The sequence below is a fragment of the Anaerococcus nagyae genome (assembly GCF_017874535.1).
GTDB lineage: Bacteria > Bacillota > Clostridia > Tissierellales > Peptoniphilaceae > Anaerococcus > Anaerococcus nagyae.
The window spans coordinates 57,672-115,342 of the sequence record NZ_JAGGLS010000002.1 but is presented as its reverse complement, the minus strand read 5'-3'; the positions used below and the strand labels follow the sequence as shown (position 1 = coordinate 115,342).

Annotated in this window: 58 protein-coding genes and 2 pseudogenes (1 of these 60 only partly in view); 7 read left to right on the top strand and 53 right to left on the bottom strand. The window is 29.3% G+C overall.

Annotation, left to right across the window (positions count from 1 at the left end):
- Position 1: 1 nt before the first annotated feature.
- From J2Z39_RS02675 to J2Z39_RS02655, 5 genes are all read right to left on the bottom strand, one after another.
- The gene (locus J2Z39_RS02675; RefSeq protein WP_209813659.1) at positions 2–1,018 is read right to left on the bottom strand and encodes a transglutaminase domain-containing protein; all 1,017 of its coding nucleotides are present in this window, start codon (positions 1,016–1,018) and stop codon (positions 2–4) included.
- An 84-nt stretch (positions 1,019–1,102) separates the two neighbouring features.
- Complete coding sequence (locus J2Z39_RS02670; protein ID WP_209813656.1) at positions 1,103–3,214, bottom strand: DEAD/DEAH box helicase; 2,112 nt, start codon at positions 3,212–3,214, stop codon at positions 1,103–1,105.
- Complete coding sequence (locus J2Z39_RS02665; RefSeq protein WP_342589588.1) at positions 3,211–4,536, bottom strand: ATP-binding protein; 1,326 nt, start codon at positions 4,534–4,536, stop codon at positions 3,211–3,213. Before J2Z39_RS02665 ends, J2Z39_RS02670 begins: the two co-directional genes overlap by 4 nt.
- Entirely contained in the window at positions 4,520–6,253 is a 1,734-nt protein-coding gene (locus J2Z39_RS02660) for a tellurite resistance TerB C-terminal domain-containing protein (RefSeq protein WP_209813655.1), read from the bottom strand. The genes J2Z39_RS02665 and J2Z39_RS02660 overlap by 17 nt, the downstream gene beginning before the upstream one ends.
- A gap of 288 nt (positions 6,254–6,541) precedes the next feature.
- Positions 6,542–7,396: a fructosamine kinase family protein gene (locus J2Z39_RS02655; RefSeq protein WP_117520981.1), complete on the bottom strand. Its 855-nt coding sequence runs from the start codon at positions 7,394–7,396 to the stop codon at positions 6,542–6,544.
- A 189-nt stretch (positions 7,397–7,585) separates the two neighbouring features.
- Between J2Z39_RS02655 and J2Z39_RS02650 the strand changes: the two genes are divergently transcribed.
- Positions 7,586–7,879: a hypothetical protein gene (locus tag J2Z39_RS02650; RefSeq protein WP_117520979.1), complete on the top strand. Its 294-nt coding sequence runs from the start codon at positions 7,586–7,588 to the stop codon at positions 7,877–7,879.
- Positions 7,880–7,932: 53 nt separating this feature from the next.
- Here the strand turns inward: J2Z39_RS02650 and J2Z39_RS08585 are convergent, their stop codons facing one another.
- From J2Z39_RS08585 to J2Z39_RS02620, 6 genes are all read right to left on the bottom strand, one after another.
- Entirely contained in the window at positions 7,933–8,487 is a 555-nt protein-coding gene (locus J2Z39_RS08585) for a CapA family protein (protein WP_209813653.1), read from the bottom strand.
- A 2-nt stretch (positions 8,488–8,489) separates the two neighbouring features.
- Complete coding sequence (locus tag J2Z39_RS08580) at positions 8,490–9,092, bottom strand: CapA family protein (protein WP_209813651.1); 603 nt, start codon at positions 9,090–9,092, stop codon at positions 8,490–8,492.
- A gap of 158 nt (positions 9,093–9,250) precedes the next feature.
- On the bottom strand, positions 9,251–9,511 hold the full coding sequence (locus tag J2Z39_RS02635) for a hypothetical protein (protein WP_245325672.1): 261 nt from the start codon (positions 9,509–9,511) through the stop codon (positions 9,251–9,253).
- A gap of 82 nt (positions 9,512–9,593) precedes the next feature.
- The gene (pcp, locus tag J2Z39_RS02630) at positions 9,594–10,238 is read right to left on the bottom strand and encodes a pyroglutamyl-peptidase I (protein ID WP_209813649.1); all 645 of its coding nucleotides are present in this window, start codon (positions 10,236–10,238) and stop codon (positions 9,594–9,596) included.
- A gap of 26 nt (positions 10,239–10,264) precedes the next feature.
- The gene (locus J2Z39_RS02625) at positions 10,265–11,209 is read right to left on the bottom strand and encodes a DUF979 domain-containing protein (RefSeq protein ID WP_245325671.1); all 945 of its coding nucleotides are present in this window, start codon (positions 11,207–11,209) and stop codon (positions 10,265–10,267) included.
- Positions 11,209–11,874, bottom strand: a complete 666-nt coding sequence (locus J2Z39_RS02620; protein WP_209813647.1) for a DUF969 domain-containing protein — start codon at positions 11,872–11,874, stop codon at positions 11,209–11,211. The genes J2Z39_RS02625 and J2Z39_RS02620 overlap by 1 nt, the downstream gene beginning before the upstream one ends.
- A gap of 239 nt (positions 11,875–12,113) precedes the next feature.
- Between J2Z39_RS02620 and J2Z39_RS02615 the strand changes: the two genes are divergently transcribed.
- The gene (locus tag J2Z39_RS02615) at positions 12,114–12,410 is read left to right on the top strand and encodes a rhodanese-like domain-containing protein (RefSeq protein WP_209813645.1); all 297 of its coding nucleotides are present in this window, start codon (positions 12,114–12,116) and stop codon (positions 12,408–12,410) included.
- 21 nt (positions 12,411–12,431) lie between these two features.
- Here J2Z39_RS02615 and J2Z39_RS02610 read toward each other — a convergent pair whose 3' ends face one another.
- From J2Z39_RS02610 to J2Z39_RS02595, 4 genes are read right to left on the bottom strand one after another with little or no spacing between them, the layout of a single operon-like run.
- Complete coding sequence (locus J2Z39_RS02610) at positions 12,432–13,442, bottom strand: alpha/beta fold hydrolase (RefSeq protein ID WP_117520970.1); 1,011 nt, start codon at positions 13,440–13,442, stop codon at positions 12,432–12,434.
- A complete protein-coding gene (locus tag J2Z39_RS02605; RefSeq protein WP_117520968.1) occupies positions 13,439–13,648 on the bottom strand; it encodes a cold-shock protein in 210 nt (69 codons plus the stop codon). The genes J2Z39_RS02610 and J2Z39_RS02605 overlap by 4 nt, the downstream gene beginning before the upstream one ends.
- Positions 13,645–14,379, bottom strand: coding sequence for a class I SAM-dependent DNA methyltransferase (locus J2Z39_RS02600; protein WP_117520966.1), 735 nt, complete (start codon positions 14,377–14,379; stop codon positions 13,645–13,647). The genes J2Z39_RS02605 and J2Z39_RS02600 overlap by 4 nt, the downstream gene beginning before the upstream one ends.
- On the bottom strand, positions 14,379–17,018 hold the full coding sequence (locus J2Z39_RS02595) for a valine--tRNA ligase (protein ID WP_209813642.1): 2,640 nt from the start codon (positions 17,016–17,018) through the stop codon (positions 14,379–14,381). Before J2Z39_RS02595 ends, J2Z39_RS02600 begins: the two co-directional genes overlap by 1 nt.
- A gap of 431 nt (positions 17,019–17,449) precedes the next feature.
- On the opposite strand from J2Z39_RS02595, the gene J2Z39_RS02590 reads away from it, so the two are divergent.
- Together J2Z39_RS02590 and ppdK are read left to right on the top strand one after the other, a co-directional pair.
- On the top strand, positions 17,450–18,259 hold the full coding sequence (locus J2Z39_RS02590) for a pyruvate, water dikinase regulatory protein (RefSeq protein ID WP_117520962.1): 810 nt from the start codon (positions 17,450–17,452) through the stop codon (positions 18,257–18,259).
- Positions 18,260–18,271: 12 nt separating this feature from the next.
- Positions 18,272–20,902 carry a pyruvate, phosphate dikinase gene (ppdK, locus tag J2Z39_RS02585; protein ID WP_209813640.1) on the top strand — a complete coding sequence of 877 codons (2,631 nt, stop codon included), beginning with the start codon at positions 18,272–18,274 and terminating at the stop codon, positions 20,900–20,902.
- 79 nt (positions 20,903–20,981) lie between these two features.
- On the opposite strand, the gene J2Z39_RS02580 is transcribed toward ppdK, so the two are convergent.
- The 4 genes from J2Z39_RS02580 to J2Z39_RS02565 form a co-directional block, all read right to left on the bottom strand.
- Entirely contained in the window at positions 20,982–21,905 is a 924-nt protein-coding gene (locus J2Z39_RS02580; RefSeq protein WP_117520958.1) for a 2-dehydropantoate 2-reductase, read from the bottom strand.
- A gap of 311 nt (positions 21,906–22,216) precedes the next feature.
- Positions 22,217–22,561, bottom strand: coding sequence for a hypothetical protein (locus tag J2Z39_RS02575; RefSeq protein ID WP_117520956.1), 345 nt, complete (start codon positions 22,559–22,561; stop codon positions 22,217–22,219).
- On the bottom strand, positions 22,554–23,798 hold the full coding sequence (locus J2Z39_RS02570) for a DUF1576 domain-containing protein (protein WP_117520954.1): 1,245 nt from the start codon (positions 23,796–23,798) through the stop codon (positions 22,554–22,556). Before J2Z39_RS02570 ends, J2Z39_RS02575 begins: the two co-directional genes overlap by 8 nt.
- Before the next feature lie 373 nt (positions 23,799–24,171).
- Entirely contained in the window at positions 24,172–25,062 is an 891-nt protein-coding gene (locus tag J2Z39_RS02565; protein ID WP_209813639.1) for a DegV family protein, read from the bottom strand.
- 122 nt (positions 25,063–25,184) lie between these two features.
- Between J2Z39_RS02565 and J2Z39_RS02560 the strand changes: the two genes are divergently transcribed.
- Together J2Z39_RS02560 and J2Z39_RS02555 are read left to right on the top strand one after the other, a co-directional pair.
- A complete protein-coding gene (locus J2Z39_RS02560; protein ID WP_209813637.1) occupies positions 25,185–26,075 on the top strand; it encodes a radical SAM protein in 891 nt (296 codons plus the stop codon).
- A gap of 279 nt (positions 26,076–26,354) precedes the next feature.
- A complete protein-coding gene (locus tag J2Z39_RS02555; RefSeq protein ID WP_209813635.1) occupies positions 26,355–27,896 on the top strand; it encodes a bifunctional metallophosphatase/5'-nucleotidase in 1,542 nt (513 codons plus the stop codon).
- A gap of 68 nt (positions 27,897–27,964) precedes the next feature.
- Here the strand turns inward: J2Z39_RS02555 and J2Z39_RS02550 are convergent, their stop codons facing one another.
- The 23 genes and pseudogenes from J2Z39_RS02550 to J2Z39_RS02440 all read right to left on the bottom strand — a co-directional run bounded on the left by J2Z39_RS02550 (position 27,965) and on the right by J2Z39_RS02440 (position 46,179).
- A complete protein-coding gene (locus tag J2Z39_RS02550; protein ID WP_209813633.1) occupies positions 27,965–29,041 on the bottom strand; it encodes a DUF2871 family protein in 1,077 nt (358 codons plus the stop codon).
- Positions 29,028–29,609: a TetR/AcrR family transcriptional regulator gene (locus J2Z39_RS02545; RefSeq protein ID WP_209813631.1), complete on the bottom strand. Its 582-nt coding sequence runs from the start codon at positions 29,607–29,609 to the stop codon at positions 29,028–29,030. The genes J2Z39_RS02550 and J2Z39_RS02545 overlap by 14 nt, the downstream gene beginning before the upstream one ends.
- Before the next feature lie 135 nt (positions 29,610–29,744).
- A complete protein-coding gene (locus J2Z39_RS02540; protein ID WP_181965112.1) occupies positions 29,745–29,897 on the bottom strand; it encodes a hypothetical protein in 153 nt (50 codons plus the stop codon).
- A 26-nt stretch (positions 29,898–29,923) separates the two neighbouring features.
- Positions 29,924–30,106: pseudogene (locus J2Z39_RS08695) on the bottom strand (GNAT family N-acetyltransferase); the annotation flags it as partial.
- A gap of 51 nt (positions 30,107–30,157) precedes the next feature.
- Entirely contained in the window at positions 30,158–30,625 is a 468-nt protein-coding gene (locus J2Z39_RS02530) for a GNAT family N-acetyltransferase (protein ID WP_209813630.1), read from the bottom strand.
- A gap of 37 nt (positions 30,626–30,662) precedes the next feature.
- Positions 30,663–31,145, bottom strand: coding sequence for a hotdog family protein (locus J2Z39_RS02525; RefSeq protein ID WP_209813628.1), 483 nt, complete (start codon positions 31,143–31,145; stop codon positions 30,663–30,665).
- An 82-nt stretch (positions 31,146–31,227) separates the two neighbouring features.
- On the bottom strand, positions 31,228–31,644 hold the full coding sequence (locus J2Z39_RS02520; protein WP_245325670.1) for a GNAT family N-acetyltransferase: 417 nt from the start codon (positions 31,642–31,644) through the stop codon (positions 31,228–31,230).
- Positions 31,645–31,812: 168 nt separating this feature from the next.
- Positions 31,813–32,583 (bottom strand): nucleoside phosphorylase, encoded by a 771-nt coding sequence (locus J2Z39_RS02515; protein ID WP_209813626.1) that lies wholly within the window; start codon positions 32,581–32,583, stop codon positions 31,813–31,815.
- A 56-nt stretch (positions 32,584–32,639) separates the two neighbouring features.
- Positions 32,640–33,116 carry a pyridoxamine 5'-phosphate oxidase family protein gene (locus J2Z39_RS02510; protein ID WP_245325669.1) on the bottom strand — a complete coding sequence of 159 codons (477 nt, stop codon included), beginning with the start codon at positions 33,114–33,116 and terminating at the stop codon, positions 32,640–32,642.
- 235 nt (positions 33,117–33,351) lie between these two features.
- Positions 33,352–34,410: an enoyl-CoA hydratase/isomerase family protein gene (locus J2Z39_RS02505; RefSeq protein WP_209813625.1), complete on the bottom strand. Its 1,059-nt coding sequence runs from the start codon at positions 34,408–34,410 to the stop codon at positions 33,352–33,354.
- Positions 34,411–34,584: 174 nt separating this feature from the next.
- A complete protein-coding gene (locus tag J2Z39_RS02500; protein WP_209813622.1) occupies positions 34,585–35,952 on the bottom strand; it encodes a pyridoxal phosphate-dependent decarboxylase family protein in 1,368 nt (455 codons plus the stop codon).
- A 407-nt stretch (positions 35,953–36,359) separates the two neighbouring features.
- Complete coding sequence (locus J2Z39_RS02495; protein ID WP_117520926.1) at positions 36,360–36,839, bottom strand: peptide-methionine (S)-S-oxide reductase; 480 nt, start codon at positions 36,837–36,839, stop codon at positions 36,360–36,362.
- Positions 36,840–36,888: 49 nt separating this feature from the next.
- On the bottom strand, positions 36,889–37,200 hold the full coding sequence (locus J2Z39_RS02490) for a hypothetical protein (protein WP_209813620.1): 312 nt from the start codon (positions 37,198–37,200) through the stop codon (positions 36,889–36,891).
- 98 nt (positions 37,201–37,298) lie between these two features.
- Positions 37,299–37,739, bottom strand: coding sequence for a GNAT family N-acetyltransferase (locus J2Z39_RS02485; RefSeq protein WP_209813618.1), 441 nt, complete (start codon positions 37,737–37,739; stop codon positions 37,299–37,301).
- A gap of 126 nt (positions 37,740–37,865) precedes the next feature.
- Positions 37,866–38,429 carry an LOG family protein gene (locus J2Z39_RS02480; protein ID WP_209813616.1) on the bottom strand — a complete coding sequence of 188 codons (564 nt, stop codon included), beginning with the start codon at positions 38,427–38,429 and terminating at the stop codon, positions 37,866–37,868.
- Between the two features lie 299 nt (positions 38,430–38,728).
- On the bottom strand, positions 38,729–39,274 hold the full coding sequence (locus J2Z39_RS02475) for a nucleotidyltransferase domain-containing protein (protein WP_209813743.1): 546 nt from the start codon (positions 39,272–39,274) through the stop codon (positions 38,729–38,731).
- 146 nt (positions 39,275–39,420) lie between these two features.
- Positions 39,421–39,837 carry a 2-thiouracil desulfurase family protein gene (locus J2Z39_RS02470; protein WP_209813614.1) on the bottom strand — a complete coding sequence of 139 codons (417 nt, stop codon included), beginning with the start codon at positions 39,835–39,837 and terminating at the stop codon, positions 39,421–39,423.
- A gap of 101 nt (positions 39,838–39,938) precedes the next feature.
- Entirely contained in the window at positions 39,939–41,090 is a 1,152-nt protein-coding gene (locus J2Z39_RS02465) for a cation diffusion facilitator family transporter (RefSeq protein ID WP_209813612.1), read from the bottom strand.
- A 313-nt stretch (positions 41,091–41,403) separates the two neighbouring features.
- Complete coding sequence (locus J2Z39_RS02460; RefSeq protein WP_209813610.1) at positions 41,404–42,336, bottom strand: IS30 family transposase; 933 nt, start codon at positions 42,334–42,336, stop codon at positions 41,404–41,406.
- A 443-nt stretch (positions 42,337–42,779) separates the two neighbouring features.
- Positions 42,780–43,409 (bottom strand): sugar O-acetyltransferase, encoded by a 630-nt coding sequence (locus tag J2Z39_RS08575; RefSeq protein ID WP_209813608.1) that lies wholly within the window; start codon positions 43,407–43,409, stop codon positions 42,780–42,782.
- A gap of 271 nt (positions 43,410–43,680) precedes the next feature.
- Positions 43,681–44,034, bottom strand: a complete 354-nt coding sequence (locus J2Z39_RS02450; protein WP_117520910.1) for a hypothetical protein — start codon at positions 44,032–44,034, stop codon at positions 43,681–43,683.
- 145 nt (positions 44,035–44,179) lie between these two features.
- On the bottom strand, positions 44,180–44,974 hold the full coding sequence (locus J2Z39_RS02445; RefSeq protein WP_117520908.1) for a TraX family protein: 795 nt from the start codon (positions 44,972–44,974) through the stop codon (positions 44,180–44,182).
- A gap of 818 nt (positions 44,975–45,792) precedes the next feature.
- Positions 45,793–46,179: a ferritin family protein gene (locus J2Z39_RS02440; protein WP_117520906.1), complete on the bottom strand. Its 387-nt coding sequence runs from the start codon at positions 46,177–46,179 to the stop codon at positions 45,793–45,795.
- 719 nt (positions 46,180–46,898) lie between these two features.
- Between J2Z39_RS02440 and J2Z39_RS08665 the strand changes: the two are divergent.
- Positions 46,899–47,139: pseudogene (locus J2Z39_RS08665) on the top strand (AbrB/MazE/SpoVT family DNA-binding domain-containing protein).
- A gap of 369 nt (positions 47,140–47,508) precedes the next feature.
- Here the strand turns inward: J2Z39_RS08665 and J2Z39_RS08445 are convergent.
- The 11 genes from J2Z39_RS08445 to pyk all read right to left on the bottom strand — a co-directional run.
- Positions 47,509–47,922, bottom strand: coding sequence for an AAA family ATPase (locus tag J2Z39_RS08445; RefSeq protein ID WP_245325668.1), 414 nt, complete (start codon positions 47,920–47,922; stop codon positions 47,509–47,511).
- A complete protein-coding gene (locus J2Z39_RS08440; RefSeq protein ID WP_245325667.1) occupies positions 47,919–48,065 on the bottom strand; it encodes a hypothetical protein in 147 nt (48 codons plus the stop codon). Before J2Z39_RS08440 ends, J2Z39_RS08445 begins: the two co-directional genes overlap by 4 nt.
- A 514-nt stretch (positions 48,066–48,579) precedes the next feature.
- Positions 48,580–48,918: an SdpI family protein gene (locus tag J2Z39_RS02425; protein ID WP_117520904.1), complete on the bottom strand. Its 339-nt coding sequence runs from the start codon at positions 48,916–48,918 to the stop codon at positions 48,580–48,582.
- A 136-nt stretch (positions 48,919–49,054) separates the two neighbouring features.
- Positions 49,055–49,819: an MBL fold metallo-hydrolase gene (locus tag J2Z39_RS02420; protein ID WP_117520903.1), complete on the bottom strand. Its 765-nt coding sequence runs from the start codon at positions 49,817–49,819 to the stop codon at positions 49,055–49,057.
- A 221-nt stretch (positions 49,820–50,040) separates the two neighbouring features.
- Complete coding sequence (locus J2Z39_RS02415; protein WP_117520901.1) at positions 50,041–51,558, bottom strand: ApeA N-terminal domain 1-containing protein; 1,518 nt, start codon at positions 51,556–51,558, stop codon at positions 50,041–50,043.
- 209 nt (positions 51,559–51,767) lie between these two features.
- Complete coding sequence (locus J2Z39_RS02410; RefSeq protein ID WP_209813606.1) at positions 51,768–52,151, bottom strand: hypothetical protein; 384 nt, start codon at positions 52,149–52,151, stop codon at positions 51,768–51,770.
- Positions 52,152–52,292: 141 nt separating this feature from the next.
- Entirely contained in the window at positions 52,293–52,913 is a 621-nt protein-coding gene (locus J2Z39_RS02405; protein ID WP_209813604.1) for a DNA alkylation repair protein, read from the bottom strand.
- Between the two features lie 712 nt (positions 52,914–53,625).
- Entirely contained in the window at positions 53,626–54,735 is a 1,110-nt protein-coding gene (locus J2Z39_RS02400; RefSeq protein ID WP_117520897.1) for a hypothetical protein, read from the bottom strand.
- The gene (locus tag J2Z39_RS02395; RefSeq protein WP_117520895.1) at positions 54,735–56,198 is read right to left on the bottom strand and encodes a hypothetical protein; all 1,464 of its coding nucleotides are present in this window, start codon (positions 56,196–56,198) and stop codon (positions 54,735–54,737) included. The genes J2Z39_RS02400 and J2Z39_RS02395 overlap by 1 nt, the downstream gene beginning before the upstream one ends.
- 85 nt (positions 56,199–56,283) lie before the next feature.
- Entirely contained in the window at positions 56,284–57,531 is a 1,248-nt protein-coding gene (gene rlmD / locus J2Z39_RS02390) for a 23S rRNA (uracil(1939)-C(5))-methyltransferase RlmD (RefSeq protein ID WP_209813602.1), read from the bottom strand.
- Positions 57,531–57,671, bottom strand: partial view of a pyruvate kinase gene (gene pyk / locus J2Z39_RS02385; protein ID WP_117520869.1) — the 3' portion only. It continues 1,638 nt past the right edge of the window; the window shows 141 of its 1,779 coding nt (coding positions 1,639–1,779); the start codon falls outside the window, past its right edge — the gene reads right to left on this strand; the stop codon is at positions 57,531–57,533. Before pyk ends, rlmD begins: the two co-directional genes overlap by 1 nt.

The window sequence follows — 57,671 nt, the reverse complement described above, 5'->3', positions numbered from 1 at the left end:
GTTACCTAATGTATTTTTCTATATCGTTAAAAAATCTACTAATATAGTAATCTACGAATTCTCTTTTTGATCTATCAAAATAATGAAAATAATATTGTCGCCCATTGGCTACCATTCCGGTTACATCAACATAAGTCCATCTATTATTCAGTTTTATCACATTCCGCTGATGCTCTCCTGAATATCCTTCTGGTCTAGACTCAACCTTTGTGTTACCTGTTACGGAATAAGCAGGTATACCAACTCTTTGACATAGAATAGCAAAACTTTGAGCAAAGCCAGAACATTGAGATTTACCTTTGACCAAAGCTCCATACATATTATTTTCAATAAGATCATCCTCACTGGATTCAAACTGATATTCATTATTTTCAGCCAGCCACTGGGCAAAATAATATGCTTTGTCATATTGTGTATAGTAATTCTCATTTGCATAATTAACTAAGACATCTATCTGCTTTTTGACTAAGTTCTGCTCAGCAGCAGTTAAATATGTCTTAGTATTCTCTTCTATCTTAAGTCTCGGAATTAGTTTAAATGTATCTTCATTAAAAAAATAATTATAATAAATATAAGCCTCCGTATCACCCCTAGAATAAAAAGGACTTAGCAAAAATAAATCTGTTATGAAATCCATTTTATCATCAAAATCATCTTCAAGTTTCACTCTAGGATCATTAAGAGCATCATTTATTATTTCGCTAACATAAAAAGTTTTATTCTCTTTATCAAAGTATTCAACCATCATAACAGCATACTTATCTTGAGTTTCTAAATCATCAAATCTTTCTTTTATTAAAAATCCAGGTTTTATAATTTCATAATTAAGTTCTATAGGTTTAAATGATGGTTGTTTTAAAACCGGATTTTTACTTTTTTCTTCATTTATAGAAACACTATTTTCATCAACCAATTTATCACGAGATTCGGTGGTTATAGGTGGCACTCCACCTTCTTTTATGGGTTTTGCACACGATGTAAGTATTAATAAACTAATAATATATAGAAATTTTTTCATAATAATATATTTCCTTATTAGTTTTATTTTACCATATTATTGTATTAATAATATAAAAATCCTAGTGCTTACGTATTTATATTATTAAAAACTAATTTCTTCCTCGCTTATTCCTAAATATTCATAAGCTCCATGTATATCTAGTAAATTATTAATAAGGTATTTTATTCTTAATTCTAATGGTACTAATATCATATATTTGTAAGATATCAAAAAGTTTTCTAAGTAGGCTTCTCGTTTTTTTAGGAATTCAAATATTTTTTTTTCACTTATAGGATTTATTCTAATTTCATCAAAATACTTTGTAGTATCTGGACCATAAATTATGCCCTCCCTCTCATTTGCAATATAGTTAGTTGTTTCACTTGCTACATTCAACATCAAAGCAAGACTTCTATTTATCTTGCTATTTTTAAAAGTTATAAGACCGACTAAATTTTCTTTTATCACAAAGGTGTAATCCTCCTCTGTATATTCACTTGATAATTCTTCTATTGTTGAATCTACATTACTATTAAATTTAAAATCATTGGGATTTTCCAAGATATATTTCATGCGATCTCTAATTATAGTGCTAACATCTACATCTCCTGCCGAGAAGAATTTAGGAGCTTTCCCGTCGTTAGCTTTACTTACAATGATTTTCTTTTGATCTGTATACAATTTATCTATCTTCCAAACTAATCCTGCTAAGTATATATGAGCATCTACTTGTATATCAGGTCTAATATCGAGCTCTCCAATTTTGCCTTTTCCATTGTATACTGTATAAACTTGATTACTAACAAACTGATTATAAAAAGAGCCTATTCTCATTAATTTTTCTATATTAATACCTGTGATAACTTCGGTTTCTAGGATTTCTATGTACCCTTTCTCAAGCATATAATTGGTAATATCTTTAAACTCATCATCACTTATATCGGAAAAGCTTGACAAAGTTTTATTAAGATAATAATATTCCTCTTTTGCTAACCCATAGTTTTCTAAAAGTGTAGATAAGACTTGATGAGCAAATACATCATAAGCTTTTACTGTTTCATCTAGCTTATCTAGTAATTTTTCCTCATAAAGACTAATTGTTGCAATAGATTGAAGAAGATCCCAAGAAGAGGAGCATATTTGATGAAATATACTTTTACCCGTTTTTCTTCCGCTTCTACCAAGTCTTTGCGCAAGAGATAGTACAGAATTAGCTGCTCCATATTGGATTACTGAATGTACAGCACCTATATCTATTCCAAGTTCTAATGTAGAGGTTGCAGTTATTACAAAATTTTCATTTCTTGCTTCTTTGGCAAATTCTTCTATTTCTTGTCTACGATTTTTGCTTACAGATGAATGATGAGCAAATATTTTTAAATTGCTATTTTTTTCTTTTGCTATTTTCCCTAGACCTACAGCAATAGCCTCTACTCTTTCACGAGCATTTGGAAATACTATCATTGGTCCTTCTTCTGCATATTCGTAAATCTTATATATAACGTCATTTGAAATATTATCGGATTCAAAAAAATCTAATGTAATTTCTAAATCATTTGCTGACTTATCAACCAAAATATTGGTATCTCTTCCATTATTAAAAAACTTTTTTGAAAGATTGTAATTTTCTTCTCCAATAGTTGCAGAAAGTCCAATCATCCTTGGTGGATTGTATGTATATCTTAATATTCTTTCTAATAAAGACCTAAGTTGTAAGCCTCTATTCCCTATTAAAAAGCTGTGAATTTCATCTACTATTATATAGTTGACTTCGCTGAAAAGTTTACTAGCAATTTCTGATTTATCTGATAAAAGGGCTTCAATTGATTCAGGTGTTATTAAAACTATCCCTCTTGGATTAGCAATAAGCTTATCTTTTTTTGACTTACTTGCTTCTCCATGCCAAGAAGTTATTGGTATATCCATATCAAAGCACATATCACTTATTCTCTTAAACTGATCATTAATAAGAGCAATAAGTGGAGATATGTATATTATTTTGATTCCTTTCTCCCAGCTTTTAATCTTGCTTATTGCAGGCAAAAAGGCAGCTTCAGTTTTTCCTTGAGCTGTAGCTGCTGATAAAATCAAGTTATTTTCATTTGTAAAAAATGCTTTTATAGAAGCATTTTGTATTCTTGTAAGTGAAGGCCAGCCTTTTTCATGTATATAAAATCTTAACTCTCTATTTAATAAGCTATAGGCATCTGTCATATTATCTCTATCTCATCATCTAAATCATCTGGATCTTTGCTAATAGTAAGAATATCTTTAAATCTCATAGTTAAAATATCCATAATTTCATTATTAGGATTTTGTCTTTTTAGATCAAGTATTTCTATAAAATCCTTAATAACGGCACGTGGTGTTAAAAATTCATCAGCTCCTGGTCTATTAAGCTGACCCTCCATGTAAGTTATTATCTCATTCTCGCTTATAGATATAGATTCTTTATAATTTACATTATAGATATTTACTAAGTTTTCTAAAAGTGTGTATATTTCCTCATTAGTTAAGGCTTTTAGCCCCAGTACTGTCCTGTTCGTGTTAATTAGCTTATTATCCATACTTTCTTCACTACCAAGTCTGCCTTTTAGAGCTCCGTAAGATGATAAACCACGATTCTCATCAAATATAGTCTTCCTTGTTGCACCAAAATTTATAAATAAACCCTTAGCTATATTAGATTTGCATTCATTATAGATATTTAAAATTCTCTCATAATTTCTTTCACGAGTAACAGATTTAGGTAACTTATATAAATTTACTGCCTCGTCAAAATTAACTACAAATCCACTATAACTTATACCTAAAAATAATTCGCTCATATTTTTTAAAGCATCAAACCAGTTATCATCATTGATTATTTTATTTATCCCAAGAAGTTTTTTAGACTCTGTTTTAGTAGTTATATCTCCCCTAAGCCATCTTATAGCATTGGCACGGAGTATTCTATTATCTTCTATTAATCCTTCATAAAATTTAACTATAGCTTCTCCAAATTCAAAAGATAGGCCTACAGCAGAAAAATTTCCTATTGTATTTAATATTTCATTAGAAACTTCTTTTTTATAGTTACCTCCTATTATTTCAGATATTTCAACATTATTCTTATCTGCTACTATACTAAATACATCATTTAACCATTCTTCTACAATAGTATCTAAAGCATTCCCTGTTTTTACAGTTTTTGTTTTTATATTATCTATAATTTCTGTATATAAAGCTACTACTTTTCTATCATTTGCATAAAATCTTCTAGAAGGATTGAGATCTAGAGTTGATACTACAAAATTTTTTTGAATGGAAATTTGTTCTATTGTCGCTAACATAAAACTTTTGCCAGAACCAAAATCACCTACCCAGAATCTTATATCTGATCTACCATCAGCTACACTATCTAGTATTTTTATAACTTCTTCTACTTCTCTATTCCTACCAACAAGCAAATGTTGCACACCCATATTGGGTACTACACCAGCTTCTAAAGAATTTATTATTACCGATGCTTCTTTTGGATTAATCCTGATCGCCACTTACATACTCCTTTATCATATCTACATAAAAGTCGTCTATAATGACCTTATCATTTTCTATTACTAATGTTTGATCACCAATATAATCGTATAAGCTTTCATTTATTTTTCCTAAGTAAGTATTAAGAGTCATGCTATCATTTTTAGCTAGACAACTAAGTTGATCTTTTTTAATATATCCCTTACTTAAAATATCTTTTAATATATGATTATAAGTATTACGACTACATTTTTCTACATTTTCTTCTTTTTCAAATAAATCATTATCTTCATCTATTTCAAAGAATTCATTTACCATAATAACTGTCTTATTTAAGTTAGCTCTTGATATATCAATCTTTTTATTATCAACTTTTATTTTTTTTGTCTTAGCTTTATTTAGATTTTTTATCTTCGCTATTAAGTCTAAAGTTAATTCATTTTTGTTAATAAGTCGTAAGAATTCATCATAATTTTCTTCCTTAATTACCCCAAATAAAATCTTATCATGATTTCCTCTATTTATTTTTTTCTTATATAAAAAATATAAGGCTAATATTTCATCATCTTTTTTAAGTAATTCTATAAGAATTTTCTTAAAATTTTCATCATTTTCGTGTTCATACAAGACTTTAATTTTTTCACTATCAGAAAGTGTTTCAACATATCTTATAAAGTCTTTAGTTTTATTATGGTTTTTCTTAAAATATAAATCATAGGCTCTAGAAATTTTTTCTTTATCAATGTTATCTAAATAATCCTCCTGATAGTTTTCAATAAAGTCGTACATTTTTCCATTATCAAAATCTTTTATAACATCAATAGATTTTTGAGTATTTATATTAGTCAAAAACGCAAATTTATCCCTTACATTAGATTCACTAATTAAAAATATACTATCTAAGATAATCTTTGAACTTTGATAAGGACTTACAATATTTAAAAGCTTTTCTCCATCAAGATCTTTATTATTAAATATTTGCTTAACAGTTGCTAAGTACATATCCAACAAAATATCTATTATATATTGATTTTTCCAAAGAACATTGTTTCTTTTGGATATTTGGTTAATAGCTAACTCTTCTTTTTTAGAAAAATCATATTTTTCTCTCAATATTCCTTTTGGATCCCACCACATGGATACTTTATTATTATCCGTTAAGTCAAAATACTCCCTTGTTTTAATATCAGGATCTTTTAATCCTTTACTTAACTCGAGAACTCTTTTTTGTATTAATTTAACCAGCTCATTGCCAAAATGACTTTTTAAAAAATTATAAGACTTAATTGGATCTTTATTAGATAATGGGTTATAAAAATTCAATACTTGGGCTTCTGCAATTAAATAAATACTATAATATATATCATAATTAACGCCCTCTCTCCTTAGCTTGGAAGATTCCCTTGCTACTGTAGTATACTTTTTATTGAAACATTCTTCTAAGCTATCACAAAGATGAGCATACATTTTTAGACTAGCTACATTTAATTGGTTAACTTTCATAGCCTGTGATTTATAGTGTCTATCTAATTTTAAAATCCAATACTTATAATCTTTAATAACAGGTTTTCCATCAAATTTTTCTTTAGGAATATCTACTTTATCATCAAAGCTAATATCTATTACGCCTTTGGTAGAATCTTTATCAACTTTTCTCTTTATAGGAGGTCTTTTCTTTATATCTGATAAATCACTCGTTAAATCATTTATTAACTTTATAATGTCATCAAATTCCATATTAACCTCCAAATTATATTTATACTACATTATACTTCGGCATTAATAAAAATGCTTAGAAAAAAACTGCTGTATAAAGACTTAATTAGCTTATCCAGCAGTTTTTGTATATGAAATTTCTGTGATATATATACTGATTCATTGTATTAAGACTTACTGAAGCTATCTTTATTTATCATAATAAATTCTTCCATAAATGATATTGTTATTCTTATTAACAATTATAGTTTCATAAATCTCGTAAATTCCATAATAATCAAAGTATTCTACATTAGAATCAGTATTCTTCTAATGATTTAATATAAAATCTATACTCTGATTTACTGATCTTTCGTAAGTATTACCAAATTTTACTTGGTGCACCATCAAAAGATATAATCTATAAAATTCTAGTCTTAGCTCATAACCTTCATCTAGTGGATAAATTTCATCATATTCATTATAAAATTCATCAGAAAAACCACCAAAAACACTGCTAACACCTATATCAAACTCTCTATCGCCATAAAATGGACTTGGGTCAAATAAAGCAGGAGTACCATCTTCTAGGAACATATAATTACCTGCCCATAAATCTCCGTGAAGTAGAGAAGCTTCTGATTTATGATTGGACAGCTCAGCAATTATAATAGCTCTAACCTTCTTATATCTATCCAAAGAGCTACTATCCCAATAGCCTAAATCTATTAATTGTTGAGTTAACTTATTCATCCTTTGATTTATAAAAAGATCACTCCATGTATCTGTCCATTCATTAGAAAATTGAGTGTCAGAACCATTATGAGGATAATCAAAACCAAACTTATCATTTTTGCTATAATATCTATGTAGCCTTGCTACTACTTGTGCAAGTTTGCTTTGAGATCCATTTTTAGCTTCCTCTAGGAAAGATAACACTAGGTAACTATCATTATCTACATAACCATTCGCTATTACTCTCGGTGCTGGAATCCCAATTTTTTCAAATAATTTTAATCCTTCTATCTCTCCATAGTAAAAATTTTCATTAGAGTTTTCTTGAACTAGCATAAAATATATTTGATCATCTGTATATATTTTATAAGCAACATTAACATCTCCGCCATTTGCTAATCTTATATCTTTAATGTTATTGATAGGTAAATTTTCTAAAAATTTTTCCATAACTCCACCTCTTTTCATTAATATCTACTACCCTTACTTATTACTTACAAACTAAATTATTGTGTACTTTCCAACAAAAAAATAATTAATATATACTAAATCATTAATATTAATCATAAGCATATTTGACATATTACTTAACTAAGACTATAATAGATCCCGATTAAGGAATAAAAGGAGAGTATTATAATGAATAAAAAATTAATCGCATTAGCATTAGCAGGAACATTCGCATTTGCAGGATGTGGAAACAATGCTGACAAAAAAACAGAAGATACTAAAGAAGATACAAAAGTAACTGAACCAGCTGAAACTGAAGATACAAAAGACACAACAGTAACTGAACCAGAAGAAACTACTGATACAACAGAAGATAAAGCTGATGATGCTGCTGACAAAGCAGATGACGCTGCTGACAAAGCTGACGATGCTGCTGACGAAGCAGATGACGCTGCTGATACAGTAGAAAACGAAAATAAGTAATTTTTATATTATTCAAAAAAATGGATGAGAATTTCTCATCCATTTTTTGTGCCCTATTTTATAAAAGTATGCATTATATCATAATTCATATTATTTGTTAAATCCATATAATTAATATTATCCTCTGTATTTTTATATTTTTTAGTTTTACCTGTAAATTCTTCAGTAAGATAAGTTCTATTTAATAATCCGTACTCATCATATAATGACTCTGTCCATATATTATGGTAAGAAGTATTTAATATTTTACAAGCTTTATCCTTAGGACTCTTATAAATAATAGTTTCTACTAGTAGACCTTGTTCTGGTCTATAATCATTATTAAAATACTTATGATTTTGATTTGAAACTAAATTTCCTAAAGAATAATAAATCATTCCTTTCCTACCATCCTGACTAATGTATTCTTCGCGAGGTTGAATAACATGAGGGTGATTTCCTATAACCATATCTGCTCCCCAATCAATCATGGCATGAGCTAAATTTATTTGCCAACTTTCTGGATATGAGGAGTACTCTACACCCCAATGAGGATAAACCACCACAAAATCCGCACCAGCTTTTCTTATTTTTTGTATGTCATCCATTATAAGTATAGGATCAATCATATCTATCTTATTTTTTTATCCTTAGTGTTTAATAGATATTCTAAGCCGTTAATTTGCTCTGTATAAGCAAGAATTCCTACCCTAATACCATTGATATCTTTTATTAAATATTTCCTATATGGATCGATTCTGGTGCCACAATTGTCAATTCCATAACTATTCATAGCCTCTATTGTTGTATCCAAACCATCAATGCCTGTATCTAAAGCATGATTATTAGCTGTAGTTATAACATCTACTCCAATGTTTTTGAGAGATCTATATATATTTTTATCAGAATTAAAGGTTGGATAACCTGATGGCTTGTAATTAGGATTTGATGTAAATTCACAATTTACTATAAATAGATCAGAATCAGATGTAAATTCTTCTAACATTTCAAAATTTCTGTCATAGTTATAATTACCATTACCATAGCTATAGGCATATTTATCAAAGTTCAAGTGAGGCAATACATCTCCTCCAAATATAAGCTTTGCCATTTGAACTTGGTTGTAATCCTCACTTAAGTATTTTTTATTACTTATATCTTCCTTAGCATAAGCATTTGATATAAAAAATAAAAACGAAAAGAAAATAAAAATTATTTTTTTAATATATTTCATGAATACTCCTTAAATTACATATATATTAAAATAATTATAACACTCAGTAACTATATTTTTAAAAATAATACATACTTTAAAGAAAAAACCTTTATAGAATTTAAAATAATCTATAAAGGTCCTATTTAAATAATTTTATTTATAAATCTATACATAAGTTAATTATCATTTTTATCTGGATTCTTATATCCATCTTCAACAATCTTTTCCCCTTTACATGTGTTGATTCTTTTGCCTTCAAATTCTACTATGCCACAATTTTCCCCATTGCTCATAGGTACTTCATTTGCTCTTTTTTCTTCTTCTCTAAGTCTTAATCTTTCTTCTTCAACTACTTTATTATTTACAAAGTCTTCTTGATCCAAATCATCTCTTGACGTTGTATCTGTTTGATATGTTACCTTTTCTTTATTATCCATAATTTCCTCCTAATATTTGTTTTATCCATTATACCCAATTTTATTTATTGTAATAAAAAAGACCCCTAAGGGTCTCATTAATTTAATGGGTTGCACCACCTGTCACGTTTAAATCTTCTTTATCACTGTATTTTACAATAGCTCTTATTGCTGCGTTTAATCCTCTTACAATATCTTCAAGACTCATAGATGCTGTATCTTTTTTATCTACAACCTGTTCTGTCAAATAAGGTACATGAATAAAACCTGCTCTTATATTTCCATATTTTTCAGCCAAATATAAATCTTGATACATTATGTGATTGCATACAAAAGTACCAGCTGTATTTGATATGCTTGCTGGGATATTTTCTTTTTTTATTTCTTCTACCATAGCTTTTATCGGTAGTGTTGCAAAGTATGCAGGAGCTCCATCTTCTCTTATTGCCGTATCTATTGGTTGGTTACCTTCATTATCTTCTATTCTCGCATCATCTTGATTTATCGCAACTCTTTCTACTGTTATGCCGTATCTTCCACCAGCTTGTCCTACTGAAAGAACAACGTCTGGATTTATTTCTCTAATCTTTGCTTCTACAACATCTGCTGATTTTTGAAATACTGTTGGTATTTCTAGTTTTATAATCTCTGCCCCTTCAATCTCATTATCAATTCTTTTTACTGATTCAATTGCTGGATTAGTAGGTTCTCCTTCAAATGGGTCAAACCCTGTTACAAGTATTTTCATTTATTTTCTCCTTTATATAGTTAATTCTAAAAAGCCCAAAATCTCATTAATAATATATGCGCTATTACCATAACAATAGAAAATAGAGCTTGTTCTTTTAAAACTCCGTTTTTATCCTTCATTTCTAATATACCAACTGGTAATATATTGAAATTTCCAGCCATAGGTGTCAAAAGTGTTCCACAATAACCAGCTGTCATAGCAAGTGCAGCTGATATTGCAGGATCTGCTCCTTGGGCTATTACAAATGGTACCCCAATTCCTGCAGTTATAACCGTAAATGCTGCATAGGCATTTCCCATTATAGCAGTAAATATTACCATACCAAGTATATAAGCAATGGAACCTGTCCATGGATTTACAGTTGGTATCATACCTCCTATTATTGAAGCAATAACATCACCTACACCTGCTGCTGTAAAAATCGCACCTAAAGCAGCTAATAGTTGTGGTAATATAGCTACAGATCCAACCTGTTGAACCATTCTATCAGATTGTTTCATCATGCTAGAAAAGCTTGATTTAGTCATTATCATAGCGATTATTATGGCCACTATAGCAGTAAAACCTAATACTGATGCACTAGATTCTGGTATTAATTTTGCAATTATAATAGCAAGAACTGCCATCACAATAACTGGGATAAATATTTTATTCCCCAGTTTATTCGAACCTTCTACTTCAGTAGATTTGTCATTTTCTATAGATCCTTTTACAACTATTCCATTTACTAAAGATAATATTCCAATAATAACCACTAGTACTCCAGATACTACATAAGGTATCCATTTACCAAAGGCAAATAAAATTCCTAATATTATCCAAAAAATAACAGTAGTAACTTTCTTTTCATTGTCATTAGCTTTTGCTACCCTATATGCCGTATAGAAAAATTGTAATCCAATCAGTATATATATAAATTCTAAGAATCCATCAAAAAATTCTTTAGCTGGCATACCAAAAAATGTCATTACTTAGCTCCTTTCATCTTTTTATCATCAATGATATTTTTAATAATACCTAAGATTAGACATATTAAAGCTATAGGTAATGATTTTGAAGCTATATCAGCATTTGTAACAGGATACCCTAAAGTTTCCATTTGTCCTACTATAATCAACACACCTCCAGCACCTATAAAAGTATTTTGAGCAAAGAAATTACCAAAATTTTCCATAGCTGTTGCGCGTGCTTTTAATTTTTCTTTTTGTTCATCTGTTACTTGACCATTTTGTTTTTCAACCGCTGCTTCTGTCATCGGATAAATAATTGGTCTTACAAATTGTACCAAACCATATATTCTCATTGCCAAAAAACCAGCCAACTCTCTAAATAAAAGATAAACACTTAAAAGTGCCCCTGATGATAAATTCTTACGCTTTTTAACAATCTTTTCCGCAGATTGCTTTAAGCCAAACTGCTCCGATAGTCCTATTACTGGCAAAGTTATTATAAATATAGTAACTATCCTCTGTTTTACAAAATTTTCGCCTAGTATCTCTAGAAATTCAGTAAAAGGAATTCCCGCTACTAGAGCTGTTATGAATCCTGATAATATAACAGTAAATACTATATTTAGTTTAAAAATAAAACCTAATACTATTATCAGAATACCAATCAATTTTAAATATTCCATTTAATTCCTCCTTAGAATATTTATCAGTGTAAACTAAAAAATAATTAAAGTCAATGTATCATAGGTACATATCTTGATATAACATTTACAAAAATTGTCCTTAACTCAGCTAATAGTTTGCAGATATTTTTTATAATATAATTAGAAAATAAAATACAGTTTATATCTTTAAATTTTAAATACAGTCTAAAAACCTATAATTAGTTTTTAAGAAGTATAATAGTCCTAAGGAGATTATTATGTATTTTAAGCAAATTGAAGGTAAAGATTTAGAAGAAAATTTAGAATACTTTAATGTATTAGATGTAAGAACTAAAGAAGAGTTTGATAATGGTCATATAAAAAACGCTATCCATATCCCATATGATGAAGTAATTAAAAGAAAAGATGAGATACCTTTAGATAAGCCTTTGGTAATCCATTGTAGAACCAATAATAGGAGCGAATTTGCTGCTACCATGCTTATGTACGAAGGATTTTCAGATATTATTATAGCTCCTGGAGTTGAATTATATGATTATAAGTTAGAAAAATAAAGCTCCATTTGGGAGCTTTATTTACTCGTCAAGAAAATCTAAAATGTCGTTATAAACAATCTCATTTTCTTTTTCATTTAGTATTTCATGTTTCATATGAGGATATACTATATTTTCTATATGACTGTATCCAGCTTTTTCTAATATTTCAAAGGTAGATTCTAAACCCTTAGTTGAGCCTGTTACAATATCATCTTCACCCGTTACTGAAAGTATAGATAGATTCGGGTTATACGTATTATATCTAGATACTTTTGCCATCTTTTTATTAAGATCGATTATTACGGCTACATATCTTTCTAAAAATGTTTTTATTCTCATTGGATCATTTCTTTTTTCTATAACATTATCCATATTATATGAAATCCAAGTATCATCATCTTCTCCACCAGGTAGTAATGGAGTCATTATGCTAGGTTGATAACCTCTTGAAAAAAATGAAATTATATTTGCAAAGAATAATCCAACTCCAGCTATATTACTGCGTTCCACCGTTCCAGATAGAACTAACTTTTCTATAGTATCATCATAGCTTTGTACATACATACGAGCAATCATTGATCCCATAGAGTGACCTATCATACATACCTTAAGTCCTGGATGAGTTTGTCTCATAAAGGTATTTACTGCATAAGTATCATCAACCAGCTCTTCTGATAAACTCATATAACCATTAGGATACTTTTCTGAAATACTCTTACCATGCCCTCTATGATCGTGAGCAACTACTGTATATCCACTAGCTACCAGATATTTAATAAAGTTTAAATAATTGTATGAATGCTCAGCCATACCATGTACGATTTGGACAATAGCTTTAGGATTATCAGCTTCATAGATCCTTACAAATATATCATGCCCATCAGTATTAGTTAGGTAAACTTCTGTGTGATCCTCTAGATCACGTGAATTTCTTACAAAGAATTTACTCCCATTTCTTATGGATTTATAATCATTAGTCTTTTTTAAATAATATAATTGTGGGATAAATAAAACTATAAGTAAGATTGTTACAACCCAAGGAGTCATCATATTCCCTCATCTTTCTTAACTTCTACAGCTGATAGACCTCTCGGTGCATCTTCTCTTTCAAAGACCACCCTATCTCCATTATTAAGTTTCTTATATTCATCATCAGAAATAATATTTGTATAGTGAACAAAATAGTCTTCTCCACTATCCGACTCTATAAATCCATAACCTTTCTTATTATCAAAAAATTTTACGAATCCTTTCATCTTTCTTTCCTCACTGCTTGGTATAATATCCTCAGAGTATCATCTTTAACATTTCCCATACTATCCTCGTCAAATACTTCTATATCAGAAAAACCAACTTTTTCTACCAAATCTTTTATAAAATATCTTTCATAAACTCTTTCTTGTTGATATTCATATATTCTATTGTACTTTCCATCTTCATCTTCTATGAAAAAATTAAGATGCATATCAACAAGATCATCTTCCATGAAGTTATCCCATGTATAGAATATATCTTCATATTCATATACATAACAATTGGATCCAAAGATTTCTCTCATCTTATATTCTGAATTAATATCAAATACTAAAAGTCCACCTAGCTTAAGATTTTTATAGCAATTAGCAAATAACTTCTCTAAATCCTTTGGGTTTGTAACATAATTTATAGAGTCTAAAAGTATGACTATCAAATCGTAAGCTCCCGGATTTTCAAATTCTACCATATCATAATAAATCAAATTTACATTATTTGGATTATAATTATTGGCAAATACATTTAACATATCGGTAGATAGGTCTAAGGCATCTATACTCTCAAATTCATCAAAGAAAAATCTAGTAAGCATGCCAGAGCCCGCGGCAAGCTCTAGCATATTTTTTCTATCAATATTATTTTTATCACAAAGATCTAGGATATTCTTTGCATATCTATCATATGCTAAGTCAAAGCTTAATTTATCATATATATAAGAAAAATCTTCGTACATTACTTATCCTTAATTTCATCTAAAGAATATTGAGTTTTTTCTAATAGATCTTTATAGTTATCTAGTTTTTCACGTTCTTTATTCACAACAGATTCTGGAGCCTTGCTTACAAAGTTTTCATTATTTAACTTACCACTAGCTCTTTTAATCTCTCCTTCAAGTCTTTTTATTTCGTCCTTAAGTCTTTTGCGTTCTTGCTCATAATCCATAAGATCATCTAGACTCATTAGAACACTAAATTCGTTAAATACAAGATTTACTAAATTTTCTTTATTTCCAGTATATTCATCTTTAAGGTAAACATTTACTTCATTGGAATTAGCAAGATTTACAAATTGACCTTTTAAGCCATCTAATAAATCTTTATATTCTTGATTTTCTGCTAAAATAATTAAATCTTGTTTTTTCTTAGCACCTACATTTAAAGTAGCTCTTTGATTCCTTATAGCTGTTATAGCTTCTATAGCTGAATTTACTGTGGATTCTTCGCTAGCAAATTCAAATTCTTCTCTAAATCTTGGCCACTTTTCCACTATAAGCATATCCTTTTTATCAGGTAAAGAGCTGTATATTTCCTCTGTTATAAACGGCATAAACGGATGTAGCAAAGCTATCATCTTGTTTAATACATAAAGCAACACTTTTTTAACATCAGATTTTTCTTTTTCGTCATCACCATTTAAACGAAGTTTAGCAAATTCTATATACCAATCGCAGTATTCCTCCCATATAAAATTTTCTATTCTACTTGCAGCAAGACCTATCTCATATTTTTCTAGATTTCTGCTAACTTCTTCTATTACATTATTTAATCTTTTTAATATCCATTTATCTTCTAAAGCCAACTCTGTATTATCGTCAAATACTAAGTCATCATCTTCGTCTATATTCATAAGAACAAATCTAGTAGCATTCCATAGTTTATTGGCAAAATTACGACTTGCTATTATTCTATTTTCATCATATCGCATATCATTTCCTGGGCTATTTCCTGTTATTAAAGTAAATCTAAGTGCATCTGCCCCATATTGATTAACTACATCTATAGGATCTACACCATTTCCTAAAGACTTACTCATCTTTCTACCTTGTGGATCACGGATAAGTCCTGTAAATAGTACGTGATTAAAAGGAAGCTTACCTGTAGTATAAATAGATGCAAACACCATTCTTATAACCCAGAAAAATATTATGTCATATCCAGTTACTAGAATATCGGTTGGGAAGAAATAGTCTAATTTTTCATTTTCTATTGGCCAACCTAATGTTGCAAATGGCCATAGTGCTGATGAAAACCATGTATCAAGTGTATCTTCTTCTTGAGTCACATGTACTCCATTGAGTTTTCCTTCTTCATCTGGGTCTTCCTCAGAAACAATTATCTCCCCATCATCTGTATAATAAACTGGTAGTCTGTGTCCCCACCATAATTGACGTGATATAGTCCAATCTCTAATATTATTTAGCCAGTTCATATAAGTTTTTCCTAAAGAATCTGGAATCAATTCTAATTCTTCTGACCTATAAGCATCTATAGCAAGCTGCGCTAAACGATCCATCTTCACAAACCATTGTTTAGATATAAGTGGCTCTATAACTACATTTGTTCTTTCACTATAACCAACAGCATGGGTTAAAGTCTCTATTTTTTCTAGATATCCTTCATCTTCTAATTGTTCAACAAGAAGTTTACGAGCTTCATATCTATCTAAACCAGAATATTTTCCATAGCCTTCTACTACATGAGCCTTACTGTCAATAACAATACATTGGCCTAGATTATGGCGAGCACCTACTTCAAAGTCATTAGGATCATGGCTTGGAGTTATTTTTACACAACCTGTACCATATTCCATATCCACATAGGAGTCTTCTATTAAAGGGATTTTTCTCCCTATTATAGGTAATACTAGATTTTCACCGATTTTATCTTTAAATCTTGGATCTTCTGGATTAACTGCTACTGCTAAGTCACCAAACATAGTTTCTGGACGAGTAGTAGCTATAGTAATGTATTCGTCGCTATCTTCAAAGAAGTATTTGATATACCACAAGTTGCCTTCTTTTTCTACATGGTAAACTTCTGCATCTGATATAGCAGTCTCTGCTTCAGGATCCCAGTTTATAATCCTATCACCTTGATAGATCAAACCATCATCATACATCTTCTTAAATACATGCTTTACTGCCCTTGTCAAATTTTCATCCATAGTGAAACTATCAGCATCCCAATCACAAGATACGCCTATAGTTCTTAATTGTTTTTTTATAGTTCCACCATATTCATCAGTCCAAGCCCATGCTTCTTCTAAAAACTTTTCACGCCCCAATTCTTTTTTAGTATGGCCTTGACTTCTAATCTTATTTACTACTTTAGCTTCTGTAGAAATTGATGCATGATCAGTACCTGGTATCCATAAAGCTTCAAAACCTGCCATCCTCTTATAGCGAATAATAATATCTTGAATAGTATTATTTAATGCATGCCCTAAGTGCAATTGTCCAGTAACATTGGGCGGAGGCATAACTATTGTAAAAGGCTTCTTATCCTTAATTACATCTGCATGAAAGTAACCACCATCTTCCCATTTTTTGTATATTTCATTTTCAAATTCACTAGGATTATATTTTGTATCCATATTTTCTCCTTTACTAAAAAAGGTGGCAAAGCAATAGCTCTAGGACGAGTTATCGCGTTACCACCTAAATTTCTTTTATAAAAAGACTCTCTTTCGTACTAATGCGTACCACACGAAATATAAATAAAAGCAACCTTCAAAAGCTTATAATAAAGATTTACACCAACCATCTTCTCTCTTAAAATACTTACCTTTTACTCCTCTTTTAATATTTCTTATATCGAATATATTATATTATAATCAATAAAATTGTCAAAAACAAATAAAATCATGAAAACATTTTTATATAATATCCTTTGGAATTCAACAATATTATTTGTTTGTTTATAAACAAACAATATAGAAAGATCTATCTATACAAAATATATATGAAAATATTTTCATAAAATCAAAATAGTGATATAATAAGTTTAAAGTTAAGAGGAGGGATTATGAACTTATTTGTATATATTATTTCAGATGCTGATGGACTAGGCATTAGCCACTTAGCAAAAAGTACAATGGAAAAGTTTGAAGTAGGTTATGACGAAAAGTCTTTTACAAATATTAGCTCCCCTGAAAATTTAAATGAAGTTTTTAATGAAATCAAAAATGATGAAGGATCAAAAATAATTTTCAATTCTCTTAACGATATAAGTCACAATAAAAACTTAAAGACATTTAGTGAAGATTATAATATCCTTACCATCGATTATGCTAGCTATTCTCTTAATAGAATTAGCAAGTTTTTAGGAATGGATCCATTGGATATTGAACTTGAGGATGACTATAAGGTAATCCATCACTATAAAAGATTGGATGCTCTAGATTTTGCTATCCGCTATGATGATGGTAGAGATTTTAAGGGTCTAGAATATTGTGACATATGTATAATAGGAGTTTCTCGATCATCAAAAACACCTTTATCTGTCTATCTAGCAAGTATTGGCTATAAAGTTTCCAATGTTCCTTTGCTTAGAGAATCTGTTGTACCCAGAGAACTTTTTGAAATTGATTCTAGAAAAATTTTTGGTCTTACTATGGATAAAACGAGACTACAAAAAATCAGAGAACAAAGACTAGAGTCTATTAATTTACCAAAAAATTCCAAGTACTGTGATATCAATCATATTGAAGATGAGCTTAAATATGCCAAAGAAATTATGGAAGATTTAGATTGCATGATAATAGATGTAACAAATAAATCAATTGAAGAAACTTCTGAATATATCATTAGTAAAATCGAAAACATTCCAAATTGAGAGGAGGAAAAAATGGCTTATAAATACGTTTATGGCTTTAACGAAGGTAACAAAGATATGCGTGCTCTCCTAGGTGGTAAGGGCGCAAACTTAGCTGAAATGACAACATTGGGTATTCGTGTACCTTATGGCTTTACAGTTACAACAGAGGCTTGCACAAGATTTTTTGACGAAGATAGAAAGCTATGGGATGAGCTTAACAAGGAAATTAGTAATCATATTAAAATCTTAGAAGAAGAAAATGGAAAAACTTTTGGATCTACAGACGATCCTCTTCTTGTATCTGTTAGATCTGGCGCGCCTATTTCTATGCCAGGTATGATGGATACTATCTTAAACCTAGGTTTAAATGATGATGCAGTTATAGGTCTTGCTAAAAAAACAGACAATGAAAGATTTGCCTACGATTCTTACAGACGTTTTATACAAATGTTTGCAGATGTAGCTATGGAACTAAATAAAAATAATTTTGAGAATCTTTTAACTTCAAAGAAAAATGATAGAGGTGTAGAACTTGATACAGATCTTACAGCTGAAGATTTGAAAGAATTAGTTGAAGAATATAAAGATAAATATAAAGAGTTAAAGGGAGAAGATTTTCCACAAGATCCTCGCAAGCAACTAGATTTAGCCGTAGCTGCCGTTTTTAGATCTTGGGGGAATGAAAGAGCTGTACTCTATAGAAAATTAAATGATATTGATGATACTATGGGAACAGCAGTAAACGTTCAAACCATGGTATTTGGTAATATGGGAGATACTTCTGGTACAGGAGTGGCATTCTCTAGAAACCCTGCAACAGGTGAAAACAAGCTATTTGGTGAATTTTTATTAAATGCTCAAGGGGAAGATGTTGTTGCTGGTGTTAGAACTCCACAAGAAATACATACTCTAAAAAATTCTATGCCAGAAGTTTTTGATGAATTTGCAAAAACTGCCAAAAAACTTGAAGATCACTATCATGATGTTCAAGATATGGAATTTACCATCCAAGAAGGAAAGTTATTCTTATTACAAACAAGAAATGGTAAAAGAACTGCTCAAGCTGCAGTTGAAATAGCTGTTAATATGGTAGATGAAGGTCTTATTGATAAAAAAGAGGCTGTACTTCGTATAAATCCAAAAGACTTAGATGGTCTTCTCCACCCTACATTTACTAAAGAAGAATTAGATAATAATGAAGCTGCTACAAAAGGTCTAGCTGCTTCTCCAGGAGCTGCTGTAGGTAAGATTGCATTTTCTGCAAAAGATGCTGCATTAAGAGCAGATAGTGGAGAAAGTGTAATATTAGTTCGTGAAGAAACTTCTCCAGAAGATCTTGAAGGTATGGTTAAAGCAAAAGGTATACTTACAGCTCGTGGCGGCATGACAAGCCATGCGGCAGTAGTAGCTCGTGGTATGGGTAAATGCTGTGTATCAGGTGCTTCTGAAATTCATGTAGATGAAGATGAAGAAACTCTAAGAATAGGCAAAGAAGTTTATGGAAAAGATGATACAATATCCATTGATGGATCTACTGGAGCCATCTATATAGGAAATCTAGAAACTCAATCTCCTCAACTTGAAGGAAACTTCGGAGAATTTATGAGCTGGGTAGATGAATTTAGGGATATGAAGATTAGAACAAATGCAGATACACCAAGAGATGTAAAACAAGCTTTAGAGTTTGGTGCTGAAGGTATCGGTTTATGTAGAACAGAGCATATGTTCTTTAAGGAAGATAGAATCTTCCAAGTTAGAAAAATGATTCTAGCAAGTGACGTTAAAACTAGAAAACAAGCTCTAGATAAAATTCTTCCTATGCAAGAAGATGACTTCTATCAAATTTATTCTCTAATGGGAGAAAGACCAGTAACAGTTAGACTTCTTGACCCACCACTTCATGAATTCTTACCAAGAGAAGAAGAAGCAATTAGGGACTTAGCACTTGATTTATCCATAGAACCTGCTCGTATTCACGAAAGAATTGAGGAACTTGAAGAAGTGAACCCTATGCTCGGTTTTAGAGGATTAAGACTTGGTATTGCTTATCCAGAAATATCAAGAATGCAAGCTCGTGCTATAATTCAAGCTGCCATACATTGTCATGAAGATGGAAATAAAGTTATTCCAGAAATTATGATCCCACTTTCCAGTGATGTAAAAGAACTAAAGTATGTAATAGATGAAGTAAATGATGAGATAAAGAAAGTATTTGAAGAAAAGAATACAGAAATAAAATATCTTGTTGGGACAATGATAGAAATCCCAAGAGCTGCTATTACAGCAGATGAGATTGCAGAAATCACAGATTTCTTTAGTTTTGGTACTAATGACTTAACACAAATGACTTTTGGTCTTTCAAGAGATGATGCAGGTAAGTTCTTACCATTATATCTAGATAAAGACTTATTTGAAAAAGATCCTTTCCAAGTTCTTGATCAAAAAGGTGTAGGTTTCTTAATAGAAACAGCAGTAGAAAAAGGACGTGCTGCTAAATCTGATCTTCACCTAGGTATATGTGGCGAACATGGTGGAGAGCCAAATACAGTAAAATATCTGTATAATGTAGGACTTGATTATACATCTTGTTCTCCATTTAGAATTCCTATAGCAAAACTTGCTGCAGCACAAGCTTCTATAGAAAAGAAAGATAATAAATAGATTAGTAGACCTCCATAACTATTAATATCTAAAAAGGTAAAAAGGGACTAAGAATTTATCTTAGTCCTTTTTTTAGATATTATTTTGCATCATTTAGTTCTTCTTTTGCATGAACTAACTGAGTTATTATTTCATTATATGGAGTAGCTATATTATGAGTTTTACCCTTATTAACTACCGCTCCATTAATAAAGTCTATTTCTGTTTTTCTATTTCTTTCTACTAAATCTTGATACATAGATGGGTAATGATCTTTAGCTGCTTTTGATGTTTCGCGTATATAATCTAGCATTTCTTTTTTATCAAGGTTTACTCCATCTGCATTGCCTACTTCTACAAATTCTTTTACAAGCTCATCAATTATTCTCTCATGAGCATCTATTGCAAAAAATTCTCCAACTGTACACTCTAGTAAAGCTGTCATAGAATTCATAGTTCCATTTACCATAACTTTTCTCCAAATAGCATACATTACATTTTTATCATAGCGTGCATTTAGCTTACCTTCATTTAATATATCAGCTACCTTTTTGCCAGCTTCTTCATTACCACCTATATTTTGAACATCTATAGTGCCTATATCTCTAATAGTAATAGAACCAGGCTCTTCTAGAGCTGCTGCCCATATGGTAACTCCCATATTAATTTGATTTAAATTTACATAATTTTTCAAGATTTCTTCATGTCCCATGCCATTTAGTAAGCAAAGAATTTGAGTATTTTCATCTATAAGATGAGATATAGCTTCCATCATATCTTTTAAATACATAGACTTTGTCATAACTACTATTAAATCAGCTTTTTTACTAGCTTCGCTAGGTTTCATGGCTTGAATTTTTATATTATCATCAAATTCTCCCTTTACAGTAAGACCATTATTATTTATATTATCTATATGATCCTGCCAATAATCTAATAAGATAACTTCATTGTCAGAATTTTTACTAATCTTATATCCAATAGTGCAGCCCATGGCACCACTTCCTGCAATATAAACTAACATATTTTTTCTCCTTAATTAATCCTTGAATGCAAATATGATTTAATTATAAGTGCAAACAAAATTTTAAAAATATAATCAATACTGACAATTACATAATACCCAATAAATTATCGTCTATAAAATATTAAATATAGGATATTCTTAATTTAAAAAACTTATAAGATTGTTTTTATTAGTAGTATCAATATATTTTAGTCACATTAGCCTATAATTATTTCTCTTTTGATACTACTTATCATATTTTAATTTGATCAAAAGATCTAATATAAAATAACTCTATCATTATTATTTCATAAATTTTAACTACAAAGTCAGTCTAAAATATTATCTCTTAGAAGATTTATTTGTAGATTATTTCCCTTTAGTTTAACATATGCAGCATCTACTAGATATCCAACTGCATTGATTTGATTTTCATCGCTTGATGTAAGTAAGCTATCATAATAATCGTCGTATTCTGGTAACCTAGGATGATTAAGAATACTTTCTAAGTCTTTAACTTTCAAATTTTTAGGATCGACTTCTCCTTCAATCATTATTATTGTTCTATGACTATCTACCGATATTTGAGTTTTTATACTAGAAAATTCATGTTGGACATAATATTCTAAAATTACATTTAATATTTTTATTGCTTTTTCTCTTTCTCTAATCATGATTACGCCTTTCAACAAAACTCTTATAAAGAGGAACTAAAACCGCTGCAACCATCCCGCCTGCAAGTCCATTATTATATAGATTAATTCCACCATGGATTAATGTAACATTTGTAGCTACTGCTTTATGAATAAATCCTGCAAATATACCAGCAATTATACCAAATTCTCCCGCTATAGGTGCTATAGTTGTAGAAAATAAAGCAGTTAAAACAGCAAGTGTACTAGAAGGTTCATATTTATTTACCATACTAGCAATATAAACCCCCATCATTATTGGCAATACATTTTTGGGATGCTTACCAAATGCACTAAATCCCATCACAGTTAATATACCACCAACTATTGGACCATTAAATTTGCCTCCACTTAAAAATACGAACCCAACACATATAAGTCCCATTAAACCTATATTAAAAATCACCAAATATCTATTAGAGAAAATAGTAAAATCAGTCACAAGCCTACCACTACTTTCTAAAATCTCCTTATAACCATTTAGTCCCTTATTTTCTATTATGCCATATGACATCAATCCTAAGCTAAGCACTAACAAAAATATAATAGTGTATGTGTCATTACCATAATAAATTAAGCTAACTCTAGGAATTTCTTTATCAAACATTCTTAAGATTCCAACTAAAACTATAGCAATTATTCCTAAAGAAAATCCAACATTGTATAAAGAGTAGCCATCATGAAACTTTAGCATCGAACTTGATAGTGGAATTATTATAAGACCAACTAGTATACCTACAATAATTCCTAAAATTATACCTATACTTAACTTAAATCCAAGTGAAAACATAAATAAGCTAACTATAGGACTTAAACCAGTTACAAAACAAACAATATGCATATAATTTGCCAATTTAAGATTTTTTAACTTAATATATAAATAAACACCGAGCATTAGAGGAATAGAGTTTACTATATTTTTTCCAAAAAAACTAAAGCCTGTTACAGTAAACATAGCTGCTATTAATGCCCCTGTTAACCTTGCATCACATTTCTTAGCTAGCATGATAGTAAATAGTAACATCAAACCAGCATTAACATAGCTTGCACCAAGTCCACCAATTTCCATATAGTCAGATACAAGAACACTTGATGACTTAATTATATTGAATAAACCAAATAAAGTATCTCTTATTGGACTTATTAAAAGTCCATAAATAATAAGAATAAAGCTTGCTATATAAAAATTTTTGTACCAAAAATCATTTAATTTTTTCATATTTTATAAATCCCCTCTAATCTTTAAATTTATTAAGAAGTATTTAACATAAACTCTATAACATATTTAATACTCACATACTTGTAAATCTAAATATAATATTCATAGTATTCTATTTAAGTAGGTAATCGATTTCAATATCTATACATTAAAAAGAAATATACTTCCTATATATAAATTTTAACAAATTAGAAATATATTGACAATAAGTATTATACAATAATGACGATTAATTATAATTATCTCTTTTGAAAAAACTTTATTATTACAAATAAAAAAAGCCTTACTTAAAGAAAGCTTAATTCAGTTAACCCTTTAAGCTTTCTAAGAGTAGGCTTTCGTTTAAATACATTAGTATTTAATATGAATTAGCTTAGTCCATTCTCTCTTTCCCCCAGTAAAATATTGATATTGCACCAGGGCCTATATGACTACCTATGGTAGGTCCTATATCAAATGCTTGTACCCCGCCATCTATATTAGGAAACTTCTCTTCAATCATGGATTTTATCTCATTTACTAATTCCATATTATCAGCATTAGATATAAAAATTTGATCATTATAATCACTACCACCTATAGCATTATCTTCTATTTTAGAAATTATAGCTTTTAAAAGTTTTTTTCTTGTTCTAATCTTACCAGTAACTATCATACGACCTTCATCATCAACCTCGATTAATGGACAAATGTGCAAAACTCCACCAATACTTGCTGCTGTCTTAGAAATCCTACCGCCTCTAGCAACATATTCTAAGTTTTCATTACTAGTATAACTTATAACATGAAGTTTATTTTCTTCAGCCCAATTATAAAGATCATCTATAGCCATACCTTCTTTTTTTAATTTAGAAAGCTTTGATACTAATAATCCTACTCCTGATGAAGCCATCTTAGAGTCTACTGGATAAACTTTTCTTTCTGGATATTCTTCCTTTAAGATTTCAATAGCTTCTAACAGAGAATCAAACTGACCAGACATCCCTGTTGATAAACAAACATGGATTACATCTTGTCCACTTTCTAATAGAGGTTTTAAATAGTTTACATACTCTCCAGTATTGATTCTTGAAGTAGTTGGTTTAGCACCTTCTCTCATATTATTATAAAAGCTCTTCATATCTAAACTTTGACCAAAATCATCTAAATAATTTTCTCCATTTAATTCATAATTAGCATTGATAACACTAACGTCTAAGTTATTTTTTATATAATCTACTGATAAGTCCATTGTGGACTCACAACTTAATATATAGTCTGTCATTAGATCCCCCTTAGGTTAATTTCAATATTTTATATTTTATCATATATAAAATTATAGTCCATAAATATCTATCATTTATATACCTAATCATTTAAAGTATAATGAAAAAGAAAGGAGTTTTTATGCATTATACTGGTCAAGTTTATAGACCGCCTCTAGAAGCTTATACCCCTCTTTTAGAAGTTACTTATGGGTGTTCACATAATAAATGTGCTTTTTGCACAATGTATAAGCAAACAAAATATGGCATATCACCTCTAGAAGATGTAAAAAGTGATATAATTGAGCTTAGTAATTCATTTCAAAGAAAACTAAAACCTTTTGAGAGAATATACCTTTTAAATGGAGATCCTTTTACTTTACCTACAGAAAAATTACTAAAAATTGCAGAATTAATAAAGGAATATATACCAGAGTGTAAAACAATAACAGCATATTGCTCATTTTATAATCTAGAAAATAAAACTTTAGATGATATGAAAAAACTTAAAGAAGCAGGTTATAATGAGCTTTGGTTTGGAGTAGAAACAGGATATCAAAAAGCTCTTGATTATATAAATAAAGGTACAAATCTAGATGGATATTATCGAGGTCTAGATAAGATGAAAGTAGCAGGTATAGAATATCATGCAATTGTGATGCAGGGAATTGCAGGATCTGGCAATTCTTTAATAAACGCTAAAGAAACTGCCAAAGTACTCAACTATTATCCACCTAAAGGTGTGTATATAATGAGTACTGCTGTAAATGAGGGGTCCCCTCTTTATTACATGAGAGAACGTGGGGAATTTATAGAAACAACTAATAGGGAAAATTTAGAAGAGCAAATATACCTACTTGAAAATTTAGAAATGCCAAATGAAACTTTATATTCCTCAGCACATATGGTAAATATGGTAAGTGTCAGCGGTCATATGGATAAAAAACAAAAAATGATTGAGAAACTTAAATATGCTTTAGAAACAATTGATCCCGAAATTTTAGATATGACAAACCAAAGAGAAGCCCGATAATAACTATATAATAATGCTAGCTACTATAATAATTAATAGTGGTTAGCATTTTTTGATGTCTATTAAAAAATCTAGGACAAATAGAAAAATACGTATAAGAATAAATTATAATATTAACTGTAATTATATGAGATAATTAGTTATTTTCTTTAATCTATATTTATCTTAATGGAAATATAAGTAAATTTAATTTTAAATAATTTATGTACTTTACAATTACACCAAGTAAATATATACTAATACTTTAATGACTGCTATATAATAAAACTTAGGAGTATTATGAAACTAATAATTTTAGAAACTACTGACATACATTCACACATATCAACTGACTCATTTAAAGTGCCATCTAGAAAAGAAACTTTCTCTATGTCTAGGGCAAAAACTTATATTGATAAGGTAAAAGAAGAAAATCAAAATGTAATTTATATAGATAATGGAGATAATTTGCAAGGCTCTCCACTTGCGACTTTTTATCACAACAATAATGATCCAAAAAATCTAGCAGATTCTTACAATTTGTTAGGAACTGATTGTATTATTTTGGGCAATCATGATTTTAATTACGGTCAAGATTATTTAAGATCTTATATAAATCATGTCAAATGCCCTGTACTTTCTGCTAATACAATTCAAGAATCAAATAATTACTTAGATATAAGTCCATATACTATAAAAGAAATTAAAGGAATTAGAATTGGTATATTAGGTCTAGTAACTCAATACATACCTCATTGGGAAAATCCTAAAAATATAAAAGGTTTAGCATTTAAATCTGCATTAAATACCGCTAATTATTATGTTCCTTTTTTACGCAATAAAAAAAATTGCGATATCATAATTATTTCTTATCACGGAGGATTTGCAAAAGATTTAGAGTCGGGCAATGAAATACAAGTCCAAACTGGAGAAAATGAAGCTTATGACTTATTATATTCAGGTTTAGACTTTGATATCCTCTTAACTGGTCATACTCACCAAGAAATAGCAGGTGTGTATAACAATATACCAGTAGTACAAGCTAGTTTTGCGGGCAGAGCAATTGCTGAAATCACTTTAGAAATTAACGAAAACAAAAAAATCATAAATAAAGAATCAAAAATAATTGACTTATCAGAGTTTACTCCTGACCTCAAGTTAGAAAATCATATAAAAAAAGATATGAATAAGGTTCAAAAATTCTTAGATATTTCGTGTGGATTTATCAAAACTAATGCAAAAGTAGACTCTATAATGCAAGCTCAGATAAATGGTCATCCGTATATCAATCTCATTAATCAAATTCAAATGGAATATGCAAGGACAGATATTGCAGCAACACCTATTTTTACAATAGAAACTAAAGGATTTGATGAAGATATAACTATGCGTGATATTATTAACAATTATATATTTAATAACACTTTGATGAAGCTTGAGATTACTGGGAAGGATTTAAAACAAATTTTAGAATTCAATTCTAATTATTTTATGCTAGATGAGGAAGGTATGATTGTTCAAAATCCAGAGTATTTTATATTTAATTATGATATATATTCCGGAATTGAATACACTTATGATTACAGTAAAGATATTGGTCATAGATTAACTAGTTTAAAATATCACGGTCATGATGTAAAAGACGATCAAAAGATTATTCTTGCTACTAATAATTATAGAGCTATTGGAGGAGGTGATTTTCCCGTACTTAATGGAAATCAAATTATATGGGAATCATCTGAAGAAATGCCAGAATTAATATTTGACTACATCAAAGAAAAAAAAGAAGTAACAATCAATAATTATCCGACTGTAAATATTATAGGATATAAGGGCATATAATAAAAAATAGAGAGGACTAGTTTTCAGTTATTAGCTAATCCTCTATTTGTTTAATTATTAATTTATATCTATTTCTTGTTAGCTAAATCTAGCTTTTCATATTTATAGATCTTATAAAACATCCAAAACATTCCTATTGTTAAAACTGTGTGACCAATTCCAGCAACACCAGATATGGCAGCTAAGCTAATGGTTTCTTGGCCTTGACTAACAACTGTATAGATGCCTTTTAATAGCATACTAACAATAAATATTGTAAATCCTATTATATAAGTGTGGTAAGATTTTTTTAAAGTCAATATTCTCTCTCTATCGTAATTTTTGACTAATAAATAGACACCCATTAGAGTTAAAAATCCAAGTACAAGTGTATGAGTATGGACTAATTTTAAATATGTTGGACCTAAAAAGCTATAATATTTAGTAAACTTTCTTGAAAATGCTCCAGCAAATATTCCAAAAATGACAAAAGTTACGGATGTTTTAAGTATTGAGCTTTTATTAAATCCATCTACAAAATATTTAAATCCAAATACTACTATTAATAAATAAGCTATAGTTTTTGGCATCATTAAAGCACCGACAGCAGGATACTTTTTACTAAATAATACTACAGGTATATAAAATGCAAAACTTAGTAATATTAGCCACCACATATTTTTAAGACCAGGTTTTTCTTTCTCTTTATAAGACCAAATAATTAAAAGTATACCTAAGATTAAAAATGGTATATTTCTATAAATCCCCCACTCATAAGCTTCATTAGCTGTACCCCAGTTATTTTGTGGCATAAAAACTAACAGTACTCTAATGATAGAGAGAACGTATACTAGTATTTTCTTTTTGTTATCATAATCTCCTGTCTGTTTTCTATAAAAATAATAATATAGAACATAAAAAATAGTCATTGTAATACTTGTGACAAATTTTCCCCAAGATAAAGCATTTACATTAGCTTCAAATCCACCTGGACTTAAATAAGATATTACTCTAGGAATCAAATGAAAACTATCACCCAATCCTAAAATAATAGCCATTATGCCAAAAAGCTTTGCCTCTTTCCTATCTTCTAAAACTAATCTTACACCCAAAGCTATTACAAGTATTAAATAGCTTATATCAAATAAACTTTCACCTATTTCCATTAATAACTCCTTGCATGATCCACCTAATATGTAGTTTATATTTTTCTACAAAAGTATCCTTATCCCAATCTTCTCTAAAATTTCTTTCGATGAGGCTATGAACCACGGCTCTGAAAAAATAAATCTTTTCTTGATCAATTCCAATTGACTGCTCTATATTAAAAACTAATCTGAAATTTTCATGAGAATTTTCCCAACTTTTGTTTAATCCCTCATCCCAATACAAATATCTATTTTTATATAATTTATATACATCTTCCCTAAAAATAATTTCAGCAATATCTTCACCAAATTCTTGAAGTGAATCATAAATATTTCCATTATTATTTTTTAATGTATCCATAAAAAGTATATGTATATCATAAGTTTTTTTATCAAGTATATAAAAATAGCTATCTTCTAAATCATTGAAATACTGATAGAAGCTACCTCGAGCTATACCTAAATTTTCAACTATAGTTTTTATGTTTACTTGAGAAAAAGGCTTATCAGAAAATTCATAAATTAATTCATCTGTTATTTTTTTCTTTTTTTCCTTATCTAAATTATAAAATGTATCCTTAGGCAATATATATTCCTTTCTAGTGACATTGTGTCATTGCATTTATATTATAAATGACACAATGTCATTTGTCAAGAAAAAATAAAATGACTCCACAATAATTCTAAGAGTCATTTTTAAAAGTTATATTTTCAAATAAGTTTATTGCTTGGATTTATTCATTTTCTTACTTCCAATAATTAAACCTACTAATAATCCTGAGCATAGTCCAATCCCTGTTTCGTCTATAATTGATCCTATTAATAATCCAAAAGCAAGACCCAAACTCATAAAATATCCTAAGTCTTTATTCATTACTCTATCTTTTCCCTTGCTTTGTTTTATAATTCTTTTTTAAAACAAATAATTTTATTTATTTCGATAAAACATATAGCTAAATGAAAATCTAAACTACCTTTATTTTCTAATAGAAAATCACTAGCAAACTCCTTACACCCTTTATCTCTTATCCACTTTTCATAAGCTTTTACTAATTCTTTTGCATAATAATTTCTTCTATAAGATTCCTTTACATAATTATTAAATCTTTCATAAGATCCGCTCCTTTAAGGATTTTATTTTAAATATTTAATATAAATCTGACAAGGGTTCCATTCATTCCACATATCTGGAAAACATTCTAACTCTACATATCCCATAGAAATATAAAATTTATTTGTTATATCATATTCCTTATAGCACCCCGATTTGACTGTCTTCACTTGGGAATAGGAAAAGCTAAATTCTTTAGATAAGTTTTCATAATTTTTAATTAACTCTCTACCTACACCTAATCTATGAAATTCTTTTTTAACACCCATTACAAAAATTTCTGAGCTATCGTCGCTAGTTTTATTCAAAACAATGAATCCTATAGGCTTATTTTCCATATATGCAGCTAAATATGGCATATCTTTTGAATCATTTATATAATTCTCAATGGATTCTGTTACTCCAAACCATTCTGTCAAATCATAAAGAATTTCTCTTGAAATTTTCTCTTTTTCCTTTATATTCTTTATTTCTTTTATAATAGTCCTCATAATAATTATTTTAAATCTAGTTAGATAAAATTGTTAATCACATATTATCTTTAACACCTACTGCAACCATCCTTGCTTTGGCTCTTACTTCTCCTGCCACTTCCATTGTCATGTTAATAATTGCTTTTCTTTCAGTAAGCTCTTCTAACTCAGATATAACCATAACTTCTTCATTCATAGGAACTGGCTTCTTAAAGTCGACCTCAATTCTTGCTGTTATATATCTTTTAATAACTGTATCTTCTGTAAGTTCTAGACCTTTATCTTTGTGATTAAAGTAAGCTGCAGAAGCAGTTCCATGACAGTCAAATATCATAGCAATCATACCCCCAAATAAATTTTTAGGAACTCCACCTGTATATTTTTCATCAGGTACTATTTTACAAATACAAGCTTCACCATTTTCACTAGGATAAGACTTTAAATGTAAACCTTGGTCATTTTTAGAACCACATCCCCAACAATGTTGGAAGCGTTCTCCATATGTATCTTGAATCGCTACTCTTTTTTGACTTTCCATATCTGTTATCTCCTTTTTTAATTAATTTTATTCCACTCTTCTTTTAATACCCTATTAATTAAACTACAACAAAATAAAACTTTTATTGCCTAATATATGTGCGTACTGGATATTCAGTATTACCTTCTATCATTCCCATCTTTCTATAAAAATTATTAGATACTTTATCATTCGCATCAGTAATTAATAAAAATTGCCTGACATACTTAAATTTACAACTTGTTTTTTGATAGAGATTTTTACCTATAGATCTTCTATAATAACCAGGTCTTATTATAAGATCTTGAATATACACAACATGGTATCCATCACCAACACATCTAATAAATCCTATAAGTTTATCATTTTCAAATGCTCCCAATATATAGAGAGAATTATCAATTGATTTTTCTAATATTGTTAAATCATCAAGATATGCATACCAAGAATTCTCTTTATAAATTTCTATAATTTGGTCTATATATTCTTTACCAAATTCTTTATATATAATGTTTTCCATTTTAAATTCCTTTTATCTAACATATTTCGTGTATATACACTTATTGCTTTTTTATTAGGAATGGGGTCTATCCAACATCTATCATATCTACTTGTACATAAGCTTACAGTAATTTCTAAATCGTCTCGATCTGATTCTTTTATTTTTTAAATTCATAATATTTTACACTCAGTCAAAGTTTAACAAAGCATCTAGACTAAGTCTTAGAGCGTATTCAATGGAATCTCCACCAAATCCTCTAGGATCATATTTGTATACATTAGCTAAAGAATCTGCAGTAAAAAGTATTTCTCCCCAAACTGCTCCTCTAAATTCTGCAACAGCTCCAAGGGCTGAACACTCCATTTCTACTACTTTGCAGCCTTCATTTATGCGATATTCCACCATATCCTTAGTTTCTCTATAAAATCCATCTGTTGACCAAGTTATTACTTCCTCATACTTTAATTTGTGACTTATCAAGGTTTTTTCTATGACTTTTAAAGCTTTTTTATTTATATTTACAAAACGTGATGGAGGAAGATAATGGTAGCTTGCCCCTTCATCTCTTAAGGCTTTAGTTGGCACTAAAAATGTATTTTCGGCAATATCAACCAGGACCCCACAAGAACCTGTGCTTATTATTTGCTCACATCCGTAGGAGATCAGCCAATCTAAGATTTGTGCAGAGACTGCGGAACCTACAGGAGCTTGAACCAGGCATATTTCTTCTTCTTTATAATTTATTATATAAATAGGATAGATTTTAGTTATAGAATTAAAAGTTCCAATTATATGAGCATTACAATCATTTGCCAACTTATCTAAAGCATCTCCTAAAAATGTAAATAAGCATTTCTGAGGTAGGTTAAAGTCAAGGCTTTCATGATCTGGCATGATGATTGATTCTTTACTATCGTCATATTCTAATATAGGATATTGATTTTTAAATATTGTCATTACATTTTCACCCTAAAATTTATATAGCTAATAAGCCTTTATATTACTATTTTTCACTACTTTTCTTTTACTTCCTTTCCCTTTATATCTTCTATATCAATCACATATATATTACAAGCTTTTCCACTTTTTAATATATGCTCATCAACTAAATGTTCACTTGGGTAGTATTTCATTGCAAATTCTTTTAGAATTTCTAAAGCTCGTTTTTCATCGTCTACTTTTTTACATTTACCAAAAGCGATAACACTTTCTACAAAGGGCGCCCAATCTTCTTCTTTTATTTTCTCCTCTCCAATAACAGTAAAACAAACTTTATCCGAGTTTCTTAAACTATCTACCTTATGACCTACTTTTGCACTGTGCATATATATACTATTATTTCCTTCATCGTATAAAAAGTTCATGGGAATAGCATAAGGATATCCGCAATCTCCATTTACAGCAAAGATTCCAATTCTTGCATTTTTAAGCAAATTTTTTATATTTCCATCAGTAATTTTATTTTTACTTCTTCTAATTTCTCTAAACATAGCATCTCCTCAATATAAAAAAATAAATATTGTCTTAATCAATAGTTATTTAACTATCAACTTTTTAAGTATAAATTAAAGTCCATAATATTAAGTTAACAATCATAAATATTCCTAATACTTTAATATAATCTAATACAGAATTTGGTTTAACCTTTGCTAGCCAATAAATAATTATATATGCTAATAACTCTCTATCATTCCTTATAGAATTAATAATAAAATATTTTTATCATTATCTTTCTTCATAAGCTTTGTCAATAGACAATAAGTCTTTAACTTCCTGAATAGAAATATCATCCAAAGATCTACATGGCCAACTAGGGTTATTATCCTTATCTATTATCTTAGCCCTAATTCCTTCCTTTATAGAATTTTTATTTATTGCGTATTGAATAATCCTAAGATCTAAATCTATTGTTTCTTCATAGCTTAATTCTTTACATACAAAATATTTTTCGAATTGGATAGTTAGCATAAATGGGTCACGTTCTTTAAGAGTATAATAGCATTTTTTTGCAAATTCATCATCAGTATTATCCTTTAAATCTTCAAATATTTCATTTAAACTAGAATGAGAAAAATATTTATTAATTTTATCTATTTTCTTATCAATTTCTGATTCATTATCTTTGACTTCCCATTTTTTAGCCTCTTTGTTAAGATTCTCTATTAGTTGATCACCTTCATAGTTTTTAGATAGATCATATAGTTTTGTTATTAATTTTTCATAATCCTTCGAATTTATATATACATCAGCTAAATTATACTCTATCAAGTCACTAGATTCTAAACTTACGCCACAAAGTCCAACATATTGTCCTAACGCTTGTGGTAAACTAGAAATATACTTACAAACTCCAACATCTGGTACAAATCCAAGGCTAGTTTCTGGCATTGCCCAGTTAACAGTTTCGTCTGTTATTATAAAATTAGAATTTATAGTTAATCCTATTCCTCCACCCATAGTTACACCATACCAATGACTTATTATAGGTTTTTTATAATTTTTAACATATTTATCTAAATCAAATTCTATTTTGAAAAATCCATCCTTATCTGCACAATCGTCATTTATTAAAAATTCATTATAAATTTCTTTAAGATCTCCACCAGCACAAAACCCTTTGTCTGAAAAGCTATCAAAAAGTACCGCTTTTATACTATCATCATCCTTCCATTTATCTAAAATTTTGCGAATCCCTTTTATGGTTTCAAAATTTAATGCGTTTATTTGCTTTGGTCTGTCTAAGTAGATAATTCCTACATTTTCAATTATTTTTTCTTTTATCATATTTCACCTCATTTATAGTTTTATTTATTAATACAATCTATTACCAATCTTATTGTCTATTTCCCATACCTAATATCTACCCTTTTACTCAACTATTTTTAATAAGCGATAGGCTATAATTTTAAATATAAAAAAACTCCACTTTTATAATAAGTGAAGCTTATTATTCCACTGCTATTTTGTTGTATCAACGATTATATTTATTGCTTTATCTATATCAGTGTTAGGATTTAAAAATGCCAACCTTAATATGATTTCTCCATTTATACTTGAAGGTATACATAATAACTTTCCATCTAGTGCTAAATCATTTGACCAACTTGCATAGTCTTCAATCTCCCAATCTTTTCTTTTGAATACTACTATTGATAAAGTTGGCTCCATCACTAATTCTAAATGATCTGTTTGATTTATAGCTTCTGCACATTTTTTTGCATTTGCTATACATTTTTCAACAGCTTCGCTATATTTTTTGCTACCATAGGTTACTAGAGAATACCATAATGGAAGCCCTCTAGTTCTTCTTGATAAGTGAATGGCCATATCTGATGGATTTGATTGACTATGGTCTACACCTTCTAGATATTCTGCATGTTGCGAAAAAGTTTGATAAACATTTTTAGGACTCCTATATACCAAACAACAACAATCATATGGAGCAAATAGCCACTTATGTGGATCTACGATAAAGGAATCTGCATTTTCAATTCCTTTATATAAATCTCTAACGCTTGGTGCTAAAATGCCAGCTCCACCATAAGCTCCATCTATATGTAACCATATATCATATTTTTGACAAACTTTAGAAATAGATTCTATATGGTCAATAGAACCTGTATTTGTTGTACCAGTCGTAGCCACAACAGCAAATACCCCTTCATTCTCTTTAATAAGTTTTTCAACAGTTTTGCCACTCATTACTCCATTTTTATCTGTTTCTGCTACTAATACATCAACATCTAAAACTTTTGCTATAGTTTTTACAGAAGAATGAGTATCCTTGGATATAATTAATTTATATCCATCATTTGGTCTACCATTAGGATATCTATCTTCTTCTTTCCACTTATTTTTAGCATTATCTCTTGCACAGGCCAGTGCTGAAAGATTACCGTGTGTTCCACCAGAAACAAACGTACCTATAGCTTCATCTGGCCAGCAAAGATTTTTTTTAATCCAGTCTACTACTTGGTTTTCAGCATATATAGCTCCTGCACCACATTCCCAAATTCCACCAAATACGTTAGCTGACGAAACTACTTCATCAAAGGCAACTGCTGCCTTAGTAGGTGCACATGGTATATAGGCAAAGTTCATTGGATCGTCTGCAGAACGAGTAGCCTTATTTAAAGTATCAAAAATATCTAGAGCTTTTTTAGGTCCAAGGCCATCTTCTGTTATAGTTTGACCAACCTTATCTCTTAACTCCTTAGCAGAAAGCGCTGTAGTTTTAGGATCAGATCCAGAAACAGTTCTTTCTTTAGCCCAGTTTAAAGTTAATTCTACAGATTCATCTTCATATGTCCAAAATTTATTATTCATAATCCACCTCATAAATATTAAATATATCTTTATTAAATAAGATATAGGAAAAAATAAATGTATGCAAGTACTTGATTTGCATTGTTAAAGTAAAAGTTATTATCCAGCACAAAACTTGTTTTTAAATAAAAAAATAGTTTTAGAATCATATAATCTATTTCTAAAACTATTTAAATTAATTCCATATCTAATTATTTCTATTAAAATAACTATAAGTGGTGTGATTTCTAATAAATACAATACCCGCAAGTTCCAGTGCACATCCTAAACCAGTATAGAAAAAAGCTATAAAAAAATCTGGTAAAATTCTGTAGAGGTTATTCTAATGATTTTGAGATGATTTATTCATTCTGCAACAGTCCCACTAGTATTTTATATATATAATATAATCAAAAATTTTCTTACAATTAATTTCTATATTTATTCATAAGATCACTGTCCAAATGACAGTAAGAAAAATCTTCAGGGAACCTATCAAGATGATCTTGATGCTCATCAGCACTTTTTATATAGTTAGAAAGTGGCATTACTTCCACTACAATTTTATCTTTATCTTTGCGCTGACTTAAAAAGTCCCTAGCCTCTATCAAATGTTTTTCTGAAGTACTATAAATACCAGTTCTATATTTCTTACCTACATCAAAGCCTTGCTTATCTAAACTATAGGGATCTATTATTTCAAAAAGATAGGCTAATATATCTTTTGTAGAACATATGCTACTATCAAAAACTAATTTTACACATTCAGCGTATCCATCATATTCTCCATCTAGAATATTGCTAGAACCATTTGCTCTTCCAGCTTCAGTAGAAATAATTCCTGGTATTTCTTTAAAAAAATATTGAACACCCCATAGGCACCCACCAGCTACATATATCGTTTCCATATTATTTATTTCTCCAATCAAAGAGCTATAATAAGTAACTGACAAATATTTATTTAATATTATGCTTTTCCATTCTCTCAAGGAAAAGATCCGTAATAATCGCCTTGAGTTCTGCACTCTCTTTTTCTGGCAACTCACCTGGTATTTTAGCTACATTATATAGGTCTGGGTGTTCATTTGCAATTTTTTCAATAGCTTTACTTATAGCATGTCCTCTTAAAAAAAATGGGATTTTCTTAATCCATTCTTGGGGAACGAGCTTAAGAATCTTATCAGCTGCTTCTTTATCACTTATATTAGCTGTAGATAATCCCTCATTGATCTGTTCTTGGTCATTTTCTGAAAATTCATTTAATTTCATAATTCCTCCTAGTCTTTATACATAAATAGTTGATTTATTAATTCATTTTATTTAGTTATCATATTTAAAATAACTTTCCTTAAAAATATTCCTATACACTATAAAGAAAACCACTTTACTTTTTCAACAAAGCTATCAGAATCTAAATAACCATTTATCTTATAGAAATGATTATGCATAGGATCATTCACAGACTTAAGCTCTATACATGAAGCTCCTAATCCTTTAACTTTATTTTCAAGTTGATCAAGAAATTGACTACCCAAACCCCTATTTTGGAAAGTATAATCAATTACTATTTCTTCTAGTGTATAACCTATTATATCATCATATTGTTTAAAGTAGCCTATAATAAAACCTATATAATTATTATCGTTCTTTAAAATCAAGCAATATGAATCCTCCATTGTCAAAACTTGGTGTATACGCTTATAGGCAGTTTGTTTTATCCAATTAGAACCTTCAATATTATTGTAATAATCTATATATAAATCTAAAATATTATGTATATCTTTTACTTTCATTTCTTCTATTATCATATAATATTCCTTTATATTATCTAATTAATTCTAGTAAATTCCAGAGTATTTTATTACCGTATCGTCAGATATTCAACTTCCATTGTTACATGTAAAGCATTTTTCACAATAATGCTAGCAAATTAATTACACATACTTTCTAATTTCTGGTTTTTTATAGTCATTAATAAAGTTCTCTATCTCTTCTAAGTTTTCTGAGAATAATGTTTTTTCTTTATCCGTACTAGTTAAAAATCCTTCTTTAACCATATGTTCAAGCATCTTTTCTAAGTGATCATAATAACCATTTACATTAACTAATATGCAAGGACAATCATTCTGCCCAACTCTAGCCCATGATATAACTTGGATAATCTCTTCTAGTGTTCCTGGCCCTCCTGGCAAGGCAATAAATGCATCTCCTTTTTCGATCATATAAGCTTTTCTATCAGACATATTATCTACTGTTATTAATTCATTTAGTCCTGAATGACTAATTTCTCTTTCAACCAAAAAAGTTGGCATAACGCCAATAACATTTCCACCATTTTCTAAGACAGTATCTGCAAGTAAGCCCATCAAGCCAACTTTACCACCGCCATACACTAAAGTATGATTATTATTAGCTATCCATTCGCCTAATTCAATAGCTTTTTGCTTATAGATTTCATTATTACCAATGCTTGCACCACAAAATACTGTTATGTTCATTATTCAAATCTTCCTTCTATTTTATTGATATGGTTTTCTAATATTTCTTCAAATGATATGTCATAATTGCTTGAGAAAGCTCTCCAACTTCTTCAGATAAAAAATTCATTCTTATAAATAAATCCAAACTGTTGACAAAATATAAAATTCGACCATTTCGACCGAACCTAGTGAGCGGAGAAATCTAATGAGATCCCTCCATGCGTTCGTTTCACTCACTTAGTCGAGATGGTTTAATTTAAATTATTAATAAATTATAATAATCTCCTCAATATTTAATTTAAATAACAGTCAAACTATTATTTATATTGGATAATATGCTCTCCCCAATCTATGATTGAATCATTGGTTCTAGTACTTATTGCCTTATAAAAAAGATTGTATCCTATCTTATCTTCTTTCTTAAGATATTTAATTGATTTTTTACTACCAAAGTAAAATATATCCCTTAACAAACAATAGTCTTCTAAACTTTCAGAAAGAAAAGTAATAGCTCTGAAATTACTGTCATCATCCACGCTTCCTATTCTCCATAGTGTCTTTTTAATCCACGAAACAAGGAACTCCTTATCCTTATATGTGAAAGAATCAACATACTTTTCTACTTCTGATTTTAATTGCTTACCAATTCCAGTATCATAAATAATATTAGCTTTATAAATTGTTATAAACTCTTCAATACTTTTAGTTTTTATCTCATCTTCAGTATAAATAAAACAATCTATATAAACATTATCTATCAGATAATCATCATGACTGTAATCCTTATATTTTACTATAATCAAACAATCAAAGTCACTGTTTTGATTGTAAGTACCATCAGCATATGACCCGTAAAGTGCTATAGTAAGAGGGTTCTATTTTTCTTTTAGATAAGTTATTATTTTTTGCTGATTTATCATAAATAAGCTCCTACTTTTTACTTAAATATCTTAGCTATTAACTTTTTAAATCTTTAAATTTATTAATGTTCTTATTTTAAAATAAGTTTTTATAAATCCTCTACATCTATGACTGGCACTTCATTTTCTTGAAGTAGTTTTGCAAATACACCTTGGCCTTCAATAATTTTACCCGTAAAAGTACCGTCATATATAGTATTTACACCACATGATGGACTCCTTGATTGTAGTATGACTAGGTCTACATCTTTTTCCATAACTATATCCAAAGCTTTTTGGGCTCCTTTTCTAAACTCCTTATCTACTGACAGACCGCTTTTTATTCTAACTAGACCATCTACAATCTCTGCAGGTTCTCTTGGTGTAGCTAGGCCTCCCAAGACTTCTGGACATATTGGTATGACTTCATAACCTTTTACAAAGTCGGCTAATTCTTTGCTATAGTTATTTCCACCATTATATTTACAATTTTCGCCTAATAAGCAAGCACTTACTGCAAGTTTCATTAAAATTCTCCTAATCTTTTATTACAAAACTAAGGTCCCTAAAGAATTATTATATCTTCTAGGGACCTTGATTTTGATATTTCAATTATATATTTATAGCTCTATACATCTGCAAAATCCACATCAGGGATAGCTTGTATTTCATATTCTGGGAAGTTTTCTTGTACGTCTTTCATTACTTCTTCAAATACATCTAGTCTATCATCAGCATCAAGGCTTATAACCACATCAAACCTGATTGACTTATTATCTTCATCTACATAAAATCCATGGAGTTGAGTCACATACCTATGAGATAATACTATCTCTTTTAATTTTTTGTGCATATTAATAACTTTAGGATTTGTTGTATTTATAGAATATACTCCTATAGCAGTTAGGACAATTTGATGCTTGTAGTAAACCTCTAATTGTATATCTCTTATCATCTGATCAAGCTTATCTGCAGTGTAAGTATCTGGCACTTCAATATGTACAGATCCATTCCAAGAGTCTGGTCCATAATTATTAAGGACTAGGTCATAGGCCCCTTCTACACCAGGGAAATTTTCTACAGTCTTTTTAACTTCTCTAGCAAGTTTTGGGTCATTTCTCTCTCCCAATAGCTGTGATATAGTACGTTTTAGCATATCTATAGCAGATTTTATAATAATGATAGATATTATAGCACCAAGATATGCCTCAAAAGAGATATTAAATATTAGAAAAATTGCTGCTGCTACTAGGGTGGACGCAGATACTACAGAGTCTAGTTTGGCTTCTTCTCCTGAGTTTATTAAAGAATCAGACTTTACTTTTACACCTACATTCTTTACATATTGCCCAAGTATTATTTTGACAATAACAGCTACCCCTACAATGATTAAAGATTGTCTAGTATATGACGGTGTTACTGGATTGATAATCTTTTTTATAGCTTCAACCAAAGAAGTAATACCAGCATATAAGACTATAACTGAAATTATCATAGCGCTAAGGTATTCTATCCTGCCATAGCCAAAGGGATGTTCCTTATCAGGTTCTTTAGCTGCAAGCTTAGTACCTACAATTGTAATTAGAGAACTACCAGCATCAGCTATATTATTCACCGCATCTAGAACAATAGCAATAGAATTAGAAGCAAGACCTATAACAGCTTTAAAAGCTGCAAGCAAGGCATTAGCAACTATGCCTATTATGCTAGTCTTAACAATCTGCTTCTCACGTTTTTTTGCATTTTCATCCTGTCCTTTTAAATCTTGTAATTTTCTCATTTTTTAGCTTCTTTCTTAAACTTAATAATTGTAAAGTTGCTTTATTTATAAAATTATTTTAACTAAACTAAACTTAAAATACATAATTTTAAGTCAAGTCCATAATATTGTGTAAATTTATCTAGAATATTTAAGATAATTTGTAACTTCGTTTCACTTTCCATAGGCTTGTTAAATGCTTTGGAAAATATACTATAATTTTTTACTTCAGTACAGATTAAATTTTTCAATATCTTCACTATTAATTGTAAAATGTAGTTTGGTCATTTAGTTTTGTTTTTTGATTGATGAATTGCAAATAATATCGCGACACCTAAAGCAAACTAAGTTCGTGCATAAATAAATCAAATGGAGTTTGATATTCTAGACATTTTCTAGGTCTAGTATTAGGCTCCATTAAGTTTTTAATCAGCTCATTAATAGATATTTTAGATGAGTCTGTCTTCTTAGGGTAGTATTCCCTTAGCAATCCATTTGAATTTTCATTACTGCCCCTTTGCCATGCTGAATATGCATCAGCAAAATAAAAATTTATCCCTCGTTTTTCAACATCTTCATAACAAGCAAATTCTTTGCCTCTGTCAGATGTAAATGTCTTTAAAGCTTCTATTGGTAAAGATTCAATTAACTTATCAATTGCCCTTAACATCGAATTTTTACTTCGATCTACCATGGGTAAGGCAATATAAAATCTAGTTTTTCTTTCCACAAATGTTGCAAGACAACCTTTGCTCTTTCCTCTAGAGGATACAACTGTATCTAGTTCCCAATGACCGAAAGTATTCCTTTTTTTGACTTCTTTAGGTCTTTTGTTTATTGATTTACCAATATTAAACTTACCTCTTGTTTCTTTTGGTTTTCTTGATTTTCCTTTTCTTCTTATATCAGAAATATCAAAGTCTATAATTCCTGAGTAAATCCAATTATATATTGTTTTAAAGCATACAATATCTTTGCATACAGTGTTTGATGTTTGCTCAAGAGACCACTTCTTATGAAGTTTTTCAGATATGGATTTGGTGATATTATCATTAGCTTTTGATTTTCTTCCTTTAGATAATGATTTTTTAATTTTATCTTTTTGGGCATAGACAGCTTCGTACTCATTATCACACCTTTTTAATTCTCTAGAAATTGTGGAGTGATGAAATCCTAAAATTTTCGCTATTCTCCTAGAAGAATAGCCCTCTTTCCTTAACACCTCTATCTTATTTCTCTCATTTAGGGTAAGATGTTTATAACTCATATTGACCTCCGTGTGTGTTTTTGTCGTTATTAACATTTTACACGAAGTTAGTATGAGTTTTCTATTTTATTCTAGTGTCGCATTTAATTTTACAACTTATCGATTAAAAACAATGTACTAGTTAAGGTTTCAAATTACCTTTTCTTTTTACACAATTATACGAACTCTATCGTGATTTCTTTATTATCTTCAATAATTAGTATGATTTTCATCACAAAATCTCATCAATATTTTCTTCAAATTATACCAAAATTTATAATATTATATAATCTAATAAGCCTATTAGTGTACTTGTAGTATATGTTAAACATTAAATTAAAAATAAGATTCCTACTGATCTTTTATCAATGCTATGCTTTTAAAAATTTTAATATTCACTAACTACATAAAAATAACACCTACACTCTGTAAGTGTCATAAGAAATTTATAATACATCTTATTTTCATATATTAGATCTTCCTACATCTTCTAAATAATCATTTAACTGTTCATTCCAAATTTTTCTATCTTCATCGATTATCTCCCTTATTACTCTACATGGATTTCCGACTGCAATTACATTACTTGGTATATCTTTTACAACAACAGAACCCGATCCAATAACTGTATTATCTCCTATAGTAACTCCAGGATTAATAACTACATTACCACAAATCCAAACATTATCACCTATAGTAACAGGCCATGCGTATTCTAAATCTTTATTACGAACGTCCTTATCAATTGGATGGCCAGCAGTATATATACTAACATGAGGAGCAATAAATATATTATTTCCAAAAGTAACATAGTTCTCATCTAATATAGTCAAATCTGTATTTGCATAAAAGTTCTTGCCAAATGATATTTTATCTCCATGATCAAAATAAACAGGTGGTGTCAGCACCATATCATCAGGAGCTACTTTAAAACATTTTTTCAATTCTTCAAAAGCAGTCTTATCATGCCAAAATTCCGACTCATTAAATTTCTTTTGCGCAAGGTGAACTTTCTCAAATGTATTAACTCCAACACTGTATGGATGATAAAGTTCACCAGAAATCATCCTCTCCCATTCCTTCTTATTTATCATTATCTATCCCCCAAAATTTCAGATTCAACAACTTAAAATTCCACAAATATTAGATAAATATATTCATATTTATACCATAATCTAAATAGAACTTATAATTTCTATCTTTTCCTTTGTTTTCGATTGTCTTTTATCATTATTTATAATATAAATATTCTATCTTCCAACTATAATTCTTTTGTGTACAATTAAAGCATCTAGATTTTTTCTAGATGCTTATTATCACACATTTATTTTATCTTACTTCATTTCTTACGCTTAAGTTTAAAATTTAGTTTCCTCTATTTATATATCCAAGCCACTCTTTATATTCTGATATCGGATTATTTTCTAAAGATTTTTCAGCATAAAACCTAGCAATTTTTTCAGAATAAGGTGGAGTTATAACATCAAATATATAAAATGATATTAGATTGGATAAATAAGCGATTTTCAATGAATCATTATATTCTTCTAAATTAATTAGTAAACCCAACATATGAAAATATAAATTAATACTGGTTACTTCATCAATTTTTAAACTAATATCTAATAATTTATCATGCGTAATTTCATATATATTATTTATATTTATTAATGAACTCAATTCTTCATAACTTAGATTTTTTTTATCGTTTTCTATCATTCAAGCCTCTCTAAAAACTGCATTAATTACTCCAATCTGTTAAAATATATTTAACTAATCCTTCTGAATCTTTTATAAATCGTACAACTAAATATCTTTAATATTACTAATTTGATTTTCTAATTTATTTAATAACCTAAATTCATCAATGTAGTAAACTTGCTATTATATATAATAGATAGATATGTGTAGGATAGAAGATATAAAAGAAGTTCTTATTACCTTTTCCTCTTTCTCCATTATAAAAATATAAAGGAATGATTGAAAATACCATCATCCATTGGATACCTGATTTATCAAAATAAAAGCTCAACAATCCAGCAATTAGTATTGCTAAAAATTGAATCTTTCTGTTATTTCTAAATATATATAGTATCAAACCTAGTAGTACCATAATATAGCCACCTTCTATGGTTACTAAGTTAGGAATCATTAACATAAGCAATGAAATCAACTGAGTTAAAATTGGTGATATTGCTCCTTCACCGCTAACAAGTGTTCCTAAGGCTAATACTATTATGGATAATAGCACGGGTAAAATAAAAATAAAAAAGCCAATAAAAAAGTTTTTGGTTGACTTTTCTTTAATTGAATCTACCATACGATCCCATCCACTATCTAAAATAGCAACAACAAGAAAAGTACTAAAAGCATTATTCATAAGACCTATATGACCATTATCAAATAAGTTTCCAATAACAAAATTTCCTATGCTCATTAGCCAACTCATAAGTAACAAACGAGTAATTAATTTCTTTCGACTTCTTGTATAATAAAAGCTATCAGCAAATAAAAATAAAAAAATTGGAAATACAAATCTTCCAAAAGCAGTTAGCCAAATAGGTGCTCCAAATTCATAAAACATCTGGTGTATATGATCTAGAACCATAAGTATAACTGCAAAATACTTTAAATTAGTAGCATTTGCATAAGACTTCATAGCATACCTCCTTTTAATCATAAAATCAAAGCTTTATCTTTTAGGTAAGTAATTATAACAAATCAAATAATAACCCACTATATAAAACTCAGATTTTTTAAAAATAGATATATTTAAATATAACAATATATCATTATAAAAATACCCAACTTGTTTGATATTATTAATAGTCTTGTCGGGTACTGCAAAGTATTTAAATATTCTACTTTTGATATTCTATCAATCTTTGTAGTTAACTTAAAGTTTATTTATTATTATGTCTTATATCTTTTATCATTAGAAACTTTAAGACTTTTCCATATTATATAGATAAAAAAATTGCTTACTATGGAAAGTTTAAAAACAAGAAATAGATTTTACTTTTCAGATGTATATTCAGCGTAGTTAAGAGGAAGTAATGAAAATACAAATAGATTATAAAATAACACTATCAAAAAATATACTTAGTAAAGATAGGTAATAAAGCATTAATTAAATATTTAATAGCACTTAATACTAAACCCAGAAAATGCCTAGATTATCAAAATACATTTGATTTATTTATGCACAAATTAGCTTGCTTTATGTATCACAGTATTATTTACAATTTATAAAATAAATATAAATCAAGTCTTAGATCTAAATGATTTTAAGTATACCAAAGTTTCTAATTTTTAACCAACAGTTCTATAATCTTCACATTGCTTAATAAGCCAGTAAGTATAATGTTTGCTATTCTTTTTAAACTTTAAAATCTATATAGTTATTTTAAAAAATTTTCTTAATTAATTCAATTATCTATTTTAGTGAATCTATGTAAATTTATTAAGCCACAATTCTTATAACAACCCAGCAACAATATCACCGTGTCGCTTCTCATCATTTTTTACGCTTTCAATCTCTGGAAATTTTTTCGCAATTGGAGCGTAATTTTTGGCAGCGTCATATTCTCCTTTTATAATGAGTGGATATAGTTTCTTTTTACCAATTATTCTGTATAATATCGGCATAAAAACACTCAATGTTTTCTTTGGCTTTAAATTTTGTTTTGTAAGTCCATGAAATACAGCCGCATGATGACCTTCTTCTGCAGCAAGCTTTCGAAAGATTTCCGCATCCTTTGTATCTTTTACTACATTAGAAAGTCCTTGATACATCAAAACTACATTTAACTCTCCTTGTTGAGATTTTAATAATGTCTTCATTTCACTTTTACTTATATTCACTTTGTCCTCCTTACAATAATAACGATTAGAAATTAATATTTATATACTATCTTCTCAATCACTTTTCTTTCATGCTTTAAATAACATGGATTTCTTTCTACTCTAAAATATATCACTTTCAGTTGTTATTACAATTATTAAAAGATTACCCTTAATATTTTCTAAATTTTAAACAATTTAAGCTTAACTCACTGAATTTCAACAATCTTAAATTATTAGGGGCTTGATAGCACATAATTAAGAATATATCAATCAGTACATAACTTATAATTTATTATATATATCATTCTGGAGCAGATAAAAACAGCCCTATAATGTAAGATGACCCCTAAGATCCTGAAACATATTTTATAGACGAAATAATTTATCAATGAAGAACTTCTTTGAAATACTTAAACATGAAATATATTATGATGTGGACTTTAATAATTATGACAGTTGATAAGAGAAATAGAATCAGATATTAAATGTTACAATAGGATAGAACTGAGAAAAAATTAAAAGGAATTCTAGCTATAAAATTCATATTACATTCCGATTAATATATTACTAAGTTATTCTGTGTTTACGGGTTCAAGTCAAAATCTTTAAGGCTCTTTTAATTATTCTTTTACTATTTTAACTATACTAAAACTACTTACTCTTCACTTGACTTTTTTTCTTAGAAGAAAATCTAATTAAGTTAGAAAGTATGAATTTCTAACTAAGGAGGATTTATTATGTTAGTTGAATTAAAAGCTAAATCACAAGTTACTATCCAAAGGACATAGTAAACTCTATGGAATTAGATCAAGGTGATCAATTTGAAATAATAGGAGATAATGGAAAAATTGTACTTGTTCCAGTTGAATCTATCCAAAACATATCATAAAAAATTTAAAAGCTGAAGTAAAAGAGATTAAAGAATCTATAAAAAATGGAGAAAGGCCAATCTTTGATTCCATTGACTCTCTATTTTAGGAGTTAGACAAGTAATATCCTATAAAATTACTTATTCGAAGGCTTTTAAAAAACATTACAAAAAATTATCTGATAATGAAAAGAATCAAACGAAAAAGAAACTTAAATCATTCGTAGAAAATCCTACTCATCCATCTTTAAGAATCAAGAAGATACAAGGTACAGATAAAATATGGGGATCTTCTGTTAATATGGATATTAGAATCATTGATTAGCTAAAATATCTTGCCTAATCGTTTCTAGCGAACTCTGTGTTCCTACATGTCTTGCATAGGATTTAAGTAATCTTTTAGCCTTTTCTTTATCTCTTTTTGCCAAGTCCACTCTACTAATATCATTTGAAACAACAGCATCAAAATAATCTATGGCTTAGAATAAGGCTGGTTTTTCATCTAAGCCAATTGCTTTTGGCCATCCACCTTTACATATAAAAAAGGCTATTTCTTCAAGACTGGTTTCATCAATCGCCGAGATGTTTTCTCCTTTAAATAAATCCCTGAGAGAAATCTCTCCACTTGAATCCTTTGATTCATATAGACTCATAGATCGCATTAGAAGTCTAGAAATTCTACCCGTACCCGTATGCATTGAGTCATCAAATTCATTAGGTACTGCTGAACCAGTTAATATAAATTGACCAAATTCATCGCTATTATCAACCTCATAACGCACAGCATTCCATAAATTAGGTGCTATTTGCCTCTCATCAATTAGACTTGGGGTTTCTCCTTCAAGTAAAGTACTAGGAGAAAGCTCTGCCATTTGCTGATACTGTCTCGTCATATCAGATCGATCCATAGATATAAAGCTTTTTGCCTTTTATTTTGCTGTTGTTGTCTTACCGGACCTTCAATTAAAACTGCCCTTTTTGCGTCTAATCGTTCTTCCAATAATTTATCTGCAATTCTATGTAAATACTTTTTCATTATTTCCTTCCATACTCAATACTTAAGTGGATTTTATCACTTATTCAAGTATTTGTCCTATTTTTATTCAAGGACTCGGTTAGTATTCTATTTTCTTATATTTATGATATAATGCTTATGGAACAAGATCTTGCCATACGTGGTGGGGCTTTTTTGCAATCAAAAGACCCGACTTGGTCCGCATTGTTAAGAGGCGTGTCGGGTACTATTATTTTAGTGTATATTTACTTTTTATCCTTGTCAATTTTCTATTTCAACTTCAACTGAAGATTTAGATATTACTTTAAGCTTTTCATCATAAACTATAATTTTTTTCTATTAGAAGTTAATTTGTAATTGAAACCACCTCTTGCGTTCGCTATTATATTAGCATTAATAATTGCAATTACATTTACGTTAATAGATAACATTATAAAAATTAATACTACACACCCCTAATCTTAATATCATCACTGGTATGTTTATTTCATTTTCAATATACATAAAATTACCCTTTAAAAATCTTTAATAGATTTTAACCATTTTCTTTCTTCGCCAAGTCCTTATTAACTCTATATCCAATGATGAAGTAAAATAGCATTTGCAATACAACTATGATTGTCATAGTTGTATTATTTAGACTATTACTAAATATTATTATAATATTTAATAATATAAAAAATATAGCATATATTCGTAAAAGTTTAGCTGCATACTTATGAGCATACTCCCAGTTTTCTTTTGATTTCATACTTAATCCTGTTCTAAATCCACTATACTTACTGATATTCCCATTTGCTTTATACCTATAAAGAAAAGACAAAAACAGCCCTGCTATAGGTAATAGACTAATTACAATTTTTTCAAAATACATACTTAAACCTCCCTATTTCGTTAGCTTCTATTAAATTCATTTACGTTAATACTACAGGCTTTAGTGATAAGTATGGATAACATTTTATATTTTTAAAAAACTCGTATGTGGGAATATATCTAATATAATTTAAAGATCAAATCCAAATTTGATAGTTACCAAAATCGAAGATTCCTTTCCCTTGTTTCAAATCTCCTCTTGATTCTAATAATCTAAAGCCATTCTCTATCTCATTAATTAGCGAGACAGTAATATTTAAATCATGATGACCAGGCAAAACTCTTTTAATATCATATTTTTGTATCTTTCTTATTGATTTATAAAATAATTTAGGATCAGTTGTAGGATAAAAAGCGTATAGACATCCTTTATAAATTAAATCTCCACAATATAAATATTTCCTTTCATGTTCATAAAAACAACAATGACCAGGAGAATGTCCCGGTGTATGTATAACCTCAATAGTTCTACCGCCTAAATCAAATGTATAGCCATCTTGGAAAACTATTTGTGGCTTTACTTGGAAAATCTTATAGTCATCTATATTAAAATCGCAAGGAAAATTGTGTGCTTTTTCTGTTAATTGCTTTTTTACAACTTCTAATGGAAGAGGAAATTTTTTTGAAAGCCATTTTTTTTCTTCTTTGTGAACTCCAATACAATCAAAATATCTATGGCCGCCGATGTGATCCCAGTGAATATGTGTAGTAAAAACTGTAAGTGGTAAATCTGTTAATTCATCTACAACTTCTTTAATATTTGAAACACCGAGTCCTGTGTCTATTAAGAGTGCCTTATTCTCTCCACATAATAAGTAGCAATGAGTCTCTTCCCAGTGTTTGTATTCACTTAATGCAAATGTTTGAGAATCTATCTTTTCTATTGTAAACCGGGTATCCATAACTGCTCCTAATTAACTCTTCAGCTCATCATATTTTTGTTAAATTATTAAAGTAATCATAATTATCTTAATATGATTAATATTGATAAGGTCCCATAAACTATATATATATAATTATAAAAAGAAACACTTATAATTAAAATTTAAATTTTGTTTATACATTTATCCTTATGATTTGCCTTATACTAATCTTTATTAAATGAATAGTTTTCCTCCTACTATTAATGTATTTTTCTTCTAAGGAATGGATAATTTAATAATATATCATCTGTTATTCCTAATTGATGGATAACATGATAATAAATTATATATTCTAAAACAGTATTAGCATTATTTAGTTCTTTAAAAGCTTTTAGACGTGATTTATTCTTATTATTTCCCGGTCCATGCGTGTTGTAATTTCTTGTATCTTTCAACCTATTAGCAAAGTTTTTTTCGAAATTCGTATCATTTTTCCAATTTTGATCTATTAAATAAAAAATATTTTTTAACTGTTCAGGTATATTCTCCAAAATAACAGTTAGTTTTTCTCTGAAAGTAGGATAATTTTTTTTATCATTACCTAGTCTCCTAGTTATTTCTTCTTTAATAGAAATTTCTATGTTATTTTTATCTAGATAATCTTTAATTTCTAAAATAGTATTGTCTAAATTTGAATCATCACAATTTTGTGTTTCTCTTGCACTGTTAAAAAAGTTATCGTAAAGCCTTTCCATCATCTCTGTTTGGTTTACGAGAATACTTTCTATATCTAAGGTAGAAATATAATTTTGAGTATATAAATCAATTACTGGTTTTAGTTTTTCTTTATATTTAAACCAATTACAAATTATAGTTTCTAAATCTTCTTTTATATAACTCAACCTCAATGAATTATATTTGAATTCTTGCGCTTGCTCATCTAATTGACGAAATATAAACTGACCATAGTATATTGGATGCTTATAATCATAGTCTCCATTGTCTAAAGATTTAGATTGAAATTTATTATTTTCATCTTCTAGATAGAATTTGATGTATGAAAATCTTTTTTTAGATTGGGTTAAAAAATCAATCAGTTTCATAAACCATTGTGAAATTTCATAGAACTCTCTAACACTTTTTACTTCGTAATTATTAGATATAACTTCTATATAATAATCCATTTTAGCACTAGCACCTTTATTAAATTCATTAATCGCTCTAATATCTCTCTTTATTTTTATAGTAAATTTATTATCTAAAATATTAAAACTATTCTCATTGGAAAATTTATTAATATATTTTATAGAAAAAGAGTCTTTACTCATATCATCATTTAATATAGGATGGTCAATATTATACCAATCATTAAGATAAGAAAAGCTAAACTTAGCTCTAGTTGCATAAACTTCTTGATTTTTAAGTACTGAAACATCATTATTAGGTAATGAAATTATATATGCATAATTTGAAATATATTTCTCCACATTATATCCGTTAGAAATAATGGTTGGATTAATTAGGTAGCACTTTTCTAAGACTACGTACAGATTATTACTTAAGTACCCATATATTTTTTCAATATCATCAAAAAGGCTCAATGATACTCCAGTTAATCTACCATTTAAATCTAAAGTTATTTTTCCATTGTTTAATTCTAAATTACCCGATATAGCTTTATTGGATATAATCCCATCATCTGGAATTAACTCATTTAAAGAAATAGCCCACTTACCTTTTAATATATTTTTATTATCTAGCCTATAAGAATCTAACATCACAAAAATTCCTTCCAAGTTTTTAATAAATAGAGATATACTCTAATTCACTAGTGACATCAATACCACACTCTCCACATGTACCAAGACCACCCTGACGATAACGATACATTTGGAAGAGAGCCTCCACGCTCGTTGCACGATAGAAGTTAGCAAAAAAAAATGATGTTTTCGGGTAAATGTCAATGCCCGTTCAATGGGCATAGCCGCTACTTCTGCTGCTTCATCTCCATCATTGCATCAACGAACTGTTCCGGTAAGTCGGCATGAATATCGTGACTTGATTCATAACCGGATTTAAGCGTACTGTTTTTGATTAAAGTATGAACTTCTTCTGCATCTTTTTCGTCCATGGCAGATAGCAATATTCCTTTTTCATCATAATAGCTCGGCGCAGTTTCCTTTGAAGGCGCAACATGAAGAATGATCGTCGGGCATTCTATTTCGCTCAACATCTTTTTCTGGTCAACTCCATAAAACCAGGAAAAATCGTAAAAAGTCTCCCCAAATCTTAAATCATAGTTTCCTGTTCCGTCCTGCATATTACGCGTTAAGAATATCATTCCATTCAGACCGATTTCGGTTTGTTTCACTCACATTAGTTCGTTCAACTCACTTAAGTGAACAAAAAATTCCATGAACAGGAATTCCTATCCATAGAAAAGTATTTGGTTAATTATTATTTACCAACACTATTTGACATAGAGTCCAAAAAAAGTTTCTTTACTTACAATTTATAAGTCAATAAACTTACTTGCTAACTTGTACACTTGATTAATTTCTTTGCTTTGTAAGTTCCAGCTAATCAATTCATTCTTAATTAACTCAGGGAATTTTTTACTGATATCTCTTAAAGCATTTCCAACCGATTTTCTTACATATTCACTCGAATCTTCTTTTAAATTGACTAATCTTTCAATAGCTTCATTCGGATTTTCTTTAAAATATGGCCTGCTCGTCCATATTCTTAATCCCTCCGTAACTGCTCTCCTTGTATTAGGATTATTATTTTTTAACCATTCATCAATTACTGGAAGTGCTTTTTCATATCCTATTTTCTTGCAAAATTCATCAAATGCCTTTGCCAATACTTCCTGAACTCTCCAATTGTCATCTTTGGAAACTTCATCTCTCATAAATGTTAAAATTTCATCGTCATCTGATAGGTTACCTAATAGAAATACGCCGTACATTCTCACTTGATATACATTAGATTTATAAGCTAACAATGCTAATTTTTTAATGTATTGATTATCACTAGACTTATAATCTTCTATAGCTCTCTTTTCTTCCTCTTTGAATCCATGCTCTATCAAAGAAAATTCTTCTTCTAAACTAGATATATATTTATTCAATTTAACTCACCTCAACAACAAGCATTAATTATTGATATAATACCCTCATTAAAATACTATCAACCCTAAACAGATTCACTTGATCATTCCCACATCTTATCGCCCTATCAAGATCCATGATTGTAGCGATAACACCATCTATCTTTTCTGTAGATTTTTCTTTGTCCTCTTTTATTTTTCCAGCAGATCTGTTAGTAAGAAGATTTGTAACCTTTAATCCATGTTTTCCAGGATCATACTCTTTGAATTCTTCACAGGTTGCTTTTTTTATACCTCTATATTTTCGTAATCAATACTACACTCTCAACGTGGCTTGAGTGGTCAGTATAGATAACATTTCATATTTTTCAAAAGCCTCGTATGTGGGAATATATCCATAAATACTAGAAAATATTAAGGCCTTAAAGCAGCAATCGGTATTAAATACACACCATCCTCTCTTTTATAGGCAAAAGGGGCTTTTGCACACAAGACATCATAAATGATGGATTGGACATGTTATTTGTATCTATTTTGGATGCTAACTCTTTTAAGGTGACCCCACAAATTTGCCCCTAATAAATTTTGCTTAAAAAAACAATGTCAGGAACCACTTTATTTAGAAGGCTATTGAATAAGTCTATTTTCTTGCTATAGATAAAATAAAGAATTTAGGGGTATAGCATATGTGGCCCTATCAATAAAAATATATCGAATTATATATAATCTTTCCTTAATTCTGATATATAAATTCTAAAGCCTCAGAAACTATATTCATAAGATCAATATCAAGTTCTTTCTTTGATATACCCATTGATTTGAGCATCTCCTTATTTTTCTTTAAAGACTTCCACAAGAGTATTTTAGTTTCCTCATCTATTTCAATCTTATAAAGCAAATTCGCTAGTGAGATAATTAGGGCCTTATTATCATTACATAAGCTAGCTTTCATATTTATAGTCTTAGAATTTATGAAGGTATCAAAATCTACTTCAGTAAATTTTGGCTCTAAATTTATTATGGGATTTGTCAAAAGCTGGGTTGATGAATTCATCAAATTTACATAAGAACCAAGTGTGTATTTCTGTTTTTCAGTCATAATATTATAGTCTAAGCCAAAACTCTTGATAAGAGTAATTGCCTCATTTAATTTATTAGTCTCATCGATAATGCGATTTATACGCTCAATAATTTCTATAATTGCAAGCTCATATGACTTTACATCTCTATTACTTATGGCAATAAAAAGATTTTCCAAACGCTTTTTATCACCGCTATTCTTCCATAAAATTAAGCCACTGGCTACAAGAGAAATTGCAGCGATAGCCCATCCCACAGGACCAGCCATGCTAAGAAAAGCATTACCAGCTGCCATTCCTCCACCTCCAGAAACTAAGACTCCTCCTCCAAGCCAAGCAAGGGCTGCGTTTGTAGCTGCGGCCCCACTTAGGGTGGAAATAGCAGTTCCTGTTGATGCAAGTCCAAATGTGGTTGCAATTCCCATAGCAGCTGTTGGCCCCATTGTTACGACTGCGATTCCAAGACCTGCACCAGCTGCACCACCACCTAAATTCCTTTTGGCTACTTTGTTATAGTCTGTTTCTATTTTTTCTGCTTTGTCTTTCCAGTCAGATCTGACTTTTTTCCAGTTTTCGTATTGTGCCATCTTTTCACTTGGAACATTTTTGATTTTATCAAATAAATCCCCGATTGCTGTCAGTGATTCATATAAGTCTCCAGTATGTTTCCCGAGATCATCAATCTTTATGTTGGTAATATTTATTGCAGCTTCTACTTTATATTGCGCTTGCTTAAGTTTGCTTTTTTTAAAAAGATTTACCATTATCTGCCTCCTTTAAAATAAGAATCAATGTCAGCTTTACTTCGTAATATCTGATCCTTTGGAACATTTCTTTTCTCAGCTAAAAGCACTGATTTTTCAAAAGCATTAATATACATTTCACTTTCTATTAATTCCTCTGTGAATATAAGGAGGTATCTATCATCATAAACTTCTGCAAGTATTTTTAAGCCTTCGACATAGTCAATCATAGTTATTCTTTCCTGCCTTAAAATTACTTCTTCTTTTTTGAATGATTTTCGTTTTACTTCTCGACTTATCTCACCATACAATGAAATACTAAATCTTCCTATACCTACAATATTTAATCGTAAAAAGAAATCAGCTACATTAAAACTTCCGCCTCCAGAAATAAATCCATGTGCTACGGCATCTCCTACATCTATCAAACAAAAAGTCCCATGAGCTACAGTGAGCATCCTCTTTACACTTGCGTTTGAAAAAGGCTGGGAAAATTCCCACATATGTTTAAATGACCTGTCATCTTTTGGAGTTTGCATAAAAAATATAAACAAACGTCTAACAGAATATATCAACCTCACTAATAACTCATTAACAAATACAGGAATTGCCTTAGTTGCTTCAAACCTTAGATCATATCCATTACTATATATTTGAAGCGCCAATTCATTTAGTGATTTATCAAAATCTAAAGTATTAATATTTAATTTTCTTTTCATAGCAATAATATCGTTAGTCCAAGTCCAAAATGGCGATGGTATTCCCATGCCTCGTCCCCTACTTGCTGATGAACCTGACATATCTGAAATCAAATGACCAAACCAATTTACAAATCCACAGAATAGTTTACTAGAAAAATTATTCCCTCTAAGCTCAAAATTATTATCAGCTTCCTGCAGAGAAATCAATTCCCCAGAAGATATGAAGTGAGAAGTATTTGCAAACTGATCAAAAATTGAAAAAAATAATCCTAATAAGCTCAGATTGTGAGCCATAGATTTAAAATGATGGTTTCTTGGATTTAGATCAAAGACAAATCCGGCTGCATCACCAGCACCTGTTTGATCGTATGGAATCTTAAATTTTTTCTCTAGATGTTTAATTGCTGACGTAAGAGAATCATTGCTCTTGTAATCCCATCCACAAAGCTTCGCAAAATCCATAATACGATTTTCAAACCACTTATCTGAAATATCCACAAGCTGCGAATCACCAGGCTTTTCTACTAGAAAAATATCCATCATTCCACATAAGGCACCACTAGAAGAAGCAAGGATATAATCTGTTTTATCGCAATTTGGAGTAAGTTTTTTCAGTGTATTTTCATTCTCGCTAAGCTTTACAGTAATTGCATCCAACTCATATTCGGAAATCTCCATAGCTTTTTGTATATCATAAGCAAAGTCAAATCCTTCTTCGCTTATTCCAAGATCCAATAACATAACTGAACCGCTGTTTTTATCTGTTTTACTAAATATATCCATCTATTCTCTCCATATTTTTTTATATAAGACTAAACTTTTTTGGCCTATAATAAATCTTAAAAATATATAATATATATAAATCAAATTATTTTCTAAGACATGAAATTACCTCCACATGCATAGTCTGAGGAAACATATCTACTGCTTTTATTTTTTTAAGCTCATATCCCCTATCCATAAACCTTTTTATATCACGTGCCAGAGTTTGCGGGTTACAGGAGATGTAGACTATTTTGTCTATGCCTGAATTTGCTATTGTTTTTACTACCTCTTTATCTAGTCCTGCTCTTGGTGGGTCTACTGTTACTGCGTCGATTTTATTTTCTTTTATAAATTTGCTATCGATGAATTTTGCATTTTTTGCTATGAATTTATAATCTTTGAGATTATTTCTTTTGGCATTTTCTTTGGCATCTTTGATAGCGTTTTTATTAATTTCTATACCTACTATATGATCATCGTTGATTGACATGGAGCTTGTTGCTGATCCACAGTACAGGTCCAAGAGTTTTTGCTCATTTCCTAAAAATTCTCTTGCTAGTGTATATAAGTTTTCTATTTGGTAATCATTTACTTGGTAAAAGTCGTTGGCACTTATTTTAAATGATTTATTATTTATCTTATAGTCTAGGTAGCCATTTCCACTAATAACAATTAGTTGTCTAGCGTTTAAGAGATTTATGGAATATTTATGTTCGTTATATTTTTCTTTAATAAAGTTAATTGACTCAGCATTAAAATTTCCATGAATATTTAATAAAATATCATCTTCGCTTGATCTAATAGTAACTTCATCTATAGGTCCATCAAATTCATTATTTATAGACCTTGTTATATCTTGGATTTCTTTTAGATTTTTAGATAAAAGCTCATTTGCTATCAAGCAATCATCTATTTTTACCTTTTTTTTAGAATATGCTTCTAGATAATTTAGTCCACCATCTTCATCTACTTGTAAGCGTACTTTATTTCTATATCTTAGTTCTGGACTTTCTATTATTTCTAAATCTTCTATGTCTAATCCAACAGATTTTTTTAGGGCATTTTTTATTAAATTCTTTTTTAACTTTATTTGTGTTTGGTAATTGATGTCCATTATAGAACAACCTCCACATTCATAAAAATATGGACATGGAGGTTTTCTTTGATAATCACTTTTTATCTTAGTATTTAGTTTTTTAGCCTCTAAGAAGTTTTTCTTTTCTGCTATAATTTCGGCATCTAGAGTTTCTCCATAAACTGCATTCTCGACAAAGACAATTTTTCCTTCTGTACGAGCTACTCCTCTGCCATCTTGTAGGACATCAATTATCTTAATGTTTTTTAAAATCATTAGATAACTTTTGCTTCTCCTTTATAGATTACTCCACCTATTGGATCTACAGTAATAGTATCTCCATCTTTTACAAGATTTCTGATATTGAATGCTCCAACTACTGCTGGCAAGCTAAAATGAACTGCTGCTATTGCTGT

Bases quoted from the DNA above. Each gene is read 5' to 3' on its own strand.
- J2Z39_RS02555 (WP_209813635.1), top strand. From the start codon at position 26,355: ATGAAACTAATAATTTTAGAAACTACTGACATACATTCACACATATCA.
- J2Z39_RS02570 (WP_117520954.1), bottom strand. From the start codon at position 23,798: ATGAAAAAATTAAATGATTTTTGGTACAAAAATTTTTATATAGCAAGC.
- J2Z39_RS02580 (WP_117520958.1), bottom strand. From the start codon at position 21,905: ATGTTAGTTTATATTGCAGGAAGTGGTGCCATGGGCTGCACTATTGGA.
- J2Z39_RS02655 (WP_117520981.1), bottom strand. From the start codon at position 7,396: ATGGAAAAATTTTTAGAAAATTTACCTATCAATAACATTAAAGATATA.
- J2Z39_RS02650 (WP_117520979.1), top strand. From the start codon at position 7,586: ATGAATAAAAAATTAATCGCATTAGCATTAGCAGGAACATTCGCATTT.
- J2Z39_RS02590 (WP_117520962.1), top strand. From the start codon at position 17,450: ATGAACTTATTTGTATATATTATTTCAGATGCTGATGGACTAGGCATT.
- J2Z39_RS08440 (WP_245325667.1), bottom strand. From the start codon at position 48,065: ATGAAAAAGTATTTACATAGAATTGCAGATAAATTATTGGAAGAACGA.
- J2Z39_RS02485 (WP_209813618.1), bottom strand. From the start codon at position 37,739: ATGATAATAGAAGAAATGAAAGTAAAAGATATACATAATATTTTAGAT.
- J2Z39_RS02490 (WP_209813620.1), bottom strand. From the start codon at position 37,200: ATGAAATTAAATGAATTTTCAGAAAATGACCAAGAACAGATCAATGAG.
- J2Z39_RS02610 (WP_117520970.1), bottom strand. From the start codon at position 13,442: ATGATGACTCCTTGGGTTGTAACAATCTTACTTATAGTTTTATTTATC.
- J2Z39_RS02620 (WP_209813647.1), bottom strand. From the start codon at position 11,874: ATGGAATATTTAAAATTGATTGGTATTCTGATAATAGTATTAGGTTTT.
- J2Z39_RS02565 (WP_209813639.1), bottom strand. From the start codon at position 25,062: ATGACAGACTATATATTAAGTTGTGAGTCCACAATGGACTTATCAGTA.
- J2Z39_RS02550 (WP_209813633.1), bottom strand. From the start codon at position 29,041: ATGGAAATAGGTGAAAGTTTATTTGATATAAGCTATTTAATACTTGTA.
- J2Z39_RS02415 (WP_117520901.1), bottom strand. From the start codon at position 51,558: ATGTTAGATTCTTATAGGCTAGATAATAAAAATATATTAAAAGGTAAG.
- J2Z39_RS02515 (WP_209813626.1), bottom strand. From the start codon at position 32,583: ATGACAATATTTAAAAATCAATATCCTATATTAGAATATGACGATAGT.
- J2Z39_RS02615 (WP_209813645.1), top strand. From the start codon at position 12,114: ATGTATTTTAAGCAAATTGAAGGTAAAGATTTAGAAGAAAATTTAGAA.
- J2Z39_RS02660 (WP_209813655.1), bottom strand. From the start codon at position 6,253: ATGGAATTTGATGACATTATAAAGTTAATAAATGATTTAACGAGTGAT.
- J2Z39_RS02675 (WP_209813659.1), bottom strand. From the start codon at position 1,018: ATGAAAAAATTTCTATATATTATTAGTTTATTAATACTTACATCGTGT.
- J2Z39_RS02400 (WP_117520897.1), bottom strand. From the start codon at position 54,735: ATGGTAAATCTTTTTAAAAAAAGCAAACTTAAGCAAGCGCAATATAAA.
- pcp (WP_209813649.1), bottom strand. From the start codon at position 10,238: ATGAAAATACTTGTAACAGGGTTTGACCCATTTGAAGGAGAACCTACT.
- J2Z39_RS02510 (WP_245325669.1), bottom strand. From the start codon at position 33,116: ATGTTTAGAGAAATTAGAAGAAGTAAAAATAAAATTACTGATGGAAAT.
- J2Z39_RS02500 (WP_209813622.1), bottom strand. From the start codon at position 35,952: ATGAATAATAAATTTTGGACATATGAAGATGAATCTGTAGAATTAACT.
- J2Z39_RS08445 (WP_245325668.1), bottom strand. From the start codon at position 47,922: ATGACGAGACAGTATCAGCAAATGGCAGAGCTTTCTCCTAGTACTTTA.
- J2Z39_RS08580 (WP_209813651.1), bottom strand. From the start codon at position 9,092: ATGAAATATATTAAAAAAATAATTTTTATTTTCTTTTCGTTTTTATTT.
- rlmD (WP_209813602.1), bottom strand. From the start codon at position 57,531: ATGATTTTAAAAAACATTAAGATAATTGATGTCCTACAAGATGGCAGA.
- J2Z39_RS02520 (WP_245325670.1), bottom strand. From the start codon at position 31,644: ATGGAAAACATTATATATAAAGAATTTGGTAAAGAATATATAGACCAA.
- J2Z39_RS08575 (WP_209813608.1), bottom strand. From the start codon at position 43,409: ATGATAAATAAGAAGGAATGGGAGAGGATGATTTCTGGTGAACTTTAT.
- J2Z39_RS02460 (WP_209813610.1), bottom strand. From the start codon at position 42,336: ATGAGTTATAAACATCTTACCCTAAATGAGAGAAATAAGATAGAGGTG.
- J2Z39_RS02625 (WP_245325671.1), bottom strand. From the start codon at position 11,209: ATGACATTTTTTGGTATGCCAGCTAAAGAATTTTTTGATGGATTCTTA.
- J2Z39_RS02530 (WP_209813630.1), bottom strand. From the start codon at position 30,625: ATGAGGACTATTATAAAAGAAATAAAGAATATAAAGGAAAAAGAGAAA.
- J2Z39_RS02600 (WP_117520966.1), bottom strand. From the start codon at position 14,379: ATGTACGAAGATTTTTCTTATATATATGATAAATTAAGCTTTGACTTA.
- J2Z39_RS02425 (WP_117520904.1), bottom strand. From the start codon at position 48,918: ATGTATTTTGAAAAAATTGTAATTAGTCTATTACCTATAGCAGGGCTG.
- J2Z39_RS02595 (WP_209813642.1), bottom strand. From the start codon at position 17,018: ATGGATACAAAATATAATCCTAGTGAATTTGAAAATGAAATATACAAA.
- ppdK (WP_209813640.1), top strand. From the start codon at position 18,272: ATGGCTTATAAATACGTTTATGGCTTTAACGAAGGTAACAAAGATATG.
- J2Z39_RS02605 (WP_117520968.1), bottom strand. From the start codon at position 13,648: ATGAAAGGATTCGTAAAATTTTTTGATAATAAGAAAGGTTATGGATTT.
- J2Z39_RS02505 (WP_209813625.1), bottom strand. From the start codon at position 34,410: ATGATAAAAGAAAAAATAATTGAAAATGTAGGAATTATCTACTTAGAC.
- J2Z39_RS08585 (WP_209813653.1), bottom strand. From the start codon at position 8,487: ATGATTGATCCTATACTTATAATGGATGACATACAAAAAATAAGAAAA.
- J2Z39_RS02480 (WP_209813616.1), bottom strand. From the start codon at position 38,429: ATGAACATAACAGTATTTTGTGGTGCAAGCATTGGTAATAATGAAATC.
- J2Z39_RS02560 (WP_209813637.1), top strand. From the start codon at position 25,185: ATGCATTATACTGGTCAAGTTTATAGACCGCCTCTAGAAGCTTATACC.
- J2Z39_RS02395 (WP_117520895.1), bottom strand. From the start codon at position 56,198: ATGGATATATTTAGTAAAACAGATAAAAACAGCGGTTCAGTTATGTTA.
- J2Z39_RS02575 (WP_117520956.1), bottom strand. From the start codon at position 22,561: ATGATTAGAGAAAGAGAAAAAGCAATAAAAATATTAAATGTAATTTTA.
- J2Z39_RS02635 (WP_245325672.1), bottom strand. From the start codon at position 9,511: ATGGATAATAAAGAAAAGGTAACATATCAAACAGATACAACGTCAAGA.
- J2Z39_RS02465 (WP_209813612.1), bottom strand. From the start codon at position 41,090: ATGAGAAAATTACAAGATTTAAAAGGACAGGATGAAAATGCAAAAAAA.
- J2Z39_RS02495 (WP_117520926.1), bottom strand. From the start codon at position 36,839: ATGGAAACGATATATGTAGCTGGTGGGTGCCTATGGGGTGTTCAATAT.
- J2Z39_RS02670 (WP_209813656.1), bottom strand. From the start codon at position 3,214: ATGACAGATGCCTATAGCTTATTAAATAGAGAGTTAAGATTTTATATA.
- J2Z39_RS02450 (WP_117520910.1), bottom strand. From the start codon at position 44,034: ATGATAGAAAACGATAAAAAAAATCTAAGTTATGAAGAATTGAGTTCA.
- J2Z39_RS02445 (WP_117520908.1), bottom strand. From the start codon at position 44,974: ATGAAGTCTTATGCAAATGCTACTAATTTAAAGTATTTTGCAGTTATA.
- J2Z39_RS02525 (WP_209813628.1), bottom strand. From the start codon at position 31,145: ATGGAAAGTCAAAAAAGAGTAGCGATTCAAGATACATATGGAGAACGC.
- J2Z39_RS02540 (WP_181965112.1), bottom strand. From the start codon at position 29,897: ATGAATAAAGACTTAGGATATTTTATGAGTTTGGGTCTTGCTTTTGGA.
- J2Z39_RS02470 (WP_209813614.1), bottom strand. From the start codon at position 39,837: ATGAAACTTGCAGTAAGTGCTTGCTTATTAGGCGAAAATTGTAAATAT.
- J2Z39_RS02420 (WP_117520903.1), bottom strand. From the start codon at position 49,819: ATGGATACCCGGTTTACAATAGAAAAGATAGATTCTCAAACATTTGCA.